The 47,514-nt window shown below is 71.8% G+C and carries 48 protein-coding genes (1 of these 48 only partly in view); 38 read left to right on the top strand and 10 right to left on the bottom strand.

From position 1 onward, the window contains the following. The first annotated feature begins 158 nt into the window (after positions 1–158). Positions 159–2,279 (top strand): primosomal protein N', encoded by a 2,121-nt coding sequence (locus tag FXO23_RS34520; protein ID WP_179956966.1) that lies wholly within the window; start codon positions 159–161, stop codon positions 2,277–2,279. 60 nt (positions 2,280–2,339) lie between these two features. Here the strand turns inward: FXO23_RS34520 and FXO23_RS34515 are convergent, their stop codons facing one another. Together FXO23_RS34515 and FXO23_RS34510 are read right to left on the bottom strand one after the other, a co-directional pair. Further along, complete coding sequence (locus FXO23_RS34515) at positions 2,340–2,984, bottom strand: GntR family transcriptional regulator (RefSeq protein WP_158890079.1); 645 nt, start codon at positions 2,982–2,984, stop codon at positions 2,340–2,342. After that, entirely contained in the window at positions 2,981–3,508 is a 528-nt protein-coding gene (locus tag FXO23_RS34510; RefSeq protein ID WP_158890077.1) for a peptide deformylase, read from the bottom strand. Before FXO23_RS34510 ends, FXO23_RS34515 begins: the two co-directional genes overlap by 4 nt. A gap of 24 nt (positions 3,509–3,532) precedes the next feature. Between FXO23_RS34510 and FXO23_RS34505 the strand changes: the two genes are divergently transcribed. The 14 genes from FXO23_RS34505 (at position 3,533) to FXO23_RS34440 (ending at position 16,467) form a co-directional block, all read left to right on the top strand. Beyond that, the gene (locus FXO23_RS34505; protein WP_158890075.1) at positions 3,533–4,471 is read left to right on the top strand and encodes a threonine ammonia-lyase; all 939 of its coding nucleotides are present in this window, start codon (positions 3,533–3,535) and stop codon (positions 4,469–4,471) included. A 12-nt stretch (positions 4,472–4,483) separates the two neighbouring features. Beyond that, positions 4,484–6,295: a gamma-glutamyltransferase gene (ggt, locus tag FXO23_RS34500; protein ID WP_158890073.1), complete on the top strand. Its 1,812-nt coding sequence runs from the start codon at positions 4,484–4,486 to the stop codon at positions 6,293–6,295. Next, entirely contained in the window at positions 6,292–7,137 is an 846-nt protein-coding gene (locus FXO23_RS34495; protein WP_158890071.1) for an arginase family protein, read from the top strand. Before ggt ends, FXO23_RS34495 begins: the two co-directional genes overlap by 4 nt. 53 nt (positions 7,138–7,190) lie before the next feature. Further along, positions 7,191–8,132 carry a methionyl-tRNA formyltransferase gene (gene fmt / locus FXO23_RS34490; RefSeq protein WP_158890070.1) on the top strand — a complete coding sequence of 314 codons (942 nt, stop codon included), beginning with the start codon at positions 7,191–7,193 and terminating at the stop codon, positions 8,130–8,132. Continuing rightward, on the top strand, positions 8,129–9,562 hold the full coding sequence (locus FXO23_RS34485; RefSeq protein ID WP_158890068.1) for an RsmB/NOP family class I SAM-dependent RNA methyltransferase: 1,434 nt from the start codon (positions 8,129–8,131) through the stop codon (positions 9,560–9,562). The genes fmt and FXO23_RS34485 overlap by 4 nt, the downstream gene beginning before the upstream one ends. After that, positions 9,562–10,065 carry a flavoprotein gene (locus FXO23_RS34480; RefSeq protein WP_158890066.1) on the top strand — a complete coding sequence of 168 codons (504 nt, stop codon included), beginning with the start codon at positions 9,562–9,564 and terminating at the stop codon, positions 10,063–10,065. Before FXO23_RS34485 ends, FXO23_RS34480 begins: the two co-directional genes overlap by 1 nt. 83 nt (positions 10,066–10,148) lie before the next feature. After that, complete coding sequence (locus FXO23_RS34475; RefSeq protein ID WP_158890064.1) at positions 10,149–11,129, top strand: zinc-binding dehydrogenase; 981 nt, start codon at positions 10,149–10,151, stop codon at positions 11,127–11,129. A gap of 79 nt (positions 11,130–11,208) precedes the next feature. Then, positions 11,209–11,631, top strand: coding sequence for a hypothetical protein (locus FXO23_RS34470; protein ID WP_158890062.1), 423 nt, complete (start codon positions 11,209–11,211; stop codon positions 11,629–11,631). Positions 11,632–11,683: 52 nt separating this feature from the next. Then, positions 11,684–12,622, top strand: coding sequence for an FAD-dependent oxidoreductase (locus FXO23_RS34465; protein WP_158890060.1), 939 nt, complete (start codon positions 11,684–11,686; stop codon positions 12,620–12,622). A gap of 148 nt (positions 12,623–12,770) precedes the next feature. Further along, positions 12,771–13,445, top strand: coding sequence for a ribulose-phosphate 3-epimerase (gene rpe / locus FXO23_RS34460; protein WP_158890097.1), 675 nt, complete (start codon positions 12,771–12,773; stop codon positions 13,443–13,445). A gap of 127 nt (positions 13,446–13,572) precedes the next feature. Continuing rightward, positions 13,573–14,208, top strand: coding sequence for a riboflavin synthase (locus FXO23_RS34455; RefSeq protein ID WP_158890058.1), 636 nt, complete (start codon positions 13,573–13,575; stop codon positions 14,206–14,208). 26 nt (positions 14,209–14,234) lie between these two features. Then, positions 14,235–15,512 carry a bifunctional 3,4-dihydroxy-2-butanone-4-phosphate synthase/GTP cyclohydrolase II gene (locus FXO23_RS34450; RefSeq protein WP_158890095.1) on the top strand — a complete coding sequence of 426 codons (1,278 nt, stop codon included), beginning with the start codon at positions 14,235–14,237 and terminating at the stop codon, positions 15,510–15,512. Beyond that, positions 15,509–16,015, top strand: a complete 507-nt coding sequence (gene ribH / locus FXO23_RS34445; RefSeq protein ID WP_158890056.1) for a 6,7-dimethyl-8-ribityllumazine synthase — start codon at positions 15,509–15,511, stop codon at positions 16,013–16,015. Before FXO23_RS34450 ends, ribH begins: the two co-directional genes overlap by 4 nt. A 5-nt stretch (positions 16,016–16,020) precedes the next feature. Next, on the top strand, positions 16,021–16,467 hold the full coding sequence (locus FXO23_RS34440) for a PH domain-containing protein (RefSeq protein ID WP_158890093.1): 447 nt from the start codon (positions 16,021–16,023) through the stop codon (positions 16,465–16,467). A 90-nt stretch (positions 16,468–16,557) separates the two neighbouring features. On the opposite strand, the gene FXO23_RS34435 is transcribed toward FXO23_RS34440, so the two are convergent. Then, entirely contained in the window at positions 16,558–17,538 is a 981-nt protein-coding gene (locus tag FXO23_RS34435; protein ID WP_158890054.1) for an HD domain-containing protein, read from the bottom strand. Then, the gene (locus tag FXO23_RS34430; RefSeq protein ID WP_158890052.1) at positions 17,539–18,315 is read right to left on the bottom strand and encodes an exodeoxyribonuclease III; all 777 of its coding nucleotides are present in this window, start codon (positions 18,313–18,315) and stop codon (positions 17,539–17,541) included. It abuts the gene before it with no gap. 26 nt (positions 18,316–18,341) lie between these two features. Here FXO23_RS34430 and FXO23_RS34425 point away from each other — a divergent pair, with 26 nt between their 5' ends. Beyond that, a complete protein-coding gene (locus FXO23_RS34425) occupies positions 18,342–19,022 on the top strand; it encodes an HAD family hydrolase (protein ID WP_158890050.1) in 681 nt (226 codons plus the stop codon). Here the strand turns inward: FXO23_RS34425 and FXO23_RS34420 are convergent. Further along, positions 19,019–19,744 carry a S1 family peptidase gene (locus FXO23_RS34420; RefSeq protein WP_158890048.1) on the bottom strand — a complete coding sequence of 242 codons (726 nt, stop codon included), beginning with the start codon at positions 19,742–19,744 and terminating at the stop codon, positions 19,019–19,021. The two genes, FXO23_RS34425 and FXO23_RS34420, sit on opposite strands and share 4 nt — an antisense overlap. A gap of 223 nt (positions 19,745–19,967) precedes the next feature. Here FXO23_RS34420 and uvrC point away from each other — a divergent pair, with 223 nt between their 5' ends. From uvrC to FXO23_RS34380, 8 genes are all read left to right on the top strand, one after another. After that, positions 19,968–21,914: an excinuclease ABC subunit UvrC gene (uvrC, locus tag FXO23_RS34415; RefSeq protein WP_158890046.1), complete on the top strand. Its 1,947-nt coding sequence runs from the start codon at positions 19,968–19,970 to the stop codon at positions 21,912–21,914. Next, on the top strand, positions 21,911–22,801 hold the full coding sequence (gene rapZ / locus FXO23_RS34410) for an RNase adapter RapZ (protein WP_158890044.1): 891 nt from the start codon (positions 21,911–21,913) through the stop codon (positions 22,799–22,801). Before uvrC ends, rapZ begins: the two co-directional genes overlap by 4 nt. A gap of 16 nt (positions 22,802–22,817) precedes the next feature. After that, on the top strand, positions 22,818–23,792 hold the full coding sequence (locus FXO23_RS34405) for a gluconeogenesis factor YvcK family protein (RefSeq protein WP_158890091.1): 975 nt from the start codon (positions 22,818–22,820) through the stop codon (positions 23,790–23,792). Beyond that, positions 23,792–24,778 carry a DNA-binding protein WhiA gene (whiA, locus tag FXO23_RS34400; RefSeq protein ID WP_158890042.1) on the top strand — a complete coding sequence of 329 codons (987 nt, stop codon included), beginning with the start codon at positions 23,792–23,794 and terminating at the stop codon, positions 24,776–24,778. The genes FXO23_RS34405 and whiA overlap by 1 nt, the downstream gene beginning before the upstream one ends. Positions 24,779–25,022: 244 nt before the next feature. Beyond that, complete coding sequence (locus FXO23_RS34395) at positions 25,023–25,613, top strand: carboxymuconolactone decarboxylase family protein (protein WP_158890040.1); 591 nt, start codon at positions 25,023–25,025, stop codon at positions 25,611–25,613. 62 nt (positions 25,614–25,675) lie between these two features. Next, complete coding sequence (locus FXO23_RS34390; protein WP_179956965.1) at positions 25,676–26,698, top strand: glucosyl-3-phosphoglycerate synthase; 1,023 nt, start codon at positions 25,676–25,678, stop codon at positions 26,696–26,698. Positions 26,699–26,743: 45 nt separating this feature from the next. After that, positions 26,744–27,604 carry a HipA family kinase gene (locus FXO23_RS34385; RefSeq protein WP_158890038.1) on the top strand — a complete coding sequence of 287 codons (861 nt, stop codon included), beginning with the start codon at positions 26,744–26,746 and terminating at the stop codon, positions 27,602–27,604. Further along, entirely contained in the window at positions 27,601–27,996 is a 396-nt protein-coding gene (locus tag FXO23_RS34380) for a DUF3037 domain-containing protein (RefSeq protein WP_158890036.1), read from the top strand. The genes FXO23_RS34385 and FXO23_RS34380 overlap by 4 nt, the downstream gene beginning before the upstream one ends. A 7-nt stretch (positions 27,997–28,003) precedes the next feature. Here FXO23_RS34380 and FXO23_RS34375 read toward each other — a convergent pair whose 3' ends face one another. Further along, entirely contained in the window at positions 28,004–28,441 is a 438-nt protein-coding gene (locus FXO23_RS34375) for a PPOX class F420-dependent oxidoreductase (RefSeq protein WP_158890034.1), read from the bottom strand. Positions 28,442–28,503: 62 nt separating this feature from the next. Here FXO23_RS34375 and FXO23_RS34370 point away from each other — a divergent pair, with 62 nt between their 5' ends. Genes FXO23_RS34370 through FXO23_RS34360 form a run of 3 tightly spaced genes read left to right on the top strand, consistent with a single transcriptional unit; the run spans position 28,504 to position 35,248 of the window. After that, entirely contained in the window at positions 28,504–29,982 is a 1,479-nt protein-coding gene (locus FXO23_RS34370) for a hypothetical protein (protein WP_158890032.1), read from the top strand. A 56-nt stretch (positions 29,983–30,038) separates the two neighbouring features. Then, complete coding sequence (locus tag FXO23_RS34365) at positions 30,039–30,779, top strand: hypothetical protein (protein WP_425484935.1); 741 nt, start codon at positions 30,039–30,041, stop codon at positions 30,777–30,779. A gap of 8 nt (positions 30,780–30,787) precedes the next feature. Then, positions 30,788–35,248, top strand: a complete 4,461-nt coding sequence (locus FXO23_RS34360; RefSeq protein ID WP_158890028.1) for a hypothetical protein — start codon at positions 30,788–30,790, stop codon at positions 35,246–35,248. A gap of 153 nt (positions 35,249–35,401) precedes the next feature. Here the strand turns inward: FXO23_RS34360 and FXO23_RS34355 are convergent, their stop codons facing one another. Next, positions 35,402–36,046, bottom strand: a complete 645-nt coding sequence (locus FXO23_RS34355; RefSeq protein ID WP_158890026.1) for a LysE family translocator — start codon at positions 36,044–36,046, stop codon at positions 35,402–35,404. A gap of 129 nt (positions 36,047–36,175) precedes the next feature. Between FXO23_RS34355 and FXO23_RS34350 the strand changes: the two genes are divergently transcribed. The 11 genes from FXO23_RS34350 (at position 36,176) to FXO23_RS34300 (ending at position 44,955) form a co-directional block, all read left to right on the top strand. Continuing rightward, entirely contained in the window at positions 36,176–36,688 is a 513-nt protein-coding gene (locus FXO23_RS34350; RefSeq protein ID WP_158890024.1) for a DUF6069 family protein, read from the top strand. 41 nt (positions 36,689–36,729) lie between these two features. Continuing rightward, the gene (locus FXO23_RS34345; RefSeq protein ID WP_158890022.1) at positions 36,730–37,923 is read left to right on the top strand and encodes a winged helix DNA-binding domain-containing protein; all 1,194 of its coding nucleotides are present in this window, start codon (positions 36,730–36,732) and stop codon (positions 37,921–37,923) included. A 177-nt stretch (positions 37,924–38,100) separates the two neighbouring features. Continuing rightward, positions 38,101–39,105 carry a type I glyceraldehyde-3-phosphate dehydrogenase gene (gap, locus tag FXO23_RS34340; protein WP_158890019.1) on the top strand — a complete coding sequence of 335 codons (1,005 nt, stop codon included), beginning with the start codon at positions 38,101–38,103 and terminating at the stop codon, positions 39,103–39,105. A gap of 5 nt (positions 39,106–39,110) precedes the next feature. After that, entirely contained in the window at positions 39,111–40,349 is a 1,239-nt protein-coding gene (locus FXO23_RS34335) for a phosphoglycerate kinase (protein ID WP_158890017.1), read from the top strand. Positions 40,350–40,351: 2 nt separating this feature from the next. After that, positions 40,352–41,137 carry a triose-phosphate isomerase gene (gene tpiA, locus FXO23_RS34330; protein ID WP_158890015.1) on the top strand — a complete coding sequence of 262 codons (786 nt, stop codon included), beginning with the start codon at positions 40,352–40,354 and terminating at the stop codon, positions 41,135–41,137. Positions 41,138–41,191: 54 nt separating this feature from the next. Next, positions 41,192–41,422 carry a preprotein translocase subunit SecG gene (gene secG, locus FXO23_RS34325; RefSeq protein WP_094863469.1) on the top strand — a complete coding sequence of 77 codons (231 nt, stop codon included), beginning with the start codon at positions 41,192–41,194 and terminating at the stop codon, positions 41,420–41,422. A 55-nt stretch (positions 41,423–41,477) separates the two neighbouring features. Continuing rightward, a complete protein-coding gene (locus tag FXO23_RS34320) occupies positions 41,478–41,819 on the top strand; it encodes an RNA polymerase-binding protein RbpA (RefSeq protein WP_158890013.1) in 342 nt (113 codons plus the stop codon). 68 nt (positions 41,820–41,887) lie between these two features. After that, on the top strand, positions 41,888–42,757 hold the full coding sequence (locus FXO23_RS34315) for a DUF6346 domain-containing protein (RefSeq protein WP_158890011.1): 870 nt from the start codon (positions 41,888–41,890) through the stop codon (positions 42,755–42,757). A 64-nt stretch (positions 42,758–42,821) separates the two neighbouring features. Further along, positions 42,822–43,316 (top strand): YbaB/EbfC family nucleoid-associated protein, encoded by a 495-nt coding sequence (locus tag FXO23_RS34310; RefSeq protein ID WP_158890009.1) that lies wholly within the window; start codon positions 42,822–42,824, stop codon positions 43,314–43,316. Between the two features lie 11 nt (positions 43,317–43,327). Beyond that, positions 43,328–43,645 (top strand): type VII secretion target, encoded by a 318-nt coding sequence (locus FXO23_RS34305; protein WP_158890007.1) that lies wholly within the window; start codon positions 43,328–43,330, stop codon positions 43,643–43,645. 5 nt (positions 43,646–43,650) lie between these two features. Next, positions 43,651–44,955, top strand: coding sequence for a WXG100 family type VII secretion target (locus tag FXO23_RS34300; protein WP_158890005.1), 1,305 nt, complete (start codon positions 43,651–43,653; stop codon positions 44,953–44,955). Between the two features lie 48 nt (positions 44,956–45,003). On the opposite strand, the gene FXO23_RS34295 is transcribed toward FXO23_RS34300, so the two are convergent. The 3 genes from FXO23_RS34295 to opcA all read right to left on the bottom strand — a co-directional run. Beyond that, a complete protein-coding gene (locus FXO23_RS34295) occupies positions 45,004–46,212 on the bottom strand; it encodes a sensor histidine kinase (RefSeq protein WP_158890003.1) in 1,209 nt (402 codons plus the stop codon). A gap of 464 nt (positions 46,213–46,676) precedes the next feature. After that, on the bottom strand, positions 46,677–47,456 hold the full coding sequence (pgl, locus tag FXO23_RS34290; protein ID WP_158890001.1) for a 6-phosphogluconolactonase: 780 nt from the start codon (positions 47,454–47,456) through the stop codon (positions 46,677–46,679). Beyond that, positions 47,453–47,514: the final stretch of a glucose-6-phosphate dehydrogenase assembly protein OpcA gene (gene opcA, locus FXO23_RS34285; RefSeq protein ID WP_158889999.1), read on the bottom strand. The gene runs 922 nt beyond the window's last position; only the last 62 of its 984 coding nucleotides appear in the window; its start codon lies off the right edge, out of view; it ends in the stop codon at positions 47,453–47,455. Before opcA ends, pgl begins: the two co-directional genes overlap by 4 nt.

Below are 47,514 nucleotides of genomic sequence, written 5' to 3'. Positions count from 1 at the left end.
TCGGGCGGCCCGAGCTGAACCTGCCCTGGGAAAACACCGACCGCGCCGACAACCTCCGCACGGCGGCCGGAGCCTGATCACCCGGCGCGCGGCGCCCCGAGCGGCCCGTTCGGGGCACCGCGCCGGGCCGGTCGGCGGGGTCTGGTAGAGATCGGGGGGTGAACCGCCCGGAAACGACACCGCTGTGGGAGATCCCCGAGGTCACCCCGCCCCCGAAGAGCGCCGCTCAGCGCGGGCGCGCCCAGGGGAAGCCGCAGCGTGCCCGCAAGGGCCGGGCGAGGTCCGAGGCGGCCGAGCGGAAGGGGCAGCAGCAGCCCGCCGCGAACCGGCCGGTCGCGCGGGTGATCGTGGACGTCCCGCTCGCTCATCTGGACCGCACCTTCGACTACCACGTGCCGGAGAAACTCGACGAGGCCGCGGTCCCGGGGTGCCGGGTGCGGGTGCGGTTCGCCGGGCAGCTCGTCGACGGCTTCCTGCTCGAACGCGCCGACACCACCGACCACGACGGCAAACTCGCCTTCCTGGAGCGGGTGACCTCGAGCGAACCCGTGCTGAGCCCGGAGCTGGCGGCACTGGCCCGCACGGTGGCCGAGCGCTACGGCGGCTCGATGATCGACGTGCTGCGCCTGGCGATCCCGCCGCGGCACGCGAAGGCCGAGGGCGAGCCCGCGCGTGCGCCCGCCGCGGTGCCGGAGTCGCCGGATGAACACGGGTGGCAGCGGTACCAGCGGGGTGCGGCGTTCGTCGAGGCGTTGCGGGCGAAGCGGCCCGCGAACGCCGTCTGGCAGGCGCTGCCCGGGGAGGACTGGCCGGTCCGGCTCGCCGAAGCGGCCGCGACCGTGGCGGCCACCGGGCGCGGGGCGCTGCTGGTGGTACCCGATCATCGCGACCTCACCCGGTTGCACGCGGCGTGCGCGCGGCTCATCGGCGAGGACGCCGTCGTGTCCCTGTCCGCGGATCTGGGGCCCGCCGAGCGGTACCGGCGGTGGCTGGCGGTTTCGCGGCAGGCGGTCCGGGCCGTGGTGGGCACGCGTGCGGCGATGTTCGCGCCGATCGCCGACCCCGGGCTGTTCGCCGTCTGGGACGACGGCGACGATCTGCACGTCGATCCGCATATGCCGTATCCGCAGGTGCGGGACGTGCTCATGCTCCGGGCGCACGCGGCGCAGGCCTCGCTGCTGGTGGCCGGGTTCAGCCGCACCGCGGAGGCGCAGCTGCTGGTGGAAACCGGCTGGGCGCATCCGGTGCTCGCCGGGCGGGACGAACTGCGCGCGGCAGCGCCTCGGGTGACCCCGGTCGGTGAGGACTTCGACCTCGCCCGGGACGAGGCGGCCAAGGCGGCCCGGCTGCCGTCGGTGGCGTTCGAGGCGGCCCGCAAGGCGCTCGCCGACGGCCACCCGGTGCTCGTGCAGGTGCCCCGCCGGGGATACGTTCCGGCGCTCGCGTGCGGGCACTGCCGGACCCCGGCGCACTGCCGCCGCTGCGCCGGTCCGCTCGCGCTGCCCGGCGGTACCGACGACGGCCGGGCCCGCCCGCCGATCTGCCGCTGGTGCGGGGTGCCCGACGCGAACTACCGGTGCGCGGCCTGCGGATCGGTGCGGTTGCGGGCCGTGGTCGTCGGTGCGAAGCGGACCGCGGAGGAACTCGGCCGGGCGTTCCCGGGGACGCCGGTGCGCACCTCGGGCGCGCAGGAGGTGCTCGCCCAGGTGCCCGGGCGGCCCACGCTCGTGGTGTGCACGCCCGGCGCGGAACCGGTGGCCGAAGGCGGGTACGGGGCCGCGTTGCTGCTGGACGGCTGGGCGCTGCTGGGCCGCCAGGATCTGCGGGCCGCCGAGGAGACGCTGCGCCGGTGGATGGCCGCCGCGGCCCTGGTCCGGTCGGACGGCCGGGTCGTGGTCGGCGCGGAAGCCGGCCTCGCCCCGGTGCAGGCGCTGGTGCGGTGGGATCCGGGCTGGCACGCGCAGAACGAACTCGCCGAACGCCGGGAACTGGGGTTCCCGCCCGCGGTGCGGATGGCGAGTGTGGAGGGCACCCCGGACGCGGTGGCGGGACTGCTGGGCGAACTGGACCTGCCGGAGTCCGGCGAGGTGCTCGGCCCGGTGCCGCTCGGCGACCTCGACGAGGACGGCCGGTCGGAACGGGAACGCGCCCTGATCCGGGTGCCCCGCGGCGACGGGCGGACCCTCGCCGCCGCGTTGGCCCACGCCCAGGCGGGCCGGGTCGCCCGCAAGGAAGCCGACCCCGCCCGCGTGCAACTCGACCCGCTGAACCTCATCTGACCCGTCCCCGAACTGTCCGGAGGGGTCCCCTCATGACACCCGGTGTCAGAAGGGGACCCCTCATGACATGTTTCGGAGCCAGGTGACGATTGACGACTGGCCGTGGTGCCAGTGGGTGGTGAGCAGGTCGGCGGCGGCCGGGAGATCGCCCGCGGCGAAGGCGGCCAGGATCGCGCGGTGCTGCCGATCGGCGTCCGCCCGGACAGGGGTCTCGCGCATGTAGGTCAGCTCGTACCGGGACAGGCTCGTCCGCACCCGGGAAACCAGCGCGATCAGCTGCTCGTTGCCGGAAGCGGCGACCAGTCCCGCGTGCCACGCCGAGTCGAGCTGCCAGCGCCGCACCGGATCGGGGCACGATTCCAGCTCGGTGAGCAGGCGCTCCAGCTCGCCGAGATCCCCGGGAACCGTCGCCGTCCGGACCGCGAGCGACTCCAGCGCCGCCAGGATCGGGTACAGCTCCTCCGCCTCGCGCACCCGCAGCGGGCGGACGGTGAACCCGCGCGCGAGGGTCGCGTCCAGCACCCCCTCGGCCTGCAGCCGCAGCAGCGCCTCGCGCACCGGTGTGCGGGACACCCCGAGCTCCCGCGCCAGCGCCGCCTCGGTCAGCGCGGTGCCCGGCGGATACCGCCCCGACCAGAACAACCCGACGATCCGGCCGTACACCGCCTCCCGCAACGGTTCCGCGCGCGCGATGGGTTCGATCATCGCCGGTACGGGCTCTCGTCGCGGTGCCGCCGCTCGAATTCGCCGCGCATGCACAACGTCGACACGTCGGTCATCCGGTCCACCGCGAGAATGCCGTCGAGGTGGTCGAGCTCGTGCTGCAGCAATTCGCCGAGTTCGCCCTCGGCGTGCATCACCCGCCGCCGCCCGTCGAGCCCGGAGTACTCGACGTCGACCCAGACCGACCTATTGACCCGGCAGAAGATCTCCACCGAAAAGCTCAGGCAGGCGTCCCACGGCGTCCAGCCGGTGTCCGAGCGGCCGACGATCCGCGGGTTCACCATCGGCAGCGGGCCGTCGAAGTCCAGGTACACCAGCCGCCGCGACACCCCGATCTGCGGCGCGGCGATGCCCCGGCCGTAGGTCGTGCGCCGCACCCAGTCGGCGAGCGTGTCCCGCAGATCCGCGACCACCGCGGCGACCTCGGGCGCCGCCGGATCGCCGACCTCGGCACACGGCGTGCGCAACACCGGGTCACCGAGTTGAAGCGTGTTCCTGACCGCCATCCGCACATCGTATACGATGAACACATGACCGAGTTGTCCCTGGGGAACATCGAGGAAGCGGCCAGGGTCGTCGAGCCCGCTTTCCGGAACACGCCGCAGTTCCGCGAGCCGACGCTGTCCGAGCGCCTCGGCCGGGAACTGGTGGTCAAGATCGAGACCCTCAACCCGCTGGGCAGCTTCAAGGGCCGCGGCACCGACTACTACCTGCACGGCGTCGAGGGCGGGCAGGAGGTCGTCTGCGCCTCGGCCGGCAACTTCGGCCAGGGCATCGCCTACGCGGGCGCCAAGCGCGACAGCTTGGTCACCGTCTTCACCGCGACGAACGCCAACCCGGGCAAGGTCGCCCGGATGCGGGCGCTCGGCGCGGACGTCCGCCAGGTCGGCGCCGATTTCGACGCCGCGAAGGACGCCGCCCGCGAGTACGCCCGCGAACCCGGCCGGTTGTTCGTCGAGGACGGCGAGGCCCCGGCGATCGCCGAGGGCGCGGGCACCATCGCGGCCGAACTCGCCCCGCTCGGCCTGGACACGATCCTCGTCCCGGTCGGCAACGGCTCGCTGATCAGCGGGATCGGCCGTTACCTCAGGGCACACTCGCCGCGGACCCGGGTCATCGGGATCTGCGCGGCCGGCGCGCCCGCGATGGAACGCAGCTGGCGCGCCGGGCGGCCGATCTCGACCGAGGCGGCGCACACCTCGGCCGACGGCATCGCGGTCCGCGTCCCGGTTCCGGTGTCGGTGCGGTGGACCCGCGAGTACGTCGACGACATGGTGCTCGTCGGCGAGGAATTCCTCGTCGAGGGCCTGCGCCTGGCCCGGGACACGCTCGGCATGCTCCTGGAACCGTCCGCGGTGGCCGGATTCGCCGCCCTGCTCCAGCACGACCTGCCCGGCGAGACGGCCGGAACCATCATCACCGGCCGCAACTACTCCCAAAAGCTGCTCGCCGAGCTCACTTCGGCGTGACAGACTGCCGAAATGCCCGTACCGCAAAGAATCCGCCGGGTCGCGGTGGTGGTCGCCGCGGCCGCCCTGCTGATCCCCGCCGGCACCGCTTCCGCCGCGCCGGCACGCCCGAAGTCGCCGGAGGCCGTGGGCTACCTGGGCGCGGTCTCCAGCATCGACGCGGACGCGAGCGCGATCGGCACGCGGGTGCTGCGCGAGGGCGGCAACGCCGTCGACGCGGCGGTGGCGACCGCGGCCGCGCTGGGCGTCACCGATCCGTTCTCCGCGGGCATCGGCGGCGGCGGATTCCTCGTCTACTACGACGCCCGCACCGGCCAGGTGCACACGCTCGACGGCCGGGAGACGGCCCCCGCGACCGCGGACGAGAACCTGCTGACCGAGAACGGGAAGGCGATCCCGTTCGACGAGGCGGTGACCAGCGGCCTGTCGGTCGGCGCCCCGGGTACCCCGGCGACCTGGCGCGACGCGCTGCGGAAGTGGGGCACGCAACCGCTGACGAAGGTCCTCAAACCCGCCGAACAGCTGGCGCGCAAGGGATTCACCGTCGACAGGACGTTCCACACCCAGATCGCCAACAACGCCAAGCGGTTCTCGGCCTTCCCGTCGACCCGCTCGCTCTACCTGCCCGGCGGGGCGCCACCGGCGATCGGCAGCACGTTCACCAATCCGGACCTCGCCGCGACCTACGCCCAGCTCGCCGCGACCGGCGCCGACGCCCTGTACCGCGGCCCGCTCGCCGCCGAGATCGCGCAGGCCGTGCGGCGGCCGCCGGTCGACCCGGCCGCGGGCCTGAGGGTGCGGCCCGGGAAGCTGACCGCCGCCGACATCGCCGCCTACCGCACCGAGGAACGCGCACCCGCGAAAACCGAGTACCGCGGCCGGGACGTGTACGGCATGCCCGCGCCCTCCTCGGGTGGCCTGACGGTCGGTGAGGCGCTGAACATCCTGGAGAACGTCGACCTCGGCAAGCTCAGCAAGGCCGACTACCTGCACTACTTCCTGGAGTCCACCCGGCTGGCCTTCGCCGACCGCAACCAGTGGATCGGGGACCCGAAGTTCGTCGACGTGCCCAGCGCCGAACTGCTCAGCCAGCGCTTCGCGGACACCCGGGCGTGCCTGATCAACCCCAAGCAGGCGCTGGACAGCCCGGTCCCGCCCGCCGATCCGCGTAACCCCCAGCCGTGCGCGGCCGGGGCCACGCCCGCGCCGACCCCGTACGAGGGCGAGAACACCACGCACCTCACGGTCGCCGACCGCTGGGGCAACGTGGTCGCCTACACGCTGACCATCGAGCAGGAGGGCGGCAGCGGGATCGTGGTGCCCGGGCGCGGGTTCCTGCTGAACAACGAGCTCACCGACTTCTCGTTCACCCCGGTGACCCCGGGCGTGCCCGATCCGAACCTGCCCGGCCCCGGCAAGCGGCCGCGCTCGTCGATGTCGCCGACCATCGTGCTGCAGCACGGGAAACCGCTGCTCGCGGTCGGTTCGCCGGGTGGCGCCTCGATCATCACCACGGCGCTGCAGGTGCTCACCGGCCGCCTCGACCGCGGGCTTTCGCTGGTGGACGCGATCGCCGCGCCCCGGGCGTCCCAGCGGAACTCCAACAACGCCCAGGTCGAACCGGGATTCCTTGATCAGCCGGAAACCGCGGACCTGCGCGCGCGAGGCCAGGAGTTCTCCAGCGCGCCGGCGGAGATCGGCGCCGCGACCGGGGTGGAACGGCTGCCGGACGGCCGCTGGCTGGCCGCCGCGGAACCCGTCCGCCGGGGCGGGGGAGCGGCCCAGGTGGTCCTGCCGTGGCGGTGGCCGTGGGAGAAGAAGTGACCGGGATCGACCTCATCACGGTTCCCTACGATTCGGGCGTGCGCGGCCGGTGGATGGGCGCCGGGCCCGACGAACTGCTCGATCGGGGCGTCGAGGACCGGATCGGCCCGGACGTCCGCACGCGGATTGTGGACATCGGGGAGGACCTCCCGGAGATCCGGTCCGCGGCGCGGCTGCACCGGGAGGTCGCCGAGCTGGTCCGCGGCGGCGGCCCGCCGTTCCTGCTCGCGGGCAACTGCAACACCACGGTCGGCCTGGTCGCCGGGATCACCGGCAGGACCGACGACCTCGGGGTCGTCTGGTTCGACGCGCACGGCGACTTCAACACCCCCGAATCGAGTCCGAGCGGGTTCTTCGACGGGATGGCGCTGGCCATGCTCACGGGCGGCTGCTGGCGTCCGCTCACCGCGGCCGTGCCCGGTTTCCGCCCGGTGCCCGAGGCGAACGTGGTGCTCGCGGGCGCCCGGGACCTCGACGAGGGCGAACGGGCGCTGATCGAGGCGAGCGAGCTGCACGTGGTCCCGCCCGGGGAGGTGCACGCGGACGGCCTGACCGCCGCGCTGCGCCGGTTGCCGCCCACGGTGACCCGGATCCACCTGCACGTCGACCTCGACGTGCACGATCTCGACACGGTCGGCCGGGCGAACGCCTACGCGGCCGGGGGCGGCCCCGACGCGCGGCAGGTCCGGAACGCGGTGGCGGCGGTCGCCGAGGCTTATCCGATCGCGGGCGCGACGCTTTCCGCGTACAACCCGTTCGCCGATTCCGGTAGCGGAATTCAGGACGCGGCACTCGACTTGGCCGAGCAGATCGGAGGGTTTCTTCGCCGGGCTTTAGACTGACCGGCGATGTTCAAATCTTCCGAGGTACTCGATTCCGCCCGCGAGGTGCGCTGATGCGACTCGTGTTCGCGGGCACCCCCGCCCCCGCGGTGCCTTCGCTGCGCGCCCTGCTGGAGTCCGAGCGGCACGAGGTGGTCGCCGTGGTGACCCGGCCGGACGCCCCGGCGGGCCGCGGCCGTCGCCTGGTGCGGTCGCCGGTGGGCGCGCTGGCCGACGAGCACGGCATCGAGGTGCTCACCCCGCGCAAGGCCGGTGACCCGGAGTTCCTCGCCAAGCTGACCGCGCTCGCGCCGGACGCGTGCCCGGTGGTCGCCTACGGCGCATTGCTGCCACAAGCGGCACTGGACGTACCGGTACACGGATGGGTGAATTTGCATTTCTCGCTGCTGCCCGCGTGGCGGGGCGCCGCGCCGGTGCAGGCCGCGATCCGGGCCGGTGACGAGCTGACCGGCGCCAGCACGTTCCGGATCGTCAAGGAACTCGACGCCGGGCCGGTGTACGGCGTGGTGACCGAGAAGATCGCGCCCGGCGACACCGCGGGTGCGCTGCTGGAGCGGCTGTCGGTTTCCGGCGCGCGGCTGCTCGTGTCCACTATGGACGGTATCGAGGACGGCACGCTGCGCGCGGTCGACCAACCCGCGGACGGGATGAGCTACGCGCCGAAGGTGACCGTGGAAGACGCGCACGTCTCGTTCACCGATCCGGCGACCGCGGTGGACCGGCTGGTGCGCTCGGTGACCCCGGAGCCGGGCGCCTGGGCGGAATTCCGCGGCGAGCGGCTGAAACTCGGGCCGGTGTCGCGGATCGATGCCGGGCAGGTGGACGAAACCGGGCTCCCGCCGGGGGAACTGCGCGTCGAGCGCAAGCGGGTGCTCGTGGGCACCGCGACCAAACCGGTCGTCCTCGGCGAGGTGCAGGCACAGGGCAAGAAACGGATGGCGGCCACCGACTGGGCTCGGGGCACCAGGATCGAGCAGGGAGAACGCCTCGGATGAGCCCCGATCGGGAACGCAGGCCGTCGCGGCCGCAGCGGGGACGGCCCGCGCCGCGGAAACCGGGGCCACGCCGCCCACCGGCGACCGATCCCGCTCGCCGGGTGGCCCTCGATGTGCTGCACGCGATCCGGGAGCGCGACGCGTACGCGAACCTCGCCCTGCCGGAACTGCTGCGCGGCCGCCGGATCAGCGGCCGCGACGCGGCGCTGGCCACCGAGCTGACCTACGGCGCCGCCCGCGCGCAGGGCCTGCTGGACGAGATCATCGCCGCGTGCAGCGACCGACCGCTGTCCAAACTGGACGGCGCGGTGCTGGACGGGCTGCGGCTCGGCGCGTACCAGTTGCTGCGCACCAGGATTCCCGAGCACGCGGCGGTCGGGTCCACTGTGGACCTGGTCCGCGAGGACGCGGGTTCGCATGTCGCCGGGTTCGTCAACGCGGTGCTGCGCAAGGTGTCCGAAAAGGACGAATCCGCGTGGCTGGACCAGCTCGCCCCGGATCCGGAGAAGGACGCGATCGGCAACCTCGCGCTGCGCACCGCGCACCCGCGCTGGGTGGCGCGCTCGTTCGCGGAAGCCTTGGGGGACAAGGGCCCCGAGCTCAAGGCTGCCCTCGAGGCCGATGACACCCGGCCCGAGGTGCACCTGGTCGCGCGGCCCGGCGAGATCAGCGCGGACGAGCTGGCCGCCATCACCGGCGGCGAGGTCGCCCCCTACTCGCCCTACGGGGTCCGGCTGCCTTCGGGCGCGGGCGATCCGGCGGATTCGGAACCGATCCGCGAGCGGCTCGCCGCCGTGCAGGACGAGGGCAGCCAGCTCTGCGCCGTCGCGCTGACCAAGGCGCCGGTTGAGGGGGCCGACGAACGCTGGCTCGATCTGTGCGCCGGGCCGGGTGGCAAGGCGGCGCTGCTCGGCGCACTCGCGGGACTCTCCGGTGCGCGGGTCGACGCGGTGGAGAAGGCGCCGCACCGGGCGCGGCTGGTGGAGAAGTCGGTCGACGGGCTGCCGGTCACCGTGCACGTGGCGGACGGGCGCGAGTCCGGCCTGGCGGGCGGCTACGACCGGGTCCTGCTGGACGCCCCGTGCAGCGGGCTCGGCTCGTTGCGCCGCCGCCCGGAGGCGCGCTGGCGGCGCCAGCCCTCCGATGTCGCGGATCTGACCAAACTGCAGGGGCAGTTGCTCGCCTCGGCGCTGGACCTGGTGCGCCCGGGCGGCGTGGTGGCCTACGTCGTGTGCTCGCCGCACCTGGGGGAGACCGAGGGCGTCGTCGGCGAGGGAGCACGCCGGGCCAAGGCCGAGGTGCTCGACGCGCGCGAGTTCTTCCCCGGCGTTCCGCACCTGGGCGAGGGCCCGTTCGTGCAGCTGTGGCCGCACCGGCACGGCACCGACGCGATGTTCTGCGCCGTGCTCAGGCGACCGGAAACCGCCTAGTGGAGCGGGTTCTCGGGCTGGTCGCCAGTTCGTGCGGCGGGCTGGACACCCGGTTCGCGACCGAACTGGCCGAGCCCGCGGCGGCCCGGGGCTGGCGGCTGGCGATCACCCTGACCCCGACCGCGGCGCGCTGGCTGGAGGCGGCCGACCAGCTCGGGAAACTGCGGGCGCTGACCGATCTTCCGGTGCGCAGCCGGTCCCGGCTGCCGGGCGAGCCGCGGCCGCATCCGGATCCCGAGGTCTTCCTGTTCGCGCCCGCTTCGGCGAATTCGGTGGCGAAACTGGCGCTCGGGATCGCCGACAACCAGGCGCTGACCGTCCTCGGGGACGTGCTCGGCGATCCCCGGGTGACGATCGCGGTCGGGTACCAGGTGCAGGCCGCGCGGTCGCGCCACCCCGCGTGGCGTAACCACCTGGACGCGCTCACCGCGGGCGGGGTCCTGCTGCGCCGGTTGAAAATCGAGGAATCGTGGACCTCGATCCTGGATCTGTTGCCGCAGTGAACAAACCCACACGCGTTGACCTCTAGTTAACTAGAGCTTCTAGGTTGGCGAGCAGTTACTTCGAGCCAGTCTGGGAGATGTCCATGCACGCCATTCGTCAGTACGAGTTCGGCCCGGCCGAGAACCTGCGCTACGAGGAGGTGCCGGATCCGCACCCCGGCCCGGACCAGGTCCGGATCGCGGTCGCCGCGGCCGGTGTGCACCTGCTCGACACGGCGCTCCGCGAGGGGCAGCCGGGGCCGTTCGGGGTGGCGGAACTGCCGATGACCCCCGGCCGCGAGGTCGCCGGGGTGGTCGACGAACTCGGCGAGGGCGTGGACGCCGACTGGCTCGGCAAGCGGGTCGTCGCGCACCTCGGCGCGGCCAGCGGCGGGTACGCCGAACTGGCGATCGCGAACGCGGCCGCGCTGCACGCGTTGCCGGACAGCCTCGCCGACGACCAGGCGGTCGCCATGATCGGCACCGGCCGGACCGCGCTGGGCGTGCTGGACAACGCCGAACTGACCGCGGACGACGTGGTGCTGGTGACCGCGGCGGCCGGGGGCATCGGGAACCTGCTCGTGCAGGCCGCGCGGAACATCGGCGCGACGGTCGTCGGGGTCGCGGGCGGAGCGGAGAAAGTGGCGCGGGTACGCGAACTCGGCGCGACCCACGCCGTCGACTACACCCGGGCGGACTGGCCGGACCAGGTCCGCGCCGCGCTCGGCGAGCGTTCGGTGACCGCGGTCCTGGACGGTGTCGGCGGTGCGGCCGGGCGGCAGGCGCTGGAACTGCTCGGCATCGGTGGCCGCCTGATCCTGTTCGGCTGGTCCGCGGGCAAGGGCGCGGAACTGACCGTGGACGACCTGTTCGCCCGCTACCTCACGGTGAAGGTCGCCCTCGGCCCGAACATCCTGAACCGCCCGGGCGGCCTGCGTGCCCTGGAGGAGCGTTCGATCGCCGAGGCCGCCGCGGGTCGCCTGGTGCCGCTCGTCGGCGAGCCCTTCCCGCTCGCTCAGGCCGCGCAGGCCCACCACGCCGTGGTCGGCCGCGGCACGATCGGCAAGACCGTCCTCAAACCCTGAAGCGTTCGGCCGGGAGGGGTCCCAGCGTCTTGGGCTTACCGTCGCGCCGCCGGATCGGCCCGCACGGAAGGGACCCACGATGACCAATCCCGCGCTGCGCGCGCGCATGCCCGGTCGGCTCGTCGCGGTGCTGGTGCTCGTCGGCGTGCAGGCGGTGCTCAACGCGTTCTACGGCGTGCTGGTCCTCCAGGAGATCAGCGACCGCGTCGAGCACGGCCAGGACGTCGACGGCCTGTTGCCCGTCCTCGCGTACGGGTCGCTCTTCTTCGCGGCGGCCGCGCTGGTGTCCGCGGCGGCGATCGCGCTCGGCCGCGCCTGGGGGCGCTGGCCGCTGCTGATCTTCGAAGCGCTGCTGTGCGTGAACGGCGTGATCGCCCTGGTCATGGGCGCACTGACCGCCGTGGCGGGCCTGGCCCTCGCCTTCCTGGTGATCAGCACCCTCTTCCACGACACCGTGCAGGCGTGGTTCGACGCGAAGGCCTACCAGCGCCATCAGGCCTGAGGGCTCCGTTTTCGCCAAGACAGGGGCCGGTGGTCTCGGTACCGTCCGCCGCATGACCGATGATGTGCTGGTTCTCGGGGCGGGCGTGATCGGGCTGACCACCGCGGTCGTTCTCGCGGAAGCGGGGCACCGGGTGCGCGTCTGGGCCGAACTGCCACCGGAACGAACGACCTCGTCCGTCGCGAGTGGACTGTGGGGTCCGGGGTTCACACCGCGCGATCTCGCCTGGAGCCGGGTCACCTTCACCGAACTTTCCGCGCTGGCGGCGGATCCGGCTTCGGGTGTCCACTTCGAACGCGGCCTCGAGGTGTCCAACCTCTCGACCGAACCACCGCCCTGGCTGGACGATCTGCCGGACGTGCGGATGCTGGGACCGGACGAACTCCCCGACGGGATGCTGGCCGGGCTGTGGACCACGGTCCCGCTCATCGACCTCCCGCGCTATCTGCGTCATCTGGTGGATCGGCTGTCCGCGGCGGGTACCGAGATCGAACAACGGACCGTGCGCAGCCTCGCCGACGCCACCCGGGCCGCCGGTGCGGTGGTGAACTGCACCGGCGTGGCGGCCGGGAAACTCGCGGGCGACGACACCGTGCGCCCGATCCGCGGCCAGCACGTGGTCGTGCGCAATCCCGGGATCCGGCACTTCTACCTCGAAGCGGTCGCCGACGTCGAATGGACGGGGTTCTTCCCGCACGGCGACCGGGTGCTGCTCGGCGGCGTGTCGCAACCGGGGGAGTGGAGCCTGGAACCGGACCTCGAGGTCGCCGAGCGCATCCGCGCCCGGTGCGTCGAGGCGGAACCGAAACTCGCCGGGGCCGAGGTGCTCGGCCACCAGGTCGGCCTGCGCCCCGGCCGCCCGGAAGCCCGCCTCGAGCCGGAACGGATCGACGGCACCCGGGTGATCCACAACTACGGCCACGCGGGCATGGGCGTCAGCCTCTCCTGGGGCTCCGCCCACGCCGTCCGCGACCTACTGGCCGGGTCGTGAGCGCCGGACCTGGTGATGACCTTTCTACCCAGAGTGACTGTGGTCATGGTGACACCGGAACTTCCGGAACCGGGATTTCCGCACCGTGGAGGGGGTCCGTGTCGTTTCCCGCTCGCCTCCTAGACTGCGGACCGTGGCCGAACGACCCCTGATCGCACCCAGCATCCTGTCCGCCGACTTCTCCCGCCTGGGCGAAGAAATCGAAGCCGTCGCCGGGACCGGCGACACCCGTGCCGACTGGGTGCACGTGGACGTGATGGACGCGCACTTCGTGCCGAACCTGACGCTCGGCCTCCCCGTGGTGCAGTCCCTGCTCAAGCACACCGACCTGCCGCTGGACTGCCACCTGATGATCGAGGACCCGGACCGCTGGGCCATCGGGTACGCCGAGGCCGGGGCGTACAACGTCACCGTGCACGTCGAGGCCGCGCGCGATCCCGTCAAGATCGCCAAGGACCTCCGGGCGGCGGGCGCGAAGGCCGGGCTGTCGATCAAGCCGGACACCCCGCTGGAAGACCACCTGGACACCCTCAAGCACTACGACACGCTGCTGGTCATGTCCGTCGAGCCGGGCTTCGGCGGGCAGTCGTTCATCGCGCGCGTGCTGGACAAGGTGCGCACCGCGCGGCGGCTGGTGGACACCGGTCACCTCAACGTCGTCGTGGAGATCGACGGCGGCATCAACGCCGACACCATCGAACAGGCCGCCGAGGCCGGGGTCGACTGCTTCGTCGCGGGCTCGGCGGTCTACGGCGCCGGGGACCCCGGTCAGGCCGTTGCCGCACTCCGGGAGCAGGCCGCCCGCGCGGGCGCGGCACACTGATCTTCAGTTCCGACGCGCGGACACTCGGAAGTGTCGACCATCACCGGGATGCACCGCTGAGCCGCCGGAAGGGTCACCATTGACGGGTGCGCGTCATCCCGGCCGCACCGGACACAGGAGGCAGGCAGTGTTCACCGGGATTGTCGAGGAACTCGGCGAGGTCACCGGCGTCGAGCAGGTTCCGAACGCCGCTCGGCTCACCGTGCGTGGTCCGCTGGTCACCACCGATGCCAAACACGGCGACTCGATCGCGGTCAGCGGGGTGTGCCTGACCGTGGTCGACGTGGCGGGCAACGAGTTCACCGTGGACGTGGTGCACGAGACGCTGGCCAGATCGAGCCTCGCCAAGATCCACGTCGGTGACCAGGTGAACCTGGAGCGCGCCACCGCGGTCGGCGATCGGCTCGGTGGGCACATCATGCAGGGCCACGTCGACGGCACCGGGGTCTACCTCTCCCGGGACGCGCAGGGGCTGACCCGGTTCGCGCTGCCGCCCGGGCTGTCCCGGTACGTGGTCGAGAAGGGTTCGATCGCGGTCGACGGCGTGTCACTCACCGTGGCCGGGATCGAACAGGACGAGTTCACCGTCGCGCTGATCCCGACCACGCTGGAGCTGACCACGCTCGGCCGGGCGGAACCGGGCGATCTCGTCAATCTCGAAGTGGACGTGCTGGCCAAATATGTGGAGAAACTGGCGTCACCACATCTGCCTCCCCGAACGGAGCACAATGGAGTCACGGCCGGTACCGAGGAGGACGCGTGAGTGAGCAGACGCCGTGCAGTGCGGCGGTGACTCTCGACTCGGCTGGGATCGAGCAGGCCATCGCCGACATCGCCGCCGGGCGCCCGGTGGTCGTCGTGGACGACGAGGACCGCGAGAACGAGGGCGACCTGATCTTCGCCGCGGAGAAGGCCACGCCCGAGCTGCTGGCGTTCATGGTCCGCTACACCTCGGGATACGTGTGCGTGTCGCTGACCGAGGAGGACTGCCAGCGGCTGGACCTGCCGCCGATGTACCACACCAACCAGGACCAGCGCGGCACCGCGTACACGGTGACCGTGGACGCGGCCGAGGGGATCAGCACCGGGATCTCCGCCTCGGACCGCAGCCACACCATCCGCCTGCTGGCCGACCCGAAATCGCAGGCCTCGGACTTCCGGCGGCCGGGGCACGTGGTCCCGTTGCGCGCCAAGGAAGGCGGCGTGCTGCGCCGGCCCGGGCACACCGAGGCGGCGGTCGACCTGGCGCGGCTGGCCGGGCTGCACCCGGCCGGTGTGCTCTGCGAGATCGTGTCCCAGAAGGACGAGGGCGACATGGCCCGCCGCGACGAACTCGAGGTGTTCGCCGCGGACCACGACCTCCAGGTGATCACGATCGCCGATCTGATCGCTTACCGGCGGCGGCACGAGAAGCAGGTCGAGCGGGTGGCCGAGGCGCGCATCCCGCTGGCGGCGGGGACGTTCCGCGCGATCGGCTACGACAGCCTGCTCGACGGGATCGAGCACGTCGCGCTCGTCTACGGCGAGATCGGCGACGGCGAGAACATCCTGGTGCGGGCGCACTCGGAATGCCTCACCGGGGACATCTTCGGCTCACTGCGCTGCGACTGCGGCCCCCAGCTGCAGGCCGCGCTGGAAGCGGTGGCCGCCGAGGGCCGCGGCGTGGTGCTCTACATCCGCGGGCACGAGGGCCGCGGCATCGGTCTGATGCACAAGCTGCAGGCCTACCAGCTGCAGGACAACGGCGCGGACACCGTCGACGCGAACCTGGAGCTCGGCGTGCCCGCCGACGCGCGTGACTACGGCACCGGGGCGCAGATCCTGTGCGACCTCGGCGTGCGGTCGATGCGGCTGCTCACCAACAACCCGGCGAAGCGGGTCGGGCTGGAGGCGTACGGCCTGCGGGTGGTCGGGCGGGTGCCGCTGCCGATCTCGCCGAACCCGGAGAATCTGCGGTACCTGCGCACCAAGCGGGACCGGATGGGACACGATCTGCCGCAGCTGGAAAACTTCGACCAGGTCGGCGCGGACATCGAGCAGACCAGGAACGGCGGAGGCCCAGGGTGAGCGGTGAAGGACGTCCAGAGGTAGAGCTGGACCTGTCCGAGTGTCATAGCCTCCGGCTCGCGATCGTCGCGACCCGGTGGCACCCGAAGATCACCGACAGCCTCGTCGAGCGGGCGCTGGCCGCTGCCCGCGAGGCGAAGCTGGACGAGGAGCCGACGGTGGTGCGCGTCGCGGGGGCGATCGAGCTGCCGGTCGTGGTGCAGGCGCTGGCCCGCAACCACGACGCGGTGGTCGCGCTCGGCGTGGTGGTCCGGGGCGGGACGCCGCATTTCGACTACGTCTGCGACGCGGTGACCGCGGGCCTGACCCGGGTGGCGCTGGACGAGAGCACGCCGGTCGGCAACGGGGTGCTCACCTGCGACACCGAGCAGCAGGCCCTGGACCGGTCCGGGCTGCCGGGGTCCAAAGAGGACAAAGGCCACGAGGCGACGGTGGCCGCGCTGGACACCGCGCACGTGCTGCGTTCGCTGCGCGCCCCGTGGACCGAGCGAGGTTTCGTGTGACCGTGATGACCGCCGAGGAACAGACCCTGGTGATCCGCCCGCGCCGCGCGATGTGGATGGCGGGCGCCTGCGCACTCGTGCTCGTCGCCGCGTTCACCACGGTCGGCGTGCTGCTGCGCAGCTCGAACACCGGCGCGATCTTCCAGACCTCCGACCAGGTGGCGATGATCGGCATCGGCCTGCTGCTGGGGGCGGGCGCGATGCTGTTCACCACCGCCCGCGTGCGCGCCGACGCCGAGGGCATCGAAGTGCGGAACGTGCTGCTGACGCGGCGGTTCTCCTGGGACGAGGTGCTTTCGGTGAGCTTCCCGGACGGCGCCTCCTGGGCACGGCTCGAACTGCCCGAGGACGAGTACTACTCGGTGCTCGCCGTGCAGGCCGTGGACCGGGAACGCGCCGTGGAAGCCGTGCGTGCCCTGCGCCGCCTGCACAAGGCCGCCACCTCCCGCTAGCTCCAGTCCCCCAATGTGGCTTTCGGGGCACTGAAGGTACCCAATGCGGCGTTCGGGGCGTTGAAGGTCACCAATGCCGCATTGGGGGAGCTACTGGCGGAGGGTGAGGGTGCAGCTCCACGGGAGGGTGGGGAGTTCCGCGGCGAGGTCGGCGGGGATTCCGGTGGGGACGCCGTCCACCAGGGGAGTGTCCAGGTAGAGGCGGTCGATCTCGTAGCGGAAGCCGTCGCGGTGTTCGGTGGTGAACTCCCAGGCCAGCGGGTCGTTCCGGAACAGCCGCGCCTGCTCGGCGGTGCTCGGGTGGCGCAGCAGCAGGGACCACAGCTCGTCGTCGGTCAGCTCGGCGACCTCGGCCGGATCGGCGCCGGGTTCGCTCAGCAGCCGCGCGACCAGGCCGCGCGCGACTCCGGTGGCGATCGCGCCTTCCGGGGTGAAGCGGTAGCGCGCCTCGCCGACCGCGAGTGCGGCGACGTACCGGGCGGTGGCCGGATCGGTGCTCACCCCGCGGTGATCCGCGGTCAGTTTCGCCAGGGTGTCGGCCGGAGCCTCGGTGAGACGGCCGTGCGTGCGGCCGCTGCGCAGCAGGGATTCCAGGTGGTCGAGCTTCAGGCCACCCGGGATCGCGGACAGGACGGACGGGCGGGCGCCGGATTCGGCGGCGAGCACGTCGCGGGCGTCCACGTCGTGCTCGGCGAGCAGCGGCGCCAGGGCGCGGACGCGGCGCGCGCCGAGGTCGTGGTGGTGCAGTCCGGCGACACCCTCGAAGGTGTGGCTGAGCGGGAGGTGGCCGATGTCGTGCAGCAGCGCGGCGATCCGGGCCGCGTGGTCGTCCGGTGCGAAGTGCGCGGTGAGGACGAGCAGGCCGAGGCTGTGCTCCAGGCGGCTGTAGGACTGGATCGTGGTCGCCGCGGCGGCGCCGGCGTGCGCGATGAACTGCAGCCTGCGCACCGCCGGGGTGCGCAGGAGGCGTTGCTCGAGCGGGGTGAGGGCGAGCGTCTGCTCCCACAGCGGGTCGCGGTAGACGCCGTCGTGACCGAGCGTTCCGGCGACGGCGATCGAGCGGTACGCCATCTAGACGGACAGGTCGACGACGACCGGGGCGTGGTCGGAGGCGCCCTTGCCCTTGCGTGCCTCGCGGTCCACGTAGGCGTCGGTGACCGCGCCCGCGAACTTCGCGTCGGCGTAGACCAGGTCGATCCGCATGCCGCGGTTCTTCGGGAACGCGCCCGCCCGGTAGTCCCAGTAGGTGAAGGCGCGGTCGTACTTCAGCGGGCGCGGTAGGACGTCGGTGAGCCCGGCTTCGCGGAGCACGGCCAGTGCCTTGCGTTCCGGTTCGGTGACGTGGGTCGACTCGGCGAACACGCTGATGTCCCACACGTCTTCGTCGGTCGGCGCGATGTTGAAGTCCCCGAGCACCGCGAACGGCCGCCCGGTCTGCTCGGCGGCCACGGTCGCCCGCAGGGCCTCCAGCCAGCGCAGCTTGTAGGCGTAGTGCGGATGGTCCGGTTCGCGGCCGTTGGGCACGTACACCGACCAGATCCGGAGCCCGTCGCAGGTCGCGCCGATCGCCCGCGGCTGGGTCACGTCCTCGTAGCCGGGCTCGTCGAGCAGGCCGCGGGTGACGTCCTCGAGCCCGACCCGGGAGATGATGGCGACGCCGTTCCACCGGCCCGCCCCGTACGCGGCGCAGTCGTACCCGAGCTTGCCGACCTCGTCGAGGGGAAAGGCCTCGGTGTCACATTTGAGCTCCTGCAGGCAAACCACGTCCGGTGCGGCCGATTCGAGCCACTCCAGCAGGCGGGGGAGCCGGGCGCCGACGGAGTTCACGTTCCAGGTCGCGATGCGCATACTGCCGAGAATGGCACACTCGGGACATGGTCGATCGGGTGCCCGGGCGCAGGCCGGAAGTCGTGTTGTTCGACGTGTTCGAGACGTTGATCAGGCTGGAACCGCTGCGCGAGCGGTTCGTCGAGGTCGGCCGCCCCGGGCACGAGCTCGAACTGTTCTTCGCGCGCACCCTGCGCGACGGGATGGCGTACACGCTGGCCGGGGAGGCGCCGCCGTTCCGGGAAGTGGCGAAGGCGGAACTGGCGATCACGTCCGGGCATTCGCTGAGCGACGAGCAGATCGACCACGTGCTCGACGGGTTCGCCGCACTGCCGCTGCAACCGGACGCCGAGCCCGCGTCCGCGCTGCTCGCCGAGGCCGGGATCCCCTTCTACGCCTTCACCCACGGCTCCGCGTCGATCCTGGAGTCCATAGTGGACAGACTGGGGATGCGGGACCGGTTCGCCGGGATCCTGTCCGCGGAGGCGATCCGGTCGTTCAAACCGCCCGCGCGGGTCTACCACTGGGCCTGCGAGCGGGCCGGCTCCGCACCGGAGCGCACGGCGCTGGTCGCCGTGCATTCCTGGGACACCCATGGTGCGGTGCGGGCCGGCCTGCTCGCCGGGCTCGCCACCCGGCTCGAAGGCGGGGTGCCCGCCGTCGTCGAGCGCCCGCACGTGGTGGCCGAACGGCTCGACGAGGTCGTCGCCGGGTTGCTCGCGCTCTAGACCCCCGCGGTGGACTTGATCCAGTCCCGGCTGGCCGCGACGCTGGCGTAGTTGTTCGTCCCGTTCGGGTCGGTGCCGTCGTTGAGCACCGTGGACGCGACGCCGACCTGCTTGCCGTCCGCGACCTGCGGGCCGCCCGAGTCGCCCTTCCACGCGGCGCCGTTGACCCCGGTGCTCTGGATCGCGCGGCCGCCGAACGCGTCGGTCGAGGTGCCGGTGACCTTGACGGTCGCCTTCTTCAGCTCGTTCGCCGGGGGACCGGTCGGGGTCTCGCGGCCCCAGCCGTAGATCGTGTTCTCCCCGGACGACGGGTCGCTGTCGCCGAGCGTGAGGTAGGTGGTCTCGATCGGCTTCGCCAGGTGCAGCAGGGCGATGTCCCCGTTGGGCGAGACCTCTTTCTTGTCCACGGTCGCCTCCGTGCCCTGGCCGAGCGTGTTCGAGCCGACCTTGACCCGCATGCCGCTGCCGTCCTCGTCGAGGCAGTGCTGCGCGGTGAGCACCCAGTCCTTGGCGATGATCGAACCGGAGCAGTTGAAGCCGTCCCACGGGCGGCCGGAGGTGTTGACGTACACCTGGGCGCCCCAGGGCACCTGCTCGGCCTGCTCGCCGTCGATGATGTTCGGCTGCACGCCCGCGGGCTCGGCGGCGGCCGCGGCGCCGGTGGCGAGGGTGAGTGCGAACGTGGCGGCGCAGAGCGCGCTCAGCGCGCGAACTGGGCTCATAGTCTGGTCCTTTCCGCAGGGAGACACCGGACCTCGGTGTCGGACGGAAAGTAACCACCAGGATTCACGTTAGGTACCAACGAACGTCGGATGTTCCAGCATCCGGGCAGATTGGTTACGCCGCGTGCGCGATGATCGCGAAAGATCAGCACAAGGTGTGGTCGGCGGGAGTGAGGGGCAGGGGTTCGCGAGACTGTCGGACCCGAGCCATAGGCTTGGCGACGTGGCTGACCCGTCCACCTACCGTCCCTCACCGGGGAGCATCCCGGACGCCCCCGGCGTGTACAAGTTCCGCGACAGCACGAAGCGGGTCATCTACGTCGGCAAGGCGAAGAGCCTGCGCAGCCGGCTGAACTCGTACTTCGCCGACCTCACCGGGCTGCATCCGCGCACCAAGCAGATGGTGACCACCGCGGCGAGTGTCGAGTGGACCGTGGTGTCCACCGAGGTCGAAGCGCTCCAGCTGGAATACAACTGGATCAAGGAGTTCGACCCTCGGTTCAACGTGCGGTACCGGGACGACAAGTCCTACCCGGTGCTCGCGGTGACCCTGAACGAGGAATACCCACGGCTGCACGTCTACCGCGGGGCGCGCAAGAAGGGCGTGCGGTACTTCGGCCCGTACGCGCACGCGTGGGCGATCCGCGAGACGCTCGACCTGCTGCTGCGCGTGTTCCCGGCCCGGACCTGCTCGGGCGGCGTGTTCCGGCGCCACGGCCAGATCGGCCGCCCGTGCCTGCTCGGCTACATCGAGAAGTGCTCCGCGCCGTGCGTCGGCAAGGTGTCGGCCGACGAGCACCGGCGGATCGTCGAGGACTTCTGCGACTTCCTGGCCGGCCGCACCGACGCCATGGTGCGCCGCCTGGAGAAGGAGATGGCCGAGGCGTCCGAGTCGCTCGAGTTCGAGCGCGCCGCGCGGTTGCGCGACGATCTGGGCGCGCTGCGGCGGGCGATGGAGAAGCAGGCCGTGGTGTTCGGCGACGGCACCGACGCCGATCTGGTCGCCTTCGCGCACGACGAGCTGGAGGCCGCGGTCCAGGTCTTCCACGTCCGCGGCGGCCGGGTGCGCGGGCAGCGCGGCTGGGTGATCGACAAGGCCGAGGAGATGGACGTCCCCGCGCTGGTCGAGCAGTTCCTCGCGCAGTTCTACGGCGAGCAGGCCGAACTGGTGACCGAGGGCGCCGAAACGGGCACGCCGGTGCCGCGCGAGGTGCTGGTGCCGGAACTGCCGCCGGACGCCGAGGCGGTGACCGAGTGGCTGTCCAAGCTGCGGGGGTCCCGGGTGCAGCTGCGCGTACCGCAGCGCGGCGACAAGCGCACGCTCGCGGAAACCGTGGCGCGCAACGCCGCGGAGGCGTTCGCCCAGCACAAGCTGCGCCGCGCCGGCGACCTCACCGCGCGCTCGGCGGCGCTGTCCGAACTGCAGGAGAACCTCGGCCTGGACACCGCGCCGCTGCGCATCGAATGCGTCGACATCAGCCACATCGCGGGCAGTGACGTGGTCGCGTCCCTGGTGGTGTTCGAGGACGGCGTGCCGCGCAAGTCGGAGTACCGCCGGTTCGCCCTGCGCGAGGCCGCCGAAGAGGGCGACGTGGCCTCCATCGCCGAGGTGGTGCGGCGGCGGTTCCACCGCTACCTCAAGGAGACCGAGGACGCGGTGAACGAGACCACGCCCGGCATCGATCCGGAGACCGGCCGGCCGCGCAAGTTCGCGTACCCGCCGAACCTGCTGGTTGTGGACGGCGCCGGGCCGCAGGCCACCGCCGCCGCGGACGTGCTCGCCGAACTCGGCATCACCGACGTTTCCGTGGTAGGACTGGCCAAGCGACTGGAGGAGGTGTGGCTGCCCGGGGATCCCGATCCGGTCATCCTGCCGCGCACCTCCGAGGCGCTGTACCTGCTGCAGCGCGTGCGCGACGAGGCGCACCGGTTCGCCATCCGCTACCACCGGGAGAAGCGGGGCAAGCGGGTGCAGGCGTCCGCTTTGGACGGTGTGCCCGGGCTCGGGCAGGCACGCAAGACCGCGCTGATCAAGCACTTCGGCTCGGTGAAGAAACTCAAGCAGGCCAGCGTGGAGGAAATCGCGGCCGTGCCGGGCTTCGGGAAACGCACCGCGGAGGCGGTCGCGGCGGCGCTCGGGGAGAGCGCGGAAGGGGAGAGGGGAACATGACGGGCGAGAGCGAAGGGCGGACCTCCGGGATGGAGGTCGCCGTGGTCACCGGGTTGTCCGGCGCCGGCCGCAGCACCGCGGCCAAATGCCTGGAGGACCTCGGCTGGTTCGTGGTGGACAACCTGCCGCCCGAGCTGATCGCGACCATGGTCGAACTCGGGGCGCAGGCCCGGGGCGCGATCACCAAGGTCGCCGTGGTGATGGACGTCCGCTCGCGGGCCTTCACCGACGATCTCGCGTCGGTGATCAAGGACCTGGACGCGCGCGGGTACAAACCGCGGGTGCTGTTCCTGGAGGCCACCGACGCGGTGCTGGTGCGCCGGTTCGAGGCCGTCCGGCGGGGGCACCCGATGCAGGGCGACGGCCGGCTGGCCGACGGGATCACCGCCGAGCGGGCGCTGCTGGCGCCGCTGCGCGAGGAGGCGGATCTGGTGCTGGAGACCTCGGCGCTGTCCGTGCACGACCTGCGAGCCAAGATCGAGGACGCGTTCGGCTCGGAGGCGAGCACCCAGACCCGGGTCACCGTGCTGTCCTTCGGGTACAAGTACGGCCTGCCGATGGACGCCGATCTGGTGATGGACGTGCGGTTCCTGCCCAACCCGTTCTGGATCCCCGAACTGCGCGAGCACACCGGCCTGGACGGCGAGGTGCGCAACTACGTGCTCAGCCAGGAGGGCGCCGAGGAGTTCCTGGACCGCTATCATCACCTGCTGCGCCTGATCGGCGCCGGGTACAAACGCGAGGGCAAGCGGTACCTCACGCTCGCGGTCGGCTGCACCGGCGGGAAGCACCGCAGCGTGGCGATCTCCGAGGAACTGGCGAATCGTCTGTCCAATGAGGACGGAATGGCGGTAAAGGTGGTGCACCGCGATCTTGGCCGTGAGTGAACCGGTGACGGGTCGGTTGCGCGCGGTCGCGCTGGGTGGCGGGCATGGGCTGCACGCCACGCTCACCGCGCTGCGGCGGATCACCACGGATGTGACCGCGGTCGTCACGGTCGCCGACGACGGCGGGTCGTCCGGCCGGTTGCGCCGGGAACTCGGCCTGCTGCCGCCGGGTGACCTGCGGCAGGCGCTGTCCGCGCTGGCGGCGGCCGAGGACGGCGGCTCGCTGTGGGCGGAGGTGTTCCAGCACCGCTTCGGCGGCAGCGGCGCGCTCGCCGGGCACGCGGTGGGGAACCTGTTGCTGGCCGGGCTCTTCGAGGTGCTCGGGGATCCGGTCGCCGCACTGGACGAGGCGAGCCGGCTGGTCGGGGTGTCCGGCCGGGTGCTGCCGATGTCGGTGCAGCCGCTCGAGATCGAGGCGGAGGTCGCGGGCCTGGACGACGACGGCGGGGTGCGCCGGATCCGGGGACAGGTCGCGGTCGCGAGCACGCCCGGTCAGGTCGAGCGCATCACCCTGCACACCGAACCGCAGTCCACCGAGCCGCCGAAGGCGTGCGCCGAGGCGGTCGAGGCAGTGCTCGGCGCCGAGGTGGTCTTCCTCGGCCCGGGATCCTGGTTCACCAGCGTCCTTCCGCACCTGCTCATCCCCGAACTGCACGATGCTCTTGTCCGCACCGAGGCGCTCAAGGTGGTGATCCTGAACCTGGTTCCCCAGCCGGGGGAGACGGCTGGCTTCTCACCCGAACGGCACCTGGACGTACTCTTCCAGCACGCTCCCGGGCTCCGAGTCGACGCGGTGATCGCCGATCGCGACTCGGTGCCGACCCCGGCGCGGCTGCGCGATGCCGCGGCCGGTCTGGGAGCACGGGCGCATCTGGCGGACGTGGCCGACCCGCGCGTGGCGGGCCGGCACGATCCGGATGCGCTGGCGACGTGTGTGCGAGAGGCTCTCGGTCTGACCGGGCGCCCAGGTGAGAGAGGGGTGGAGGGGTAATGGCGATGACGGCTGCGGTCAAGGACGAACTGAGTCGTCTGGAGATCACGAAGATCGGGCCGCGCCGCGCGGAGGTCGCTTCGATGCTGCGCTTCGCCGGTGGCCTGCACATCGTGGGCGGCCGGGTCGTCGTGGAGGCGGAACTGGACACCGGTTCGGTCGCGCGGCGGCTGCGCAAGGAGATCCACGATCTGTACGGGCATCATTCGGATGTCCACGTGATCTCGTCCAGCGGGCTGCGCAAGGGCACCCGGTACGTGGTGCGCGTGGTCAAGGACGGCGAGGGCCTGGCCCGGCAGACCGGGCTGATCGACCAGCGCGGCCGGCCGGTGCGGGGGCTGCCGGCGGCGGTGGTGTCCGGGGGGATCGCGGACGCCGAGGCCGCCTGGCGGGGGGCGTTCCTGGCGCACGGGTCGCTGACCGAACCCGGCCGGTCGTCGTCGCTGGAGGTGACCTGCCCGGGCCCGGAGGCGGCGCTCGCGCTCGTCGGCGCGGCGCGGCGACTGGGCATCCAGGCGAAGTCGCGCGAGGTCCGGGGGGCGGACCGGGTCGTGGTGCGCGACGGGGACGCGATCGGCGCGCTGCTCACCCGGCTCGGGGCGCATTCCAGCGTGCTGCAGTGGGAGGAACGCCGGATGCGGCGCGAGGTGCGCGCGACCGCGAACCGGCTGGCCAACTTCGACGACGCGAACCTGCGCCGCTCGGCGCGGGCCGCGGTCGCCGCGGCGGCCCGGGTCGAACGGGCCATGGAAATCCTCGGGGACAGCGCGCCGGACCACCTGCTGACCGCGGGAAAGCTCCGGCTGCAGAACCGCCAGGCGTCCCTGGAGGAACTGGGGCAGCTGTCCGATCCGCCGATGACCAAGGACGCGGTGGCGGGCCGCATCCGCCGCCTGCTGGCGATGGCCGACAAGAAGGCGAAGGAGCAGAACATCCCGGACACCGAATCCGCGGTGACCCCGGAGATGCTCGAAGAAGACGCCTGACCGCCAAAAAAGCAAGGGACCTTCGCTACGGTCTGTCGAGAGCGAGGGACCTTTACTACCGCTGAGCCGTAGTAAAGGTCCCTCGCTATTTTTTTTGGCAGATCGGGGCCGGGTGGGGTGGGTCGTGAGTGGTTGGACCGGTTCTAACCGGCGTAAACGCTCACGACCCCAACCACGTCGACCGGGAGACCCACGACGATGAGGTAACCTGGTGCTTCGAAAACCGAAGCACGGAGGTGGTCGCATGGCAGCCCGGATCCCACCGCTGGAACCGCCGTACGAGGCCGAAACGCAGGAGTTGCTGGAAAGCCTGATGCCCCGGGGAACCGGCCATCCGCCGCTGGCGCTGTTCCGGATGTTCGCCCGCAAGCCGGACCTGGTCCGCTCGATGATGCCCTGGGGCGGCTACGAACTGGGCCGCGGAATCTCGGTGCCCCACCGCGAGCGCGAGATCGTGATCCTGCGGGTGTGCGCGCGCTGCCGCTGCGAGTACGAATGGGGCGTGCACGCGACCCTCGCGGCTCCGCACGCCGGGCTGACCGAGGCCGAGATCGCGGCCACGGCGAGCCCGGACCTCGAGCCGTGGTCGCCGCGCGACCGGTTGCTGGTGCGCCTGGTCGACGCCTTGCACGACCGGTCCGACGTGCCGGACGACCGGTGGGCCGAGGCCGCCGCCGCGTGGTCCCCGGAGCAACTGCTCGACCTCATCCTGCTCACCGGCTGGTACCACGCCATTTCGTTCGCCGCCAACGCCGCCCGCGTCCCGCTCGAACCTTGGGCGGCGCGCTTCACGTCGGTGTTACCGGGAAAGGGGGCCACCCCGGGCGACTCGTAACGCAGCGGTTCACCTCGACGCGACGAACGGAAACACGGCGGGCCAACCCTCGAAGCTGACCGATGGCAGACCTGGCGGGAGGGCACGTCGTGCAGATGACCGAGGGGATCGGGGACTGGATCGCGAGGCGCAGCAGCCGTGCGGCCGACTGGCCGGTGGCGGAGCTGGTCGCGGCCAAGGGGGAAACCGGGATCAGCGTGGTGATCCCGGCGCGCGACGAGGAAGCGACCATCGGCGCGATCGTGGCCACGATCCGGCGGGAACTCGTCGAGGACTGGCCGCTGGTCGACGAGATCGTCGTGGTCGATTCCCGGTCGCGGGACGCGACCGCGCGCGTGGCCGCCGAGGCGGGGGCGGTCGTGGTCGCGCAGGACGCCGTGCTGTACCCGCTGGAAGGCTTGCCCGGCAAGGGCGAGGCGCTGTGGAAGGGCCTCGCGGCGACCAGCGGCGAGCTGGTGGTGTTCGTCGACGGAGACCTGTACGACTTCACCGCGGACTACGTGACCGGGCTGCTCGGCCCGCTGCTCACCGAGCCCGCGGTGGCCTACGTCAAGGGCTTCTACCACCGGCCGCTGGTCGGCACCGCTGCGGTGGACACCGACGGGGGTGGCCGCGTGACCGAACTGGTCGCGCGGCCGCTGCTCAACATGTACTGGCCGCAACTCGCCGGGTTCGTCCAGCCGCTCGCCGGGGAGTACGCCGGCCGGCGCTCGGTGCTGGAGGCGATCCCGTTCGTCGCCAACTACGGCGTCGAGGTCGGGCACCTGATCGATCTGCTCGAACTGCGCGGCCTGGACGCGCTCGCGCAGGTCGATCTGGGCGAGCGCAAGCACCGGCACCAGAGCACCCAGGCGCTCGGCCGGATGGCGGGGCAGATCATGCTGACCATGTTCGACCGGCTGGACCGCTACGGGCGGCTGGTGTCGGCGCAACCCCCGGCGACCCTGCTCGCGCAGTTCCGCCGCGGCGAATCCGAGCACGGCGTGGAACGCGAGATCGTGCTCACCGAACTGGACTGCGCGCAACGGCCCCCGCTGAGCACCCTGCGCACGCGGCACACCGTGGAGTTGCGCGACACGGCCTAGAATATTCAATAGTGCACCGAGATACAGGTCTGTATCTTGGTTGCCATGTCTGCCGGACTCGCGCGGGTCAGCGCGACTCGATACATCACACCTCTACGGGAGGGCGGTTCCCTGCCGGGTCTGATGGAAGCCGACGACCTCGGCACCTACGTGGTCAAGTTCCAGGGCGCGGGCCAGGGACGCAAGGTCCTGGTGGCCGAGGTCGTCTGCGCCGGGCTCGCGCGGGCGCTCGACCTCCCGGTGCCCCGGCTGGTCACCGTCGAACTCGACGTCGAACTGGCCGCCACCGAACCGGATCCGGAGGTGCAGGACCTGCTCCGCGCCAGCGCCGGCACGAACCTCGGCGTGGACTTCCTGCCCGGCTCGCTGGACTTCGACCCCGGCGCCTTCGCTCTTGACCCGGCGCTCGCCGGGCGGGTGCTGTGGTTCGACGCGCTCACCGGCAATGTCGATCGTTCGTGGCGCAATCCGAATCTGCTGTACTGGCACGGCGAGCCGTACCTCATCGACCACGGAGCCACCCTGACCTTCCACCACAACTGGTCCGGCGCCGAAGCCGCGGACACCCGCGCCTACGACGCGAGCGAGCACGTGCTGCTCGGCTTCCGTCCCGAGGTCGCCGCCGCCGACGCCGAACTGGCCCCGCGCGTGACCGAGGACGTGCTCCGGGACGCTGTCGCGGCGGTGCCGGACGCCTGGCTCGACGGTGAGGAGGGGTTCGACACCCCGGACCGCCTCCGCGAGGCCTACGTGACCCGGCTCGCCGGCCGCCTCGCCGCGCGCGGGGAGTGGCTGCCCGGGGTCCTCGCCGCGGTCGAGCAGGCGCCGCCGCGCCCGGAGGTCCGCGCTCCGGCAAGCCGCCGTCCCGCGTGGCTGATCGCGCACGGCCGGAGGGCGGCCCGGTGACCGACCGGCCCCAGCTCTACGAGTACGCGCTCCTGCGCGTGGTTCCGCGAGTCGACCGCGGCGAGTCGCTCAACGCGGGCGTGGTGCTGCACTGCCGGGCGCTGCGGTTTCTCGGCGCGCGCGTGCACCTGGACGCCGATCGCCTGCGTGCCCTCGACCCGGCGGCGGACGTCCCGGCGATCGAGCACCTGCTGCACACGATCGCCGCGGTGTGCGACGGCGAACCGGACGCGGGCCCGGCCGTCGCCCTGGACCCCGGCAAGCGGTTCCGCTGGCTCACCGCGCCGCGCAGCACGGTGGTCCAGACCGGGCCGGTGCACACCGGACGCACCGCCGATCCGGCCGCGGAGGCCGATCGGCTGCTGCGCGCCCTCGTCCTGCCCCCAGTTTGAACGGGAGTCAGTCGGCGATCCCGGCGCGGCCGATCACCCGGGTGATCTTCGCCCGGACGAGGTACTCGCCGGGGGCGGCGTTGCGCTTGCCGTACTCCTCGGCGCGGTCCGCGCCCATGTACCGGCCGCCGAGGCGGGTGGCCCACTCGAGGAGTTCGTCCTGGTCGGTGTGCAGGGTCGCTTCGGCGCGGAAGTGCACGTAGGAGAACGGGGGCCGCTGATCGTCGACGCACAGCGAGAGCCGGGGGTCGCGGCGGAACGCCTTGCCCTTGAGGGAGTTCTGCTCGGTGGTGAAGATCAGCTCGTCCCCGGACGGGGCGGCGTTCAGCAGGAACCAGACCGGTGTGACGTGCGGCGAACCGTCCGCGCGGACGATCCCCAGCATGCCCGTGCGGGTCCCCGCGCTCGCGAATTCCCACCATTCGTCCCTGGTCATCTCGTGCATGAACCCGACGCTACCCAGTCACCCGTGCGGGCGCAGAACCGAGCCGACTAACGTTGCCCGCTGTGCGAGACGACGAGCTGATCGGGGCGAGCCTGGCCGACGAGGGCCTGGCGCGCCGGTTGAAGGCGCTCGCCTGCACCGCTCCGCTGCACGACCTCGACGCGCGCAAGGCGAAGCTGGACTGGGCCGACGCCACCGTGTACCAGATGGCCGAGATCGCCCTGCACACGATCGACCAGGTCACCATCGCCATGGACTTCGACACCGGCGCGGACCACCACGAGATCGTGCGCCGCCTGCAGCCGTTCATCGCGGCGCAGGCGCCCGGCCGCGGCGCCGAGGAGCACACGAAGGTGGCCCGCTGGGTGCTGGACAACCTGATCAACGTGGGCACCGCGGACCGCGGCTTCCGGCGCGTGTACGGCAGCATCGACGCGGACGGCTCCTACACGCGCCGTGCGTTCGACTTCAAGCTGCTCGTCGAACTGGCCGCCCCGGACGGCGAGGTCTACCTGCGTGCCAGCGACGAGGCGATCAACGTGCTGGTCGGCGCGCTGGACACGGACGTCGAATCCGCGCAGATCGCGGCCGAGGTGAAGCTGGAGAACCTGATCACCCGCGGCCGCCTGGCCGACGCGAAGCTCGCGGCCGAGCAGGCGCGGTACCGGACCGTGCAGTACGGGGAGACCCTGCGCGCCAAACTCGACGCGACCCGCCGGGACGTGCGCGCGGTCGACTGGGACGAGGAGATGCCCGAACTGCTCGACTCGGCGCTCTCGCACATCGAGTCCCGGTTCCGCGCGGAGAACGCGATCCTGAAGAACATCACCGCCGCCCGCGACGACGCCGAGGATCCCGACCGCAAGCGGCGCGCCGCGGAACTGGTCGACATCGTGGGCGACTGCATCAGCCGCCACACCCAGCTCCAGTCCCGGCTGCAGGCGGCGGGCGCGACCTTCCGGGCCGAGCAGGACCGCCAGCAGTTCTCCGGCCCGCCGCGCCGGGCGACCATCGACCTGTTCGGCCAGCTCCTGGTGCCGACCCTGGAACTGCCGATCTCGGACGCGACCGCGCCGACCGAATCATTCTTCCACGCGGCGGCCGGGCTCGCCGTGCCGACCGTCCCCGCGTTGCCCGCGCTGGTGTCGCTGCTGCTGCGGCCCGCGCCGGAGCGGGACAAACTGGTCGGCGAGGTGCCCGAACCCGAACTCGTGCCGCCGGAGACACTGGACTACTACAGCGACGAACAGTGGCGGCAGGCCGACGAACTGCTCGACCTGCCCGAGGTGCCGCGCCGGTTGTCCGGGCTGCTGGCCGAGGCGCGGGCGCTCGATCCGGGCCTGGCCCGCCTGGTCGCGCTCCGGGCGCTGCACTCCTACAGTCCCGAGGTGGCGGCCGCCGTCCGGCAGGGGGACGAGCGGGCGCTGCTCGCGGTCGACGACGGCACGCTGCTGGACGACCCCGAATTCGGCGGGGCCGATCTGCTGCTGGCGTCGGCGAGCATCGAGCGCGGCGGCGAAGACGAGGAGGGGACCACGTGACCAGGGCGGTCAGCAACGGCGACGTGGAGTCCGCGGCCCGGCTGATCTCGTTCGGGATGCGGCCGAAGCAGCTGCCCGGACGGGACGTGGTGTACGCGGACCTGGTCCGCCGGTACGCCGAGGACAGCGCGTTCAAGCAGCTCACCAACTCGGTGGCGGCCGGGCTCGGGCTGATGGTGCTCGACGTGAGCACCCAGGCGGGCGCGGTGCTCGCGGCCACCGACGAGTCCGTCTTCGAGATCAAGATGGACAGCTACGCGCGGCAGAGCAAGATCCGCGAGCGGCGCGAGACCGAGAAGGTGCTGCACGGGCTGGTGCACCTGGCCACCGCCGCGCTCGGGTACCCGCGCCCGGACGACCTGGCCAACGACACCTACATCGGCCGGGTCAGCGTCGAACAGGTCGACGGCGTGGTGCGGGAGGCCTGCCGGATCCTGGACGAGCGCGCCGCCAAGGCCGAGGCGAACAACGATCCGCTCTCCGACGCCCCCGAGCTCGAACAGGCGTGGCGGGCCTACGCGCGGCGGCCCGCGGCGGCGGCGACCAAGGACGGGCGCCTCGCCTCGGACACCACCCGGGGCATGGTGTCGCGGGCGCTGAAGTTCCTCGCCGACCAAGGGTTTCTGGTGCAGGTCAACAACGAGCAGGGCGGGACCTACCGCACCACTCCGCGCTACCAGGTGCAGGTCCGGGAGCTGGCCGCGGACAGCGCGTTCGAGGAACTGCTCGATCTGAACGTGGTCGCCGTCGGCGACGGCTCCGGCACACTTCGTCCGTCCATTTCGGACACTCTCTAGGGGGGTACATGTACGAGCTTTCGCGGGTGCGGCTGCACTCGGTGGGCCCGGCGGGCGCCCGCTACCAGGACGTGCTGCTGGATCTGAGCGGGGTCGGCCCGGTGGTCAAATCGCCGACCCAGGACGCGCTGTTCAGCGCCGGGATCCATTCGGCGGAGCAGGGACTGCCCCGGCGCCCGTCCCCGGCGAGCGTGCTGTTCCTGGAGAACGGCGGCGGGAAGTCCGTGCTCATCAAGCTCATCTTCTCGGTGATGCTGCCCGGGCGCCGCCAGGTCGTCGGCACCACCAGCACCCGGGTGCTGGAGAAGTTCGTCGGGGCCAAGGACGTCTCGCACGTGGTGCTGGAGTGGCAGCACACCGAGACCGGGCAGCGGGTGATCACCGGGAAGGTGTCCGAATGGCGCGGGCACGTGACCTCGGCCGATCCGGCGAACCTGATCGACGCCTGGTTCTGCTTCCGGCCGAGCACCACGCTCGATCTGGAGACGCTGCCGCTCACCGAGGACGGCCGCCTGCTCACCATGTCCGGATTCCAGGAGCGGCTGGACGCGGCGCACCGCGCGGAACCGGAACTGGAACTGTCCTGGACCCGCCGCCACCACGAGTGGACCGAGCGGCTGGACTCGATCGGCCTGGACACCGAACTGTTCCGGTACCAGCGCGCGATGAACGCCGGCGAGGGCGAGGCGGCCGACGCGTTCAACTTCAGCAACGACGAGGCGTTCGTCGAGTTCCTGCTCAAGGCGGTGATCGCCGAGGACGATCCGCGCGATCTGGCCGAGGTGCTCAAGACCTACGCGCACAACCTGGGCCAGCGCGGCGAGCTGATCGCGGAACGGGACTTCGTCTCCGGAGCGCTCGAGCTGCTGGTGCCGCTGTCCGAGGAGGAGTCGCTGGCCGCCGCGTCCCGCAAGCTCGCCGGCGCCGCCCGGGAAGAGGCCGAGTCCTTCGCCGGCTCGGTCGTGGCGCGGCACAAGCTCGAGTCCGAGCGGCTTTCCGGGTTGGCGGCACACGTCGAGGAGACCCGGGACGCGGAGAAACTCGCCGAGGGCGACCACCGGCGCCTGGCCGGGGTGGTCACCGAACTGCGCCGTGTGGTGGCCGATCTCCGGCTGAACGCGGCGATCGAGGACAAGAAGCGGCTGGACGCCGAACTCGCCGACGCGAAGGCCACCGCGGAAGCGTGGCGGGAAACCGGAACCGTGCTCGCGCACGTGAACGCGGTGCGCAAGGCGGCCGACATCCGCGAACTCGTGGGGGAGCGGGAACAGACCGCGAAACCCGCGCTGCAGGCGAAGAACACGGCCGCCACCGCGCTCGCGCGCGGACTTCTGGCACTGGCCGCGCAAGCCGGGGAGCAGGTGACCGCGGCCGAGGCGAAGGCCGCGACCGCCAACGCGGAAGCGGTGAAATCCCAGGCGCAGCGCGACGAGGCCACCGGGACCGCCGCCAAGCACCGCGCCGAGCACGCCCAGCTCACCGCGCGCATCGACGAGGTCCGGGCGGGCGTCCGGCAGGCGGTCCGGGACGGGCTGCTCTCCGACGGCACCGAGGTCGCCGCGGCCGCGCAGCAGGCGCGCACCCGCGCCGAACAGGCCCGCGACGAGCTGGCGTCCGCCGAAGCCGAAGCCGAACGGATCGGCGAGGAGTACGGGCAGGCCCAGACCGCGCTGCACACCGCGCAGCAGCGCGCGGCTTCGGCGCGGAGCAAGGCCGAACGCGCCGCCGCGGAGCTGGCCAAGGCGCACCAGCGCACGGACAGCCTCGCCGCGCATCCGCGCCTGCTCGAACTGCTCGGCGGCGACAACGTCCAGCTCGAAACCGACACCCCGGCGCTGCTGAAGCGGTTGCGCGAGGCGCGAGCCGAGGCCGAACGCGAGCAGACCGCCCTGCGGATCGAGGAATCCGTGGACGAGCGCGCGCTCGGCGCACTGGGCAGCGGGGGACTGCTGCCCGCGCCGCCGGAGGTGCAGGCGGCGCTGGATGTCCTCGAGGAAGCGGGCGTCACCGCGTGGTCCGGCTGGCGCTATCTGTCCACAATGGACGCCAAGCGGCGCAAGCGGGTGCTGGCGGAGCTGCCGCATCTGGTCGGCGGCGTCCTGGTCAACGAGGCGTCCCAGCTGAAGCGTGCGGAAAAGGCGCTCACCGACGCGAAACTCCTGCCGAGTGTCGTGCTGCCGGTCGGCATCACCGAGGCGCTCCGCGGCGAGGGGACCGCACCGGGCGTGGACTTCCTGGTGCCGCCCAACCCGGCGATGTACGACGAGGACGCCGCCGACGCCGAGCGCGAGGCCATCGCGGCGCGGCACGGGCGGCGGCAGAAGCAGCTCGAAGCGCTGACCACCGCGGTCGGCGACGACGCCGCGCTGGAATGGAAGCTCACCGCGTGGCGCGAGGACTACCCGCCGGGCGCGATCGGCACGCTCGCCGAGGAGGCCGAAGCGGCGTCGAGCGAACAGGCCGCGGCGGAAGCCGAGGTGAAGACCGCCGAGGACGCGCTCGCCGAACTGGGCGCGCGCCGGGCCCGGCTCCGCGAAACCGTGCCCGCGCTGCGCGCCGAGGTGCGCACCGGTGAGGAACGTTCGCGCGCACTCGACGAACTGGCCGCGCGGGTCGCCCGGATTCCGGAGTGGACGGACGCGGCCGAGCGGGCGCAGGAGATCGTCACCCAGGCCGAGGCGGAGGCCGAGCAGGCCGCGGCGCGCGCCGCGCGGCTGCGCGAGGAGGCCGCCGAGGAGCAGCGAACCGCGGACGGTCACCGCCGCACGGTCAGCAGCGCGCGGGCCGAACTCGCCGAGGTTCCCGGTGGCGGATCGGTGTCCGAGGACGATCCGGCGCCCAAGGAACCGGTCGACGCGCTGCGCCGCGCGTTCGCGTCGGCGAGCGACGCCTACGCGAAGGTCGAGGTGGGCAGCGACCTGCGGGCCGAACTCGATCAGGCCGAGAGCGCGGAGTCTTCGGCACGGGCGGCGCTGGAAGCGCTCGACCCGGTGGTGCGCGAGCGCGCGGGCGAACTGCTGGAGACCGCCGACGGCTCCGACGCGGCGACCCGGGCGGCCGCGAAGGCCCGCGCGGACCGGGCCGTGGCCGCGCTGGAAGCCGAGCACAGCGAGGCGATCGGCGTGGTGGCCACCCGCAAGGCCGAACTCGACGTGCTGCCGAAGCAGGCTTCGTCGCTGGAGGGCTACGGGCGCCCGCGCGACATCGAGCACGGCCGCGAACTCATCGACGCGGCGACCGAGGAGGCCACCGCGGCGGCCCGCGCGTGGGAACAGGCCCAGGCCCGGCGGGCCGAGGCCGAGCACGTGCTGGACAACGCCAACTCCTCGGCGGCCGGGTTCCGCATGCTGGCCGAATCACTGGCGCACCTGGCGCCCGAGGGCGAACCGGAATCGGTGTTCGACGGGGACGTGGACGCCGCGCAGGCGCGCCACACCAAGCTGAACTCCGCGCTCACCGCGGCCGACGCGGCGGTGGACCAGGCCGAGAAACGGGTCCGCGCGGCGGCCGACGCGCTCGCGCAGTACGCGACCGAGAAGCGGTTCGAGAAGCTGTCCAGCCCGGTGCGCCAGCAGATCATCTCGGTGCGGCGGGACAGCCTGCCGGCCAGCGCGGGGGAATGGGCCACCGCGCTGCGGCCGCGGCTGCGCACGCTCACCGACGATCTGGCGCAGATCGACCGGCACCGGTCCGGGATCGTCGCGCGGTTGCAGGGCATGGTCGAGGGCGCGCTGCGGATGCTGCGCTCGGCGCAGCGGCTGTCCCGGCTGCCCGAGGGGCTCGGTGACTGGTCGGGCCAGGAGTTCCTGCGGATCCGGTTCGCCGATCCGGAGGAGAACGTGCTCGCCGAAGCGCTGGGCCAGGTGGTGGACGAGGCCGCGGCGGGCAAGACCAGCGACGGCCGGGACGTCAAGCGGGACGGGATGTCCCTGGTCCTGCGCGGGGTGCAGGCGGCGGTGCCGAAGGGGTTCCGGGTCGACATGCTCAAACCGGATTCGGTGCTGCGGACCGAACGGCAGCGGGTGTCGGAGATCCGGGACGTGTTCTCCGGCGGGCAGCAGCTCACCGCGGCGATCATCCTGTACTGCACGCTGGCTGCCTTGCGGGCGAACAACCGCGGCAAGATGCGCAACCGGCATTCCGGGGTGCTGTTCCTGGACAACCCGATCGGCCGCGCGTCGGCGGGGTACCTGCTGGAACTGCAGCGGGTCGTGGCCAGCGCGCTCGGCGTGCAGCTGATCTACACCACGGGCCTGTTCGACGCCGGCGCGCTGAGCGAGTTCCCGCTGATCATCCGGCTGCGCAACGACGCCGACCTCCGCGCCGGGCGCAAGTACCTGTCGGTGGACGCGACGATCCGCGGCAACCTGGACGAACTCGGCGACTCCGACGGCGTCGCCCGGCTTTCCGCCACCCGGCTGTTCGTCAAACCGGGCAACGATCCCGAACCGGTCAGCGCCGAGCACTGACGTAGGCAAGCCACCGGCGGGCGGTGCCGGTGGCGAGCACGGTGAACCCGGCTTCCCGGATCAGGTCTTCCAGCGCGCCGAGATCGTTGTGCCGCATGGCATGTCCGGCCAGCAGGCCGACCCCGGCCTGCTCGACCTCGTCTTGGCCGTGCGTCAGTCCTTGCGCCCGTTGATCGCCAGCCCGGCGCCGAGGCCGATCATCACCAGGCCGCCGGTGCCACCGATGAAGGAAAGCCGCTTCGGGGAACGCGCGAACCAGGCGCGGGCGGATCCGGCGACGAGTGCCCAGACGCTGTCCGAGAGCACCGCGAGCACCGGCAGCACGATGCCGAGGAGCAGGATCTGCACCGGCACCGCCCCGGCGGCGGTGTTCACGAACTGGGGCAGCACGGCCGCCAGGAACACGATCGACTTCGGGTTGGCGAACCCCACGACGAAACCGTCCCGGAGCACCTTCACCGTGCGTCCCGGGGTGGTGTCCACGGCGGCGTGGAACGCCTCGGCGAGCGAGCGGCGGTGCCGGATCGCCTGGATGCCGAGGTAGACCAGGTATCCCGCGCCCACCAGTTTGATGACGGTGAACACCGTCGCGGAGCCTTCGATGATCGCGCCCAGCCCGAACGCCACCGCGACCACCTGGAGATACACGCCGATCGCGTTGCCCAGCACGGTGAGCAGCGCGTCGCGCCGGCCCACGGTGAGGGCGCGGCTGATGGTGAACAGCACGCTGGGGCCGGGCACCACGATCATCACGAACGCGAGGGCGGTGAACGCCGCGAACTGGCTGGCCGAGATCATGCGCCGAGCGTAGAGGTCGCCGCGGTGGCCGCGAACGGCTTTTTCCGCCGGTTTGGCCCAGCGGGCGCGGGCGAACCGCGAGAGCATGGGGTGGAGGGGTGCACACCGAGTAGCGGGAGGAGCGCGCAGATGAATCAGTACGCCCCCGGTGACGCGACCGACGTCGATCCCAAGCGCCTGTGGGCCGGGGGAGCGGCCACCGCGATCGTCGCCGCGCTGGTGGCCGTGGCGGGCCTGCTGATCGCCCGCGGCCTGTTCGACGTCGAGGTGCTCGCCCCGAAGAGGCACGGCATCTGGGGCAACGCCAACACCGTCACCTACGCGGTGTCCGCCGCCGCGGCCGCGTTGCTGGCCACCGGGCTGATGCACGTGCTGAGCCTGGCCACCCCCGCGCCGGGGCAGTTCTTCGGCTGGATCATGGCCCTGTTCATCGTGATCGCCATGGTGCTCCCGCTGACCCTCGCCGTGCACATCGGCAGCAAGGTGGCCACCGCGCTGATCAACCTGGCGATCGGCTTCGCGATCGCCGCCCTGGTCTCCAGCACCGCGGCCAGCGCCCGCAGAATCCGGCGGAACGCCCGGCGCGACACCGCGGAAACCCGGCAATGGGGCGAACAACCGCCCTACTACCCCCAGGGGTGAGCTGACCGAAAACTGTCGGCGTCCGGTGGTAGGAACGGACCGTGACGCCGAGGATCGGGATCGAGCAGCGCCGGGCGCGGCTGGGTGTGCGGCACCGGCTGGCCGCCGGGAGCAAGGCCGCGAACGCCGAAGAGGTGGCGCGCGGGCTCGTCGCGCTGCACGCCACCGACGCGGCCACCGTGCACCTCGCGGCCGTCGCGCGGATGGCCGAGCCGTCGACCGCGGACGTCGAACGCGCGCTCTACGACGACCGGACGCTGATCCGGATGCTCGGCATGCGCCGCACCATGTTCGTGGTGCCCGATGAGGTCGCGCCGATCGTGCAGGCCGCGTGCACGCTCGACATCGCGAAGAAGCAGCGCCGCCTGCTGGTCCAGCACCTGACCACCCAGGGCCACCCGGAGAACGTGCCGGACGCGGAAGCCTGGCTCGCTGAGGTCGAGGAGGCGACCGCGCGGGCGCTCGCGGCCCGGGGCTCGGCGTTGCCGCAGGAACTGGCCGAGGCCGAGCCCCGGCTGCGCCAGCAGTTGATCATGGCCAAGGGCAAGCCGTACGAGTCCACGCCGTACGTGAGCAACCGGGTGCTGTCCCTGCTCGCGATGGACGGCCGGATCGTGCGGGGCCGCCCGCGCGGTTCGTGGCTGTCCAGCCAGTACGTCTGGTCGGTCATGGACGAGTGGGTGCCCGGCGGGCTGGCCGCGTGGTCGCCCGAGGACGCCCGGGCCGAACTGGCCCGCCGCTGGCTGGCGGCCTTCGGCCCGGCGCCGGTCGCCGATCTGCGCTGGTGGACCGGCTGGACCGCGGCTCAGACCAAGAAGGCGCTCGCCGAGGTCGGGCCGGTGGAGGTCGACCTGGACGGGGTGGCCGGGGTGGCGTTGCCCGAGGACCTGGCGCCGGTGCCCGACCCCGGCCCGTGGGTGGCCCTGCTTCCGGCGCTCGATCCGACCCCGATGGGGTGGACCGAGCGGGACTGGTACCTCGGCGGTCACCGGTCCGCCCTGTTCGACAGCGCGGGCAACGTCGGGCCCACCGTCTGGTGCGACGGCCGGATCGCCGGCGGCTGGGCGCAACGCGCCGGCGGCGAGGTGGTGTTCCGGTTGCTCGAGGACGTCGGCGCCGAGGCGACGGCGGCCGTCGAGGCCGAAGCCGCCCGCCTGACCACCTGGCTCGGTGACGTCCGGATCATCCCCAAGTTCCGCACCCCGCTGGAGCGCGAACTGGCTACTGGGAAGTAACAAGTGCGGCGTTCGGAGTAGTGATCCCGGCCATCTGGATCGATTCCTTGATCGATTCGCCTGGTGGCGCACGTCTCGCCGGGCAATGCGAGTCGCCGCAGGCCAGCACGCTAGGGTGGCCCCGAGCCCCAGCAGACGTACCCGGTGCGCCGGGTCGAGTCCCGAGGAGTGGCAGCAGTGACGGTTCGCGTAGGTGTGAACGGCTTCGGCCGGATCGGCCGCAACTTCTTCCGTGCGGTGCAGGCCGGCGGTCACGACATCGAGGTGGTCGCGTTCAACGACCTCGGCGACGTGAACACCATGGCGCACCTGCTCAAGTACGACAGCGTCCTCGGCCGGTACCCGGAGGAGATCAGCGTCAGCGACGAGGGCCTCGTCGTCGGCGGCAAGACGATCAAGGCGCTCGCCGATCGGGACCCGGCGAACCTGCCGTGGGGCGACCTCGGTGTGGACGTCGTCGTCGAGTCCACCGGTTTCTTCACCAACGCCGACGCCGCCAAGGCGCACGTCGCCGGTGGCGCCAAGAAGGTCATCATCTCCGCCCCGGCCAAGGGCGCGGACCTCACCGTCGTGCTCGGTGCGAACGACAAGTCCTACGACGGCTCGCAGACGATCATCTCGAACGCCTCCTGCACCACCAACTGCCTGGCCCCGCTGGCGAAGGTGCTGCACGACAGCTTCGGCATCGAGCAGGGCCTGATGACCACCATCCACGCCTACACCCAGGACCAGAACCTGCAGGACGGTCCGCACAAGGACCTGCGGCGGGCCCGGGCCGCCGCGCTGAACGTGGTGCCCACCTCCACCGGTGCGGCCAAGGCGATCGGTCTCGTTCTCCCCGAGCTGGACGGCAAACTGGACGGCTACTCGCTGCGGGTCCCGGTGCCCACCGGCTCGATCACCGACCTCACGGTGAACCTGGCCAAGAGCGCCTCGGTGGACGAGATCAACGCGGCCTACAAGGCGGCGGCCGAGGGGCCGCTGAAGGGCATCCTGCGCTACAGCGACGAGCCGATCGTGTCCGCCGACATCGTCAACGACCCGGCGTCCTGCATCTACGACGCGCCGATCACCAAGGTGATCGACAACCAGGTCAAGGTGTACGGCTGGTACGACAACGAGTGGGGCTACTCCAACCGCCTCGCGGACCTGGTCACGCTCGTCGGCGCCAAGCTGTCCTGAAACCCATGGCAGTCAAGACACTCGACGATCTGCTGAACGAGGGTGTCTCGGGTCGGCGCGTCTTCGTGCGCGCCGACCTGAATGTCCCTCTGGACGGTGATGATCAGCAACCCACCCATCACCCCGCCCAGCGCCGGATCACCGACGACGGCCGGGTCCGCGCCGCGCTGCCCACGATCAAGAAGCTGGCCGACGCCGGTGCCAAGGTCATCGTGGCGGCGCATCTCGGGCGGCCCAAGGGCGAACCGGACCCCAAGTTCTCGCTGCGCCCGGTCGCCGCGCGGCTCGGCGAGTTGCTCGGTTCCGAGGTCGCGCTCGCCGGGGACGTGGTGGGCGAGCAGGCCGAGGCCACCGTGGCAGGGCTCGCGGACGGCGAGGTCGCGCTGCTGGAGAACGTGCGGTTCGACCCGCGCGAGACCAGCAAGGACGCCGACGAGCGGGCCGCGCTGGCCCGCGAGTTCGCCGCGCTCACCGGCGACGGCGGCGCGTTCGTGTCCGACGGTTTCGGGGTGGTCCACCGCAAGCAGGCTTCCGTCTACGACGTGGCGCGGGTGCTGCCCGCCTACGCCGGTGGCCTGGTGCTGGCCGAACTCGAGGTGCTGAGCAAGCTGACCGGCGACCCCGCCCGGCCGTACGTGGTCGTGCTCGGCGGTTCCAAGGTCTCCGACAAGCTCGCCGTCATCGAGGCGCTGCTGCCGAAGGTGGACACGCTGCTCATCGGCGGCGGGATGGCGTTCACCTTCCTCGCCGCGCAGGGCCACGACGTGGGCGCGTCCTTGCTGGAGAAGGACTTCATCGACACCGCGCGCACGCTTCTGGAGCAGCACGGCGACAAGATCGTGGTGCCCACCGACGTCGTGGTGGCGGACAAGTTCGCCGCGGACGCCAAGACCGACACGGTCGCGGCCGACGCCATCCCCGAGGGTTGGCTGGGCCTGGACATCGGCCCGGAGAGCGTGCGGCGGTTCGCCGGCGCGGTCACCGGCGCCAAGACCGTCTTCTGGAACGGCCCGGCCGGGGTGTTCGAACTGGCCCCGTTCGCCGCGGGCACCCGGGGCGTCGCGCAGGCCATCGCCGACAGCGACGCGTTCAGCGTGGTCGGCGGCGGCGACTCGGCCGCCGCGGTCCGCGTGCTCGGGCTGCCCGAGGACGGTTTCTCGCACATCTCCACCGGCGGCGGAGCGTCGCTGGAATACCTCGAGGGCAAGGAACTGCCCGGCGTCGCCGTCCTGGGAGAGAGCTGACAATGGCACGGAAGACCTTCATCGCCGGCAACTGGAAGATGAACCTCAACCACCTCGAGGCCATCGCGCTGGTGCAGAAGATCGCCTTCTCCCTGCCGGAGAAGTACTACGCGAAGGTGGACGTGACGGTGCTGCCGCCGTTCACCGACATCCGCAGCGTGCAGACCCTGGTGGACGGCGACAAGCTCCTGCTCAGCTACGGCGCGCAAGATCTGTCCCCGCACGACTCCGGCGCCTACACCGGGGACGTCTCGGGGCCGATGCTGGCCAAGCTCGGCTGCAGCTACGTGGTGGTCGGCCACTCCGAGCGCCGCGAGTACCACGCCGAGGACGACGAGCTGGTCAACAAGAAGGTGCGCGCCGCGCTCAAGCACGGCGTCAAACCGATCCTGTGCGTCGGGGAGAAGCTCGACGTCCGGGAGGCCGGTGGCCACATCGAGCACACCACGGCCCAGCTCATCGCCGGGTTGAAGGGCCTCAAGGCGGACCAGATCACCTCCGTGGTGGTCGCGTACGAGCCGGTGTGGGCGATCGGCACCGGCCGGGTGGCCACCCCCGCGGACGCCGAAGAGGTGTGCAAGGCGATCCGGGGCGCGCTGACCGACAAGTACGGCGCCGAGATCGCGGGCGAAGTGCGGGTGCTCTACGGCGGATCGGTCAAATCGGGCAATATCGCCGATCTGGTCGCTTGCGACAACATCGACGGGGCGCTTGTTGGCGGAGCGAGCCTCGAAGCTGACGAATTCACGAAACTCTGCGCCCTCGCAGCGGGTGGCCCTCTGCCCTGATCGTTGCGCGTACCGGTAATCTGAGCGTCCAGGCCGCCATACAGCGAGGATGAGATGAAGCTGTTCCTGCAAATCCTGTTGATCGCATCCAGCGTTCTGCTGGTCGTCGCCGTCCTGTTGCATCGCGGGCGCGGTGGCGGGCTGTCGTCGCTTTTCGGCGGCGGCATGCAGTCGAGCCTGTCCGGGTCGAGCGTGGCCGAGAAGAACCTCGACCGCATCACCCTGCTGCTCGGCGCGGTCTGGTTGATCAGCATCGTGGGCCTTGGTCTGCTGCTGAAGGTGTGAGCACGGGCGTGCCTATGGGGGGTGCGCCGCCGATTCCACATAACTGTGAGGATTCATGGTTGGCGGTAATGCGATTCGAGGCACCCGGGTCGGTGCCGGTCCGTCGGGCGAATCGGAGCGTGGCGAGTCCGCGCCTCGGCGACGGATTTCCTACTGGTGTGCCAATGGGCACGAAGCGCGGCCGTCGTTCGCGATGGACGCGGAGATTCCCGAAGAGTGGGATTGCCCGCGGTGCGGGCTCCCCGGTGGCCAGGACGAGCAGAACCCACCTGCCGCGCCTCGCACCGAGCCGTACAAGACGCACCTGGCCTATGTGAAGGAGCGGCGCAGCGACGCCGACGGTGAGGCCATCCTCGCCGAGGCCCTGGAGCGGCTGCGGCAACGTCGGGAGATCTGAGTTCCCTGACCTCAGGGGACACACCGGATGGACGCGCGTCCCGCCGGTCGCTGGTCACGCAGCTGCTGGTGCAGGGGGTCGTGCGGGCGGGCTTGCTCCTGCTCGTACTCGACTTCCTCTTCGCCGCGGGGGGAAGCGGACAGTTGACCGACACCGGTCTCACCGGCCGGCCGGGCACCGCGATCATCCAGGACTGTCATGCCGTCGGCGTGCTCGGCTTGCCGTACGAGCACGCCTGCGCGACCACCGTGCACTGGTCGGACGGGCTCGTCGAGCAGCGGTCGTTCGACACGGCGGACCTCGGCCCCGGTGACCGGGGCCGCGAGTTCCCGGTGGTCGAGCGGTTCGACCGGGACAAGTCCGGGCTCGGCCGCCCGGTCGCCGAACTCGACACACCATCGCGCTATCGCGCACTCGCCTGGTCGCTGCTGGTCTCGGTCGGCGGAGTCGCGGCGTTCTTCCCGTTCTGGATCCGCCGCCGATCGCCGGGGGAACGCGCCGAGCGCCGCGCCCGGGCCCGCGTGCGGCCGCGGCCCGCGCTGGGGATGGCGACCGGATACTGGCTCATCGTCACCGGAGCGCTGGGATTCCCGGTCCATCCGCCGGTTGCCGGGCTTTCGTCCTGGGGACCACTGGTCTGGCCGCCCCTGGTCGTCGTGCTGCTCGGGCACGTCGTATTGCTGACCGGGCTCGTGCTCGCCCGGTATCGCCAAGTCAAGGGCTGGCCGCCGGTACCGGACGAATCGAGCGGTCCCGCCCGGCCGATCGCCGCGGTGGTCCTCGTGCTGCTCGCCTTGCCCGGGGTGCTCGGATTGCTGGGTTCGGCGACCGCGGATCCGGCCGTGGTGGCGATCCGCCTCGCGTTGCCGGTGACCCTGGTGGCCGTCGCCGTGCGCCTGCTCGTCGTCTGGTTTCGCCTGCGTCTCAAGGATTCGTAAGGGGCGGAACCGGTTCCTGGTTCGCCGTGTCTGAGGAGGACACAGCGAACCAAGGAGCATTTGCATGACACAACCGGCGCCAGACTGGCTGGCGGATCTGCAGCGGACCGGGCAGCGGATGATCGAGCAGTCGCGGCAGGCCCAGGACGAACTCGGGGCGCTCCTGGAAACGGCTTCCTCGGCCGATCGGGCCATCACGGTCACCGTCGGCGCGAACGGCGCGTTGCGGAACCTGTCGATCAACCAGCGCGCCATGAGCAGGTCCGCGAACGAACTGTCGGCCGCGATCATGGACCTCGCGAACCAGGCCCAGACGGCCGCCGCCCGGCGTGCGGTGGAGATCGTCCAGCCGTTCGCGGGGGAGACCGGCGTGGAGTTCCTGCGCAGCCAGCTGCCGCAGGCCGAAGACGAGATGCCGAAACTCCCGGAACCCGAAGAGGAAACCGGAACGAGCTTCCTGCGCCCCGCATCGGCGCCCGCGCGGCCTCGCCGACCGCGACCGGTGGACTCCGACGATGACGAGCAGCCGCCGCAGACGTTCCTGCAGCGCGGATTCTGAAAGGAGGAACCATGCCGGACGGGCAGGGTTACACGGTCAAACCCGAGGAGCTGAGGACCCACGGCGGGACGCTGAACGGCGTCGCGGATCGGGTCAAGGGCGCCGGTGGCAAGGGCGGTGCGATGCAGTTCGGCATCGAGACCTTCGGCATCGTCGGCCAGCTCTTCGCCGGGGACGCCAACCGCGTCTCCCACGAATCGGCGCGGCAGATCGCCGATTTCGCCGAGGACATCCGGGATCTGGCCGCGGTGGTGCGCGGTGCCGGGGACCTTTACCACGGCACCGAAAGAGCCCACGAATCGCCGTTCAAAGTCGTGCGGGAGGCGTGAGTTCGATGACCGATCTGGACAGTGCCGAAAACCGGACGGCGACCAGCGGCGCGGGTGTCGTCGACACCGTGCGGGCCACCGCGGCCGCGATCCAGGACGAGGACTGGGGCGAGTTCGCGGCCAGCGCCGGGGTGCTCGCCCTGGACGGTCTCGCCGTCGCGGTCGACCCGGTCGGCGCCGCGCTCTCGGCGGGCGTCGGCTGGCTGATCGAACACTTCCACCCGCTCACCGACCTGCTGAACAAGGTGGCCGGTGACCCGTCGGCGATCCAGGCCGGGGCCGACGCGTGGACCGAGGTGCGGAAGGAACTCGACGCGCTGGCCAAGGAGGTGCCCGGCCTGGTCCAGCGGGACCTGCCGAGCTGGACCGGGGACGCGCGCGAGTCCTACGACCAGACCGCGAAGGAGATGACCGACGGCGTCCGGGCGCTGTCGGTCAGCGCGGGCAGCGCGGCGGCCGTGGTGTCCACCGCGGGCACGATGGTGGCCACCTGCCGATCGCTCATCCGCGACATCATCGCCGCGGTCGTCGCCGAGTTGATCAAGGGTGCGCTCGCCGCGCTCGCGACCTCGGTGATCTCGTTCGGCGCCACGGTGGCCGGGTACCTCACCTACGCGGTCGGCCGGATCGGCATGAAGGTCGCCGAGATCAGCGCGAAGATCGCCAAACTGCTCGCCAAACTGGGCAAGGCCGGGGCGCATCTGGCCAAGGTGCTCGAGGACATCGCGAGCGTCGGCGCGAAGATCGGCGCCAAACTGGGCAAGGCGGGCGGCGCCGTCGGCAAGGTCGCGCCGGGCGCGGGCACCAAGATCGCCTCTGCGGGCGGCGACCTCGGGAAGGTCGCGGCCAAGGTCGACGATCTGGGCAAGGGGATCGGCAAGGGCGCCGACACCATCACCGGCGCGGCCGACGACGTCGCCGGGTACGCGAGCCGGGTCGGCGCCAAGGGAGCCGACCGCGCCGCACGCGGCCGCGACCTGATCGACAACGCGGGCGACATCGGCAAGAACGTCGGCGACAAGATCCGCAAGGGCCCGCTGCCGGACGGGAGGTTCCGCGACTTCGGCGAGAAGGTCGGGCTGGTCAACGACGGCGTCAAGCCGAACCCGATCGGCATCGCGGCGCGCGGCATCGCCTACGAGCCGCAGACGCACGAGCAGAACGACGCCGAGGACATCGCCGAAGGCAACGCCGGGGCCAAGTACGACCAGTACGACGGCTACACCTATCACGGCGTCCACACCGGGGAGCACGGCAAGGACGGCTGGTACGACCGGCGGCAGCCACCGGTCGAGGGCACTCCGCGCTAGGAGTCGATCGGCACGCCCCGGATCGGCGGGGCGTGCCGAGCCGGTTGCTCAGACCTGGACGGGGTACCGGGCGCGCACGTGGAAGCCACCGTCCTCGGTCGGGGTGGTTTCGAAGCTTCCACCGAGCAGGCGAGCGCGTTCGGCGAGGCCGGTGAGGCCGTGGCCGCCCGACGGCAGCCGGGTCGCCGGCTGGCTCGCCTGGTCGTTGCGGACCTCCACGCGCAGGGCGTCGCCCTCGCCGAGCACGCGTACGGTCGCCCGCGCGCCCGGGGCGTGCTTGAACACGTTGGTCAGGCATTCCTGGACGGTCCGGTAGGCCGCCGTGGAGACCTTGCTGGGCAGGGTGTCCGGGATGCTCTCCACGGTCAGGTTGACCGGCACCTCGCAATCCCGGATGAGCTGGGCCAGTTCCTCGATGCCCGGTTGCGGACCGTCATCACCCGATCCGGAGCGCAACACACCAACGAGTGACCGCAGTTCTTCCAGGGTTCGCGTGCTCAGTTGCCGGATGATTTGCGCGGTCTGCTGCGCGTCGGCCCTGCTCTCGGTGGCGGCGAGGATGCCGGCCTGCATGGCGATCAGGGTGATGTCGTGGGACACCACGTCGTGCATCTCCCGGGCCAGGCGGGCCCGTTCCTCGGCGCGGACGGCGTCGGCGTGCAACTTCTGCTCGCGGTCCCGGCTCGCGGCCAGTTCGGCGAGCCGCTTGGAGAGTTCGGCGCGGGCGCCGATCAGCAGGGCGATGGCCACCGGCATCCCGGCGACGAGGACGCCGTAGATCGCGTCGAGCACGTGCTCGCGCCAGCTCATCTGGGCGAACTCGTTGAGCGGCCACTGGACGAACCGGCACACCCAGACCAGCCCGGCGGCGACCCAGGTCTGCCAGTGCATCTGCTTCTTGGTGGCGAGCATGCCGAGCGCGATCATCGCGGCGAGCTGGGACCAGCCGGTCAGGAAGCCCGGGAAGGTGGCCACCACCACGAGGAAGGGGGCCCACCGGCGGGCGGCCAGGGCGACGCAGGCCATCGCGGAGAGCACGACCTGGTAGGTCTGCGCCTCCTTCGGGATGACGAGCCACACGTCGAGAACGGCGAGCGCGATCGCGACGGCGTCCACGGCCAGGGACGCCATCGCCTTGTTTCTCAGAAGCTGGAACGGGTGCGCCTTCGCAGGGGCAGGGTGGCGCGCTCGACCGGCTGCCCCCGCGCCCGGGCCGCCGACCGAGATTCCGGGTATGGAGAGTCCCTCTGTGCTCATCGCTGGACCTCACTCGTCTTGTGGACTTGGTGGAGAGATGTGCTCGCGGTCCGATCGGGACGCGCAGGAACGAACAAATGTGCAGGTGCTAACGCGGCCGTGTGTGACGCGCGTTAGTTTTACGCTGTGTCATTGAAGTGCCGCGATGCTGTTACGGATACACCCAATCGGGTGACAGGCGTACGCATACGTGAATAACTTGCGGATTGATGACTCTCTGCCGTTCGATGAACCTCGGATGGCGACAGAGCGTGTCCGGATGCCCGGTTTCCGACGCGACACCCGGATGCGAAATGGCCGGAAAGTCGTGTTTCCGCCACTCGTCCCCAGGGGATGCACGGGGGAGCGGCCGCGGGACGGGGTGCAAGTGTCCGCAAACTCGGCGGACGGCTCAACGCGGCCTGGGAACGCACCGCGGCCCCGGGCGTGAAAACGTCCCGGGGCCGCGGTGGTCGTCGTGCGGGTTATGCGGTAGGCGGCTGGTAGACCTTCGAGAGCTTGCTCGCCGAGGTGCGGTCCAGCAGCCACAGCGTGCGGCGCTGCCCGCGGGCCCCGGCCACCGGGAGCTGGACCTCTCCGGCGCCGGCGAGCGCCAGGGCCACCGCGTCCGCCTTCGCCTCGCCGGCGGTCATCAGCCAGACGTCGTGCGAACGCCGGATCGTGGGCAGGGTGAGCGAGACGCGGGTCGGCGGCGGCTTCGGGCAGTTGCGGACCGCCACCACGGTCCGCTCCTGCTCGTAGACCGCGGGCGACTCCGGGAACACCGAAGCCGTGTGCCCCTCCCCGCCCAGGCCGAGCAGGGTGATGTCGAACGTCGGCACGTCCCCGTGGTCCTCGGGCAGCGCGTTGGCCGCGAGCACCCGGGCGTACGCCGCGGCGGCCGCGTCCGGATCGTCGCCGAACTCGCCGTCCGACGCGGCCATCGCGTGCACCCGCGCCGGATCGACGGGCACGTGGTCGAGCAGCGCTTCGCGGGCCTGCTTCTCGTTGCGCTCGTCGGAATCCGCGGGCACGAACCGCTCGTCACCCCAGTACACGTCCAGCCGCGACCAGTCGACCGCGTCGCGCGCGGGGGATTGGCGCAGCTGCTCGAGCATCGCGATGCCGGTGCCGCCGCCGGTGAGCACCAGCGACGCGGACCCCTTGGCCGCCTGCACGTCCACCAGCCTGGTCACCAGCCGGGCCGCGGCCGCCGCGGCGAGCAGGTCCGCGTTCGCGTAGACGACCACCTCGGTCTTGGTCATGAGGCGCTCTTCGCGGGCTTCTTGGCGCGGGACTTGGCCGCCGCGGACGTCTTGCGCG

The organism is Amycolatopsis anabasis, from assembly GCF_009765355.1.
Lineage (GTDB): Bacteria > Actinomycetota > Actinomycetes > Mycobacteriales > Pseudonocardiaceae > Amycolatopsis > Amycolatopsis anabasis.
This window is presented reverse-complemented; position numbering and strand designations above follow the sequence as displayed.

Bases quoted from the DNA above. Each gene is read 5' to 3' on its own strand.
- FXO23_RS34485 (WP_158890068.1), top strand. From the start codon at position 8,129: ATGAGCCCCGATCGGGAACGCAGGCCGTCGCGGCCGCAGCGGGGACGG.
- FXO23_RS34300 (WP_158890005.1), top strand. From the start codon at position 43,651: ATGACCGATCTGGACAGTGCCGAAAACCGGACGGCGACCAGCGGCGCG.
- FXO23_RS34475 (WP_158890064.1), top strand. From the start codon at position 10,149: ATGCACGCCATTCGTCAGTACGAGTTCGGCCCGGCCGAGAACCTGCGC.
- FXO23_RS34420 (WP_158890048.1), bottom strand. From the start codon at position 19,744: ATGAGCCCAGTTCGCGCGCTGAGCGCGCTCTGCGCCGCCACGTTCGCA.
- FXO23_RS34375 (WP_158890034.1), bottom strand. From the start codon at position 28,441: ATGCACGAGATGACCAGGGACGAATGGTGGGAATTCGCGAGCGCGGGG.
- FXO23_RS34390 (WP_179956965.1), top strand. From the start codon at position 25,676: ATGGCAGACCTGGCGGGAGGGCACGTCGTGCAGATGACCGAGGGGATC.
- FXO23_RS34335 (WP_158890017.1), top strand. From the start codon at position 39,111: ATGGCAGTCAAGACACTCGACGATCTGCTGAACGAGGGTGTCTCGGGT.
- FXO23_RS34465 (WP_158890060.1), top strand. From the start codon at position 11,684: ATGACCGATGATGTGCTGGTTCTCGGGGCGGGCGTGATCGGGCTGACC.
- FXO23_RS34365 (WP_425484935.1), top strand. From the start codon at position 30,039: ATGCGGCCGAAGCAGCTGCCCGGACGGGACGTGGTGTACGCGGACCTG.
- FXO23_RS34310 (WP_158890009.1), top strand. From the start codon at position 42,822: ATGACACAACCGGCGCCAGACTGGCTGGCGGATCTGCAGCGGACCGGG.
- fmt (WP_158890070.1), top strand. From the start codon at position 7,191: ATGCGACTCGTGTTCGCGGGCACCCCCGCCCCCGCGGTGCCTTCGCTG.
- secG (WP_094863469.1), top strand. From the start codon at position 41,192: ATGAAGCTGTTCCTGCAAATCCTGTTGATCGCATCCAGCGTTCTGCTG.
- FXO23_RS34320 (WP_158890013.1), top strand. From the start codon at position 41,478: ATGGTTGGCGGTAATGCGATTCGAGGCACCCGGGTCGGTGCCGGTCCG.
- FXO23_RS34395 (WP_158890040.1), top strand. From the start codon at position 25,023: ATGGCAGCCCGGATCCCACCGCTGGAACCGCCGTACGAGGCCGAAACG.
- FXO23_RS34360 (WP_158890028.1), top strand. From the start codon at position 30,788: ATGTACGAGCTTTCGCGGGTGCGGCTGCACTCGGTGGGCCCGGCGGGC.
- FXO23_RS34355 (WP_158890026.1), bottom strand. From the start codon at position 36,046: ATGATCTCGGCCAGCCAGTTCGCGGCGTTCACCGCCCTCGCGTTCGTG.
- tpiA (WP_158890015.1), top strand. From the start codon at position 40,352: ATGGCACGGAAGACCTTCATCGCCGGCAACTGGAAGATGAACCTCAAC.
- FXO23_RS34295 (WP_158890003.1), bottom strand. From the start codon at position 46,212: ATGAGCACAGAGGGACTCTCCATACCCGGAATCTCGGTCGGCGGCCCG.
- FXO23_RS34510 (WP_158890077.1), bottom strand. From the start codon at position 3,508: ATGGCGGTCAGGAACACGCTTCAACTCGGTGACCCGGTGTTGCGCACG.
- FXO23_RS34425 (WP_158890050.1), top strand. From the start codon at position 18,342: ATGGTCGATCGGGTGCCCGGGCGCAGGCCGGAAGTCGTGTTGTTCGAC.
- FXO23_RS34435 (WP_158890054.1), bottom strand. From the start codon at position 17,538: ATGGCGTACCGCTCGATCGCCGTCGCCGGAACGCTCGGTCACGACGGC.
- rapZ (WP_158890044.1), top strand. From the start codon at position 21,911: ATGACGGGCGAGAGCGAAGGGCGGACCTCCGGGATGGAGGTCGCCGTG.
- FXO23_RS34470 (WP_158890062.1), top strand. From the start codon at position 11,209: ATGACCAATCCCGCGCTGCGCGCGCGCATGCCCGGTCGGCTCGTCGCG.
- whiA (WP_158890042.1), top strand. From the start codon at position 23,792: ATGGCGATGACGGCTGCGGTCAAGGACGAACTGAGTCGTCTGGAGATC.
- FXO23_RS34430 (WP_158890052.1), bottom strand. From the start codon at position 18,315: ATGCGCATCGCGACCTGGAACGTGAACTCCGTCGGCGCCCGGCTCCCC.
- FXO23_RS34305 (WP_158890007.1), top strand. From the start codon at position 43,328: ATGCCGGACGGGCAGGGTTACACGGTCAAACCCGAGGAGCTGAGGACC.
- FXO23_RS34350 (WP_158890024.1), top strand. From the start codon at position 36,176: ATGAATCAGTACGCCCCCGGTGACGCGACCGACGTCGATCCCAAGCGC.
- pgl (WP_158890001.1), bottom strand. From the start codon at position 47,456: ATGACCAAGACCGAGGTGGTCGTCTACGCGAACGCGGACCTGCTCGCC.
- FXO23_RS34505 (WP_158890075.1), top strand. From the start codon at position 3,533: ATGACCGAGTTGTCCCTGGGGAACATCGAGGAAGCGGCCAGGGTCGTC.
- FXO23_RS34440 (WP_158890093.1), top strand. From the start codon at position 16,021: ATGACCGCCGAGGAACAGACCCTGGTGATCCGCCCGCGCCGCGCGATG.
- FXO23_RS34385 (WP_158890038.1), top strand. From the start codon at position 26,744: ATGTCTGCCGGACTCGCGCGGGTCAGCGCGACTCGATACATCACACCT.
- ggt (WP_158890073.1), top strand. From the start codon at position 4,484: ATGCCCGTACCGCAAAGAATCCGCCGGGTCGCGGTGGTGGTCGCCGCG.
- FXO23_RS34515 (WP_158890079.1), bottom strand. From the start codon at position 2,984: ATGATCGAACCCATCGCGCGCGCGGAACCGTTGCGGGAGGCGGTGTAC.